The organism is Pseudomonas sp. 31-12, assembly GCF_003151075.1.
Lineage (GTDB): Bacteria > Pseudomonadota > Gammaproteobacteria > Pseudomonadales > Pseudomonadaceae > Aquipseudomonas.
On sequence record NZ_CP029482.1, the window covers coordinates 4174297 to 4231029 of the forward strand.

Here is a 56733-nt window from a genome sequence, read left to right on the forward strand (position 1 = left end):
CACCACTTGTTCGCGGCGGACTTGCATGGGCGGCAAGGCATAGATAGCACCTACCAGTTCACGTAGAACCATTGGTAGCCTCCAGCTTGCTTTCAAGCGAACGGCAAAAGGCGCTGCAAAATCACGAACAGCGTGCGCGAGCGTTTCTTCGGCCACGCTGTTGCCCCGGTTCTCCCATTTCTGAGTTTGGTACAGCACACAGAGTTCGCCCATGCGGTGCAGAAGGGCGGCACTTTGCAGCGGAGCGGGATCCAGACCACATTGTTGAGCCAGAAGAACAGCCCTTTCAGCTAAACGCTCGGCATCATCCAGATGAGCCTGGATGAAAGTCTTCAGCATGCCGTCAGGTTGAGTATTGGTCTGTCGCAGGGCCTGGCTAATCGCCAGATTCACGCTGGTAAGTCCTCCCAGCCGCGCCAGGGCACCGTTCAAATTCGTGCATGGCTGCCCGAGCCCGAGATATGCGGCACCGTTGGAGGCGGCGATCAAGTGGGCACATAGCGCCGGGTCATACTGCCAATCATTGGCGAGTTCTCTTAAATCCATTGGCGCCCCGCCATAGCCGAGCCGAAGTTTGTCTTTGACCGAGGCCAGTAAAGGTAAGTCCAACTCACCCGCAGACAAACCACTCAGATAGCTGATCAGGTCTTCAGTGTTGATAGTGGTGGCTCGTGGGGGCTCATCAAGCGGAAGGAGCGTATCCAGGCATTGTACGACGCGCGAAACCTGAAATGGCTTGGTGAAAAAAGCGCTGATTCTCAGCGATTTTACCGCCAGCACACTGTCTCGATCAGCGCGGCCGGTGATCATGATCAGCGGCGTGTCTTGATCTTTTTCGCGAATTTTCTGCAACAGGTTGACGCCGGGGGCATCCGGTAGATTCCAGTCGGCCATCACCAACTGATAGGTGCCTGGCTGCCAAGCGTCTAAAGCACTAGCGACATCGATAAAGCAATCGACCTGAGCAACCGGACGGATGCTCAACACGAGCTGTTTTAAAAGATCGGATATCCAGGGGTCATCATCCAGAATCATCACTCGCATTCGATAATCCTCACTGGATTGACACGTAACTTAGCAACGCCTTGGTGACTGACTGTCAGCCAACAGCAAACATAGACGTCGTTGAGATCAAGGGGTGAGGTTGTAACCGAGCGATTTTGGGTAAATCACGGCAATTTCCCTTTGGCGGATGGTTAGATGGCATCCTTGAACGGTTGAATCTATTCCTGACCCGCGAACTATACAAGCAAGCAAACAGCTCTCAGGTAGTCAGGATAGCGGGGGTTAGTGCATGAAACGCCGCCATAGCGGAATTGCTTGAGTGATTCCGTCCTGCTGCTCGCTGCCCTAGGCACCCAAAAATGCGCTAACCCCTCTGACTCACGGATCCAAGCAGTCTTGGCTAACGGCTCGAGCGTTTCGGCTGGTTTTACGCCAACATTTATGGACTGTCCTGGCATCTTCCAAGGGAAACACGTCCCGAATGGCTGCAACGGGTCGATATAGGCCCACCACCGACATAACCACTGAACCCGGCGTAGCGAAGGCATTGCACCTTCGCCACGCCGGCGCTGAACGCTGCGATGTCAGCTCATCCAGTTCCCACCGTCGACATTGTAGGTCTGAGCCACCACATATTCGCTCTCGGGCGATGCGAGGAAAATCGCCATGCCCGTCAGGTCGTCAGCGGTGCCCATCCGCCCAAAGGGCACTTCCTGACCCACGAGTTTTTTCTTCTCACCCAATGGCCGATTTTCATAGCGGGCGAACATTGCATCGACACCGTCCCAATGTTCGCCATCGACGACGCCGGGCGCAATGGCGTTTACGTTGATCCCATGCTTGATAAGGTCCAGGCCTGCGGATTGGGTAAGGCTGATCACGGCCGCTTTGGTCGCGCAATACACACCCACGAGGGCCTCCCCTCTTCGTCCCGCCTGGCTGGCCATGTTGATGATCTTGCCGCCGTGGCCCTGACCGATCATCTGACGCGCCGCTGCCTGCAGGGTAAAAAGCGTTCCTGCGACATTGATCGAGAACAGACGCTCGAAGCTGTCGCGGGTGATCTCGACGATGGGCGCAAGGTCGAACAGTGCGGCGTTGTTGATCAAAATATCGAGTTTGCCTGTCTGCGCGATGACAGCGGCAATGGCCGCATCGATGGACGTCTGGCGGGTAACGTCCATCTCGACAGCGTATGCGTTAGGCCCCAGCTCGGTGGCCGTGGCGTGGGCGCGTTCCAGGTTGATGTCCGCGATAGCGACCGTCGCCCCCTCACGAATGTAAGCCTGAGCAAAAGACCGCCCGATGCCTCGGGCCGATCCGGTGATGAGCGCGCTTTTACCTTCTAGTCGTTTCATTGAGGGTTCATCCGTTTTCTGAAATTCGGTTCGCCCAATCATGGGCATGGTTGGCGTAGCGGTCAGGCAGCGCGACGTATCAGGGGAGCCAATGCTTTGCCGTGCTCGTCGAACAAGTGGCAATGCAGCACGTCCAGCGCCACCCGGCGCGACTCGCCATAAGCGACCTCGCAGTCGCCATTCACCCGGACTGTGAGCGCTTCACCAGACGTCGCGACGACGTGGCAGAACGTGTCGCTGCCCAGGCGTTCGGTGACGTCGGTGGTGATCGGCAATTGCCCTTGTTCATCCAGACGCAGGTGTTCGGGACGGATACCGACGGTGACTGCGCTGCCCACCATCAAGGTGCTTGCGTCACGGGGGATGAGCAGACGTCGACCGGAGGCCAGCTCGACCTCGACACCCTGATGACTACTGGAAGTCACGGTGGCATTGAGAAAACCCATTTTCGGCGTGCCCAAAAATCCTGCGACGAACAGGTTGGCCGGTTGGTGATACAGGTCCAGTGGCGAGCCGATCTGCTCGATCCGGCCACCGTTCAGCACCACCACTTTGGTGGCGAGTGTCATGGCTTCAACCTGATCGTGAGTCACGTAGATCATCGTCGCTTGCAGCTCTTTGTGCAGGCGCGACAGCTCCAGGCGCATCTGCACCCGCAGGGCGGCGTCGAGGTTGGACAGCGGTTCGTCGAACAGGAAGATTTTCGGGTTGCGCACGATGGCGCGTCCGATGGCTACGCGCTGACGCTGGCCGCCGGACAACTGTTTCGGTTTACGTTCGAGCATCGGTCCCAGCTCAAGGATGCGTGCCGCTTCGCCGACTTTTTTCTCGACTTCGGCTTTCGGCACACCGGCCAGGTCGAGGGCGAACGACATGTTTTTGCGCACGCTCATGTGCGGGTACAAGGCGTAAGTCTGGAACACCATCGCCAGGTCACGCTTGGCCGGGCTGACTTCGGTGATGTCGCGGCCATCGAGTTCGATGGTGCCGCCGCTGACTTCTTCCAGCCCGGCGATCAGGCGCAGCAAGGTGGATTTGCCGCAGCCCGACGGGCCGACGAAGACCACGAATTCCTTGTCGTTCACTTCCAGGTCGATGCCCTTGATGATGGAAAAGCCTTCGAAGCCTTTTTGCAGATTCTTGATTTTCAGGTTGGCCATGGTGGCGCTCCTTTGTGCTTATTCTTTGAGGGCTATTTCACGGCGCCAAACGACAGGCCGCGGACCAGTTGTTTCTGGCTGATCCAGCCGAAGATCAGGATCGGTGCGCAGGCCAGCGTCGAGACCGCCGACAACTTGGCCCAGAACAACCCTTCGGGGCTGGAATACGAGGCGATCAGCGCGGTCAGCGGCGCGGCTTTCGACGAGGTCAGGTTCAGCGACCAGAACGCCTCGTTCCAGCACAGGATCAGTGACAGCAGCACCGTGGACGCCAGTCCGCCCTTGGCGATCGGCAGCAGCACCCGGACCATTTCCTGCCACAGGGTCGCGCCGTCCAGGCGTGCGGCTTCGAGGATGTCTTTGGGGATGTCCTTGAAGTAGGTGTAAATCATCCAGACCACGATCGGCAGGTTGATCAGCGTGTAGATCACGATCAGCGCAATCCGTGTGTCCAACAGACCGAAACTCTTGGCCAGCAGGTAGATCGGCATCAATACGCCCACCGGCGGCAGCATCTTGGTCGAGAGCATCCACAGCAGCGTGCCTTTGGTGCGCTGGGTTTCGTAGAAAGCCATCGAGTACGCCGCCGGCACCGCGATCAGCAGGCTCAGGGCCGTGGCGTTGAAGGAAATCACCACCGAGTTCCAGGCGAAGCTGAAGTAATCGCTGCGCTCGTTGATGTGCAGGTAGTTCTCCAAAGTCGGCGTGAAGATGAACTGCGGCGGCGTGGCGAAGGCGTCGATTTCGGTCTTGAAACTGGTCAGCACCATCCAGAAGATCGGGAAGAAGATCAGGATCGCGATGGCCCAGGCCAGGGTGCCGAGCAGCAGGCTTTGCAGGCGGCGGGATTGTTGAAGGGTCATGGCGCAGGCCTCAGGTCTTGTCGGTCAGGTTTTTGCCGATCATGCGCACCAGCACGATGGCCGCGATGTTGGCGATCACCACCGCGATCAAGCCGCCGGCGGACGCCATGCCGACGTCGAACTGCACCAGCGCCTGGTTGTAGATCAGGTACGCGAGGTTGGTCGAGGCATAGCCGGGGCCGCCGTTGGTGGTGGTGAAGATTTCGGCGAACACCGAGAGCAGGAAGATGGTTTCGATCATCACCACCACCGCAATCGGCCGGGCCAGGTGCGGCAGGGTCAGGTGCCAGAAAATCGCGATCGGCCCGGCGCCGTCGAGGCGTGCGGCTTCCTTCTGTTCCTGGTCGAGAGACTGCATGGCGGTCATCAGGATCAGGATCGCGAACGGCAGCCATTGCCAGGACACGATGATGATGATCGACAGCAGCGGGTAATGCGCCAGCCAGTCCACCGGCTGCGCGCCGAACAGTTTCCAGACGTAGGCCAGAATCCCCGACACCGGGTGGAAAATCAGGTTCTTCCAGATCAGCGCCCCGACCGTGGGCATGATGAAAAACGGCGAGATCAGCATCACCCGCACGATACCGCGGCCGAGGAATTCACTGGCTTCCAGCAGTGCACTGATCAGCACACCCAGGACCACGCTGATCAGCAACACGCTGCCGACCAGCAACAGGGTGTTGGTGGCGCCCGGCATGAACCCCGAGTCGGTCAGGAAATAGGTGAAGTTCTCCAGCCCGACGAACTCGTTTTCACCGGGGTAGAGCAGGTTGTAGCGGATCATCGAAAAGTAAACGGTCATGCCCAGCGGCACGATCATCCACAGCAGCAACAACGCCACCGAGGGGCTGACCAGAAACCAGCCGGGATTGGCCAACCGGCTTTTACGCACCGGTTGGGGGATGTCCATGTGAGCTTTGGCAGTTGAAATATTCATGGCATTTAACCGATTAGGACAGACAGACGAAGATCAAAATGTGGGAGCGGGCTTTTGTGGCGAGGGGTTATTTGGGATAGCCGGCGCGCTTCATCTCGCGTTCGGTGGAGGTCTGTGCGGCAGCGAGTGCTTGATCGACCGACATCTGCCCGGTCAGCGCAGCGGAAAACAGTTTGCCCACGGAAGTGCCTATCGCCTGGAACTCGGGAATGGTGACGTACTGGATGCCGACGTATGGAACCGGCTTGATCGAGGGGTGTGCAGGGTCGGCGTGCTGCATCATCTGCAAGGTCACCTGCGCAAAAGGCGCCGCTTGTAGATAAGCCTCGTTGTACGTGGATTGACGCGTGCCTGGCGGAACATTGGCAATGCCGTCTTTTTCAGCGACCAGTTGAATGTATTCTTTCGACGTGGCCCACGTGATGAACGCCTTGGCAGTCTCTTTATGCTTGGAGGTGGCCGGTATCGCCAACGACCACGCGTACAGCCACGACGAACCCTTGTCGGTCACCTCCGTCGGTGCCGGGGCAAAGCCCACGCTGTCGACGACTTTGCTCTGCTCCTTGTCCGTCGTGAAAGATCCCGCGACGCTGGCATCCACCCAGATCGCGCACTTGCCGCTGTTGAACAATGCGAGGGTCTCGTTGAAGCCATTGCTCGACACACCGGGCGGCCCATACTTTTTCAGGGTATCGACGTAAAAGTGCGCCGCTGCCGTCCACTCCGGGCTGGCAAGTTCAGGCTGCCACTTTTCATCGAACCAGCGAGCACCGAAGGCATTAGCCATGGTGCTCAACAACGCGATGTTCTCGCCCCACCCTGCTTTCCCCCGCAGGCACATGCCGTACTGACCTTTATCAGGTTCGTGCAGCCTGGAGGCAAACTCGCCGAGCTGCGTCCAGGTCGGATGCTCCGGCATGGTCAACCCGGCACCCTTGAACAGGTCGGTGCGGTAATAAGTGATCGTGCTTTCACCGTAGAAAGGCAAGGCGTAGAGCGTGTTGTCGACCGACAAGCCCTGGCGTACCGAGGGAAAGATGTCTTCCAGGTCGTACGCCGGCGGCAGTGCCGTGATCGGCTCAAGCCAATGCTTGGCGCCCCACAGCGGCGTTTCATAGGTACCAATCGTCAGCACGTCGAATTGCCCACCCTGAGTCGCAATATCGGTGGTCAGGCGCTGACGCAGGACATTTTCTTCCAGCACCACCCAATTGAGTTTCACATCAGGGTGCTGCTGTTCAAAAATCTTGGAGAGCCGCTGCATCCGGATCATGTCGCCATTGTTCACAGTGGCGATGGTGACCGTTTCGGCAGCATGACTGACAAGGGCAAAGGACAGGCCGGCGGAAAGGAAAAGCGCTTTCGGGATGTTCATCGTAGTGCTCTCCGCTCCGCGCCTTGGACGACGGGAGCTATTATTTTTGTTGTTAACCATCGCTGGGCAAATACAACTGCGCAGCCAGGGTGGACGGCTTGATTACAACAGCTTGGAAAACCCCGGACAAACGCACAGAGGACGGCAAACCGATACTTTTTTAACCCCGCTTGAAAAACAGCCCAACGATCAAAAAAGTATCAGTGCCAGGCAATCCCTGAGCTAGCAAGCGCCGGGCATGAAGGCGTATGTTGCTCGCATACGAACAACAAATAACAAAGAAAGAGACCTGCCATGCCTGATAGCCGAGCAGCGCTGTTTGAACAGCGACCCGCCGAACTGGAGGTCATCCTTCCCGAGCCCGATCATTGTTTTCGCTGGTATGAACACGACTACCCCTACTCCCTGGCTCGCTGGAACCACCACCCGGAATTCGAGATCCACCTGATCCGCCAAGGCAGCGGCAAGCTGGTGGCGGGCGATTACATCGGCGCATTCGGCGCCGGTCATGTGGCGCTGATCGGCCCTGACCTGCCCCATGACTGGATAGGCGACCTGGCGCCCGGTGAGTTCCTGGCGGGACGCGATGTCGTGCTGCAATTCGACGGCGCGGCGATACTGGCCTTGCGTGGGACGATGCCCGAACTCGGCGAGCTTCAACACCTGTTTGAACGAGCACGCCGTGGCTTGGAGTTCACCGGCGCAACAGCTATGCAGGCGGCGCAGCTGCTGGAAGACATTGGCCCTGCTCAAGGGCTCGAACGCCTGATTCTGTTTCTTCAATTGATCAATGCACTGATGAAAGCGCCCACACAGGACGTCCATTTGCTCGCCAGCGCCTGCTACGCGCCAACCCTGGACGCCCGCGCCTCCGAGCGCATCCACAAGGCCTTTGACTACCTGTTGACTGAGCTCACAGGCGACATTCGCCTTTCGGTGATTGCCCAGCGCCTGGCCATGAGCGAGCCCGGTTTTTCGCGCTTCTTCAAGCGAGTCACCGGCCACGGTTTCATCGACCTGATGCGCAAGCTCAGGGTTCAACGTGCCTGCCGGCTGCTGTTGCAAACCGAGATGTCAGTGGCGGACATCTGTTTTGAAGTGGGCTATGAAAACCTGTCCAACTTCAACCGGCACTTCCGTATCGAAATGGACCAGACCCCGAGTGAATACCGTCGGGGTACGGCGATGACCCTGTTCAATCGCAACGGTCCCCACCCTTCCCTGCCGTTCACCAACGCTCATTGAGTCAGCAATAACAAATAAGAGGAAATGACGATGGTATTGCCTCGCGCAGTCGTATTTGGCGAAGCCCTGACCGACCTTGTCCAGGGCCTTCCCGGGCAGTGGACAGGTTATCCGGGCGGTGCGCCGTGGAACGTCGCCCGAGCGCTGAGTCGCCTGGGCATCAGCACCGCGTTCGCAGGCTCGGTGAGCACGGATTCACTGGGCGATGAAATCGTCCGGCAATCGGCTGCGGCAGGTCTGGATATGCGGTTCCTGCAACGGGCAGACCGCGATCCGCTGGTGGCCATCGTCCCGTCGAGCCGCCCACCACGGTACTTTTTTGCCGGCGACGCCGATCTGTTCTTCGATGCACAGCAGTTGCCGGACAGCTGGATGGTCCACGCTGAAATCTGCCATTTCAGCTGCATCAGCCTGGCCCGCCAACCGCTGGCAGACCAGTTAGTCAACTTGGCCACGCGAGCGAAAGAGGCAGGAAAACGGATCAGCTTCGATCCGAACTGGCGCAACTTGATGGACAGCCACTACCGCGCGCAGACCTTCCCGACGATGACCGCCCTCGCCGACCTGATCAAGCTGTCGGACGAAGACCTTCGGCACCTCTATCCAGGGCTCACCGAAAGCCAGGCCATGGATGAGCTGCGCGCGCTTAACCCGCACGCGCAAATCCTGTTCACCCGCGGTGAACACGGCATGGTGTTGCACACCCCGGACACTGTTTACGAGCAACCCGCGATTGCGGTGGACGTCGCGGATACGGTGGGGGCAGGCGACGCTTGCATGGCCGGTTGGCTGGCAGCGGACTTGCTGGGCATGGCCGATCCGAGGGAGCGCCTGCAGTTTTCAGCCGCCTGCGCGTCGATATCCTGCCGCCATGCCGGTGCCTATGCGCCTGCGCTGGACGAGGTGAAGCGTTTACTCAACACCTCAGTTTGACGCTCTGACAGAGTTGGCGGAGGCATTGCGCTTTCGCTTCCACCCCGATCAAGTCGCCGGTTGATGACTGGTCCCCGACGCGTCGGCATGTGTGGATCCCTGTCTATAAAACTCATTTTGCAGTGGCCGTCTTGAACTTGGTCCAGGTGCGCATCCGCGCGCGCATGTCGGATTGGGGAATGTCCTTGCCTGGAATCAACCGCGCATAAGTCGCTTCATCGAGGTAGATGTCCGGGTTGTTGCGCATCGTCGCATCGACGTCCTGGCGAGCGATATTCTTCGGCCAACGCCAAATGCTTATGGCTTTGTTCGATGCAGAAATACGGCGTGGCAAACAGCTCCTGCAACAGGATGACCTGGGCGCCTTTTGCCGCCGCCTCACGGACCAACTGCTCGGCCTGATCGAGGTTCTTCGGCAAGTCCCAGGTGCACGGCATCTGGGTGGTGGCAATCGTCAGTAAAGTCATGGCATCACCCCTGCACTGGCCAGGCGGGCTGCTGCTGGGTGATGCAATGCACCCCGCCGCCGCCATTGGCCAGGTGGTTGATCCGCACCAGCACTACCTCGCGTCCCGGGAACGCTTGAGCCAATACTTCAGCCGCCGCGTTGTCGGCGTCGATTCCATAGGCCGGCATGATGATTGCGCCGTTAGCGATGTAGAAATTGGTGTAGGAAGCGCAGAACACTTCGGCCTCGGTGTCCACCGCATCAGTGGCTTCATAGAGCTCGATCAGCTCGAACTTGCGACCTTGGGCATCGGTGGCCAGTTCCAGCGCGCGGCGGTTCTCGCGGGCCACTTCGGCATACACCGAGTGCTTGTCGTGGGTGGCATCCACCAGCAACACGCCGGGGCGTGCAAATGCGCAGACGCCATCGACATGGCCATCCGTCATGTCGCCGGTCACGTAATCCGGATCGCCCGGCAGCCAGATGGTTTTCTTCACGCCCAGCAGACGCGTGAAGATCTCCTCCATTTCGGCCTTGTTCATCCCCGGATTGCGGTTGGGATTGAGCAACACCGACTCGGTGGTGATCAGCGTGCCCTCGCCGTCCACATGAATCGCGCCGCCTTCGTTGCTCAGGGGTGTGCCAAAGCACGGCAAGCCAAGGTGATTGAGTGCGCGGCGTGCCAGGCCTTCATCCAGATCGTGGGCCGACTTGCCGCCCCACGCGTTGAAGCGCCAGCTCACCCCGGCCAGGCCTTGTTGCGGGTGGCAGACGAAGCTTGGGCCGGAGTCACGGCACCAACTGTCGTTCACCGCCAATTCGATCAGCTCGATGTTGGGTCCGCACAGCGCTTGGGCGCTCGCCACGGCCGACGGATCGACCACCATGGTCACCGGTTCGAAACGGGCGATGGCGTTGGCCACCCCGGCAAAATCCTTCTGCACTTGCGCCAGGGTAACGCGCCAACCCGACTCCCAGAGTGCCTGGTTGTGCGGCCAGACCATCCAGGTCGCGGCGTGTTTCACCCATTCTGCCGGCATCCACCAGCCACTGTTTTGAAGTTCGTTCTGCTGCATGACAAGCACCCTTGAGTTAAGTCATTGTGTTCAATGAAAACTGCCTTCGCGGTCTTGGCATGCATGCTACGGCCGTAAAACAAGGCCAACAAACGATGGATTTTGTAGAAAAGTGATTAGAGGAACTTATCAATATGCTCAAGCACTGGCCCCCGCTCAGCACCCTTCGCGGCTTTGAAGCCGCTGCCCGCCTCGGCAGTTTTCACAAGGCTGCCGACGAGTTGCACCTGACCCAATCGGCGATCAGCCAGCAGATCCGCACGCTTGAGGCGTACCTTGAGCAGCCGTTGTTTTTTCGCAGCGGACGCAGTGTCAGCCTGACCGATGCCGGTCACGATTTGCTCAGCACCACCCAGGCGTTATTGCAGCAACTGGCGGTCGGCATTCGTCGCCTCGGGCAATATCAGAAACCCAATCAACTGGTGCTCAACACCACGCCGACGTTCGCTCGTCATTGGTTGTTGCCACGCCTGGGGGATTTTCGCCGGCAGCATCCGGAGGTCGATCTGTGGATTTTCAGCACCGATGAAGTCCCGGATATGACCACCCAGACCATCGACCTCGCGGTGCGCGACGACATCAGCTCCCAGGCCGAGTGCAGCTTCAAGGTGCTGCACGCCGACCGCCTCTACCCGGCTTGTCACCCGAACCTGTTGGCGGTGCCTGTCGAGCAGCGCACCACCCTTCACGGCGAGCGGGAAATGGACTGGAGTCACTGGGCCGTGGAGGCTGGCATTGATGTCGGACAGAAAGATCAGGGGCTGAATTTCTCCGACCCCGGCCTGCTGCTGGACGCGGCGTGCGCGGGGCTTGGTATTGCGCTGGTCAGCCAACTATTGAGTCGGCCAGCGCGCGATAGCGGACTGTTGCAACCGTTGGTGGAAGACACCATTCGCGGTCCGAACTGGGCCCTGCTGACTCACCGTGACAGCGAGAACAATCCGTTGGCACGAAGTTTCGTCGAATGGCTGCTGAGTAACCTGGAGGCAGCGAACCAGACGGCGTCCGCACTTGCGACATAAATGGGTGCGCGTCAGTTAGCCAGCCATAAACGTTGGCGAAGTTCCCATTTCACAACAGAACACTCTGCCCACTACTCTTGCGCGACAGCACTTTTACAAGAAACTTTATTAGTTCAAAAAGAATATCCAGTGTATCGTGACATTATTCAGGCGCCATATAAGTGACTGACACCTCAGAAAACAACACTGCGAATATGGTCAATCGCGACTGCTATAACCATACAATAATTCACACGCACCGACGAACGGCGACAAAATAACAAAACACCTACAAATCAACGACTTAAAATGCGAACAACAACAAAAAACAAAACTTCTCAAAAAACACAAAACCAAAAAAAGACAGACCATCATTACAAAAGTTTCAAACTTATTGATTAAATAAAAAACCTCATATAACTCTTTAAAACATTCCCCTTCGATGCTAATAATCCGCCGCTTCCGGGTTTACAGGCGATACAACCTCTCACATGAAGTGATCATCAGCGCCCACGCTGATCTCCCGGTATTAATCAAAATTCAGATAACACCGCTTGCTCAAGTCTCCATAAAACTTGGGCCTGCATTGTGCTGCGCACTCAAACTGCGCAAGGAAGGCAATCATCGCTCGCCATCATTCAAGGATTAAAATCCTTTCGATCTTCGGTACCCGTCCGGAAGCCATCAAGATGGCGCCGTTAGTCAAAGCCCTCGCTGCGGAACCCGGCATTCATTCGCAGATATGTATCACCGGCCAACATCAAAGCATGTTGAAACAGGTGCTCGATCTGTTCGACCTCAAGGCCGATTACACCCTCGATGTCATGACGCCACAGCAAACGCTCAACTCGTTGACGGCGGCGCTTTACGGGGCGATCGATCCGGTGCTGGAAATGGCCTGCCCGGACCGGGTGCTGGTGCACGGCGACACCACCTCGGCCATGGTCGCCGCGATGGCGGCGTTCCATCGACGCATTCCGGTCGGCCATGTGGAAGCCGGGCTGCGAACCGGTGATATCTACAGCCCGTGGCCGGAAGAAATGAACCGTCGCTGCATCGACCTGGGGGCGGACATGCTGTTTGCGCCGACCCACGAATCGCGCCAGAACCTGCTCGACGAACGCCTGCAGGGTCGCACCTTCGTCACCGGCAACACGGTGATCGATGCGTTGCAGATGACCGCACGGCGCATTGAGCAGGACGCCGACCTGCGTGCCAGCCTGGACCGGCAGTTCTCGTTCCTGCAGGCCGGCCGCAAGGTCCTGCTGGTCACCGGACACCGTCGGGAAAATTTCGGCGAAGGCTTCCTCGATATCTGCAAGGCCCTGAGCCATCTGGCCCGGCGCACGGACATCCAGATCGTTTATCCGGTGCACTTGAACCCGAATGTCATGGGCCCGGTCACCGAGCATCTGGGCGACCTGCCCAACGTGCACCTGATCCAGCCGCTGGACTACCTGGCCTTCGTGCGCCTGATGCAACGAGCCCATGTGATCCTCACCGATTCCGGTGGCGTGCAGGAAGAAGCGCCGTCCCTGGGCAAACCGGTGCTGGTCATGCGTGACGTGACCGAACGCCCTGAAGCTGTCGCGGCGGGCACCGTGCGTCTGGTCGGCACCTCGCCGGACTCGATCATCGCCGGCGTCAACGCGCTGTTCGATGACGACCTGCTGTGGCGTCGTTGCTCCCAGGCGGCCAACCCTTACGGCGACGGCAAGGCCAGTGCGCGCATCGTCGATGCCCTGATGGGCCGCCCGGTGGACGATTTCATCGTGGCCAGCCAGTCCTTGCCCAAGTTCCTGCACTACCCGTCAACACAGTCTGTGCCCGAGAAGCATTACCCGGCTTTCACCTCTCGATAAACCAAACCGCTCCTCCCCTTATCAGCTCGAGATCTACCTGAATGAAGTCTTCCGTTGCCATCCATACGGGTGCACTCAGCACCCTTGCCTGTGGTGTGAGCCTGCTCGCGCTCATGCCGACCTTTGCCTTGGCCGCGGGCAGTCCGCTCACCCAGGCGATCAACCGGCTCAACGCCGACACCCGACAAGAGCGTGAGGTGCGCTTGAGCGATCTGGGGATCGACGCACCGATCATCCTCGGCTCCACCGATGCCCGCCGCGAACTGTATCTGCCGGTGCCGGCAGGTGTTCCGCTGACGGATGCGACGTTGAATTTCGACGCCAGCTACCTCAATGGCGAAGGTGGCCGCAATACGCTGCTGCTGTCGCTGGACGGTTATCCGGTGCGCGCCGAAGGCCTCAGCGAACCTCAGGGTGACGCCAGCGCCACGCTGGGCGTGGACAAAAAAGCACGGGACAGCGGCTCGGTGCGCCTGGGCATTGCCTGGTCGTCGATCGTGTCCCGTGTGCTGTGCGAAGACGAACGCGCCATCGGCAACGTCTTGCGCATCGAACCGGACACCCGCCTGACTTACAGCTACGACGCCAGCCAGTTGCGCGACGTCGGCGCAGCGTGGACGGCCTTGCCTGGCAAGCCGGGGATCATGGTCGCGCCCGGCACCTTATCCGCTGAAAGCTACGATTCGGCATGGCGTCTGGGCGTGGCACTGGAGCGGATTGGCAAGCGCAGTCAAATCCTGCCCTTCCCTGCCGTACAAGACAGCGTCGACCTTAGCGGTCTACGCATTCCGGCCGAACTGCAAGGTATTCCAGCGTTCGCCAGCCTCAACGGCAAGGGTTCGCACACGTTGGCGAACCCGGCGGAGATTGGCGCATTGCTGGTATTGGGCCAGACGCCGAACGTCCAGGCGGATCTGGCGGTCAACGACCCGCAACTGCTCCAAGCGGTCAATGAATCCCTCGACGCGCTGCAGAGCCAGATCCAGGGCCTCGATGCCACGGCGGCCAACGCGTTCACGCAATGGCGTAAGACGCATATCAACGCAGGCCTTGCCGCCGAGGGCTCTGACAATGTGCGCCTGGCCCTGGTGGGCACGCGTCCGGTCCTGATGATCGCGCCGCCGGCCACCGGCAAGGCGCTGGCCTTGTTCAGTACCGCCTGGAACAAACTGGCGCGCAGTCGCCAATTGACCATCAGCGAAGCACAGCTGCCCTTGAGCACCGACGGCCGTGTCGCCCTGTCGCGCCTGGGCGGCAATTCCGGCGTTATCGACGTGCTGGCCAAGTCTGACTGGAGCACGTCATTCCCTCTGGGCAGCGTGGCTTACGACGGGCGCTTGCCGGTGAAGGCTGTGGTCGACGTGTCTGCCGCGCCCGGCGCTTCGGACACCGCGCCGGTGGCCTCGCTGTTTCTCAATGATTACCTGATTGGCGCGCAGCAGCTGGTGGCCAACGGTGAAAAGCAACGCATCGAAGCGCGGATCCCGCGTTACGCCGTGGGCGCGACCAACGTGCTACGCGTGTCGTTCCAGCGTCAGCCAGTGAGTGATCGCTGCCTGGAAACGCCACAAGCCTTCCCGGTGTCGGTGCTGCCGACCAGCCACATCGTGCTGGAAAAAACCGCCTTGGGTAATGACTTCTCCGGCATGGCCGCGCGCTTTGCCGAGGACACGCAAATCCTGGTGCCGCGGGCCTACCTCGAGCATCCAGCGAGCAGCTTGCCGCAGGTGATTTCGGTCGCCGACGCCGCCGGTGTCTCGCCGCTGCGGGCGCAATTAAGGGTCGTCACTGACCCGAACGCCTCGGTCACGCAGGACAAGGCCTTCCTCGCCTTCGAGCTGCCGATCAAGGACAGCAAGGAGTCGGTACAGGTCGATGAGCAGGGACGCCTGCGTATCAATCACAAGGATCAGGTGTTGCTTGACGTGCATCCCCTCAACCACCTGGCCTCGCTGCAAGTGGTGGATGCCGGCGGTCAGCACGGCATGGTCTATCGCGCGCTGGGCACCGACACACCACGCTTCGCCAAACAGATTCTGCTGACCCGCGGTGATGTGGCGATCCTGGGCGACAACGGCGCACTGACCACCTTCGACACTCAAGATCCAAGCGGCAGCCAATTGATCGACAACGAAGAACCCAAAGGCCTCGACGCCTGGCGGACACCGTCGCTGTTGTGGCTGATTCCGGGTGGCATCCTGTTGGTTCTCATCCTGTTGCTGGCTGGCCGCAACGCCCGTCGCAATCGCCAGTAACGGAACCCTTCGATGACGTCGCTTTATTGGCCCTATTGGCTGGCCCACTACTACAGCTTCCTGGAGTTCTCGACCATCGCGGTCGCGGTGCTGATCCTGATCTCCAGCCTGGACGATCTGTTCATTGACCTGTGGTACTGGTCTCGCCGCCTGTTTCGCAAGTTCACCGCGGACCGAAAATACCGGCCGCTGACCGCCGAGCAGTTAATGGCCCGGGATGAACAGCCGCTGGCAATCATGGTCCCGGCCTGGCTGGAATATGACGTCATCGCGCCGATGATCGAAAACATGGTGTCGACCCTCGATTACCAAAACTATGTGGTTTTCGTCGGCACCTACATCAACGACCAGCGCACCATCGATGAAGTCGAACGCATGCGGCGGCGCTACAAGCAGTTGCACCGCGTGGAAGTCCCGCATGCCGGGCCGACCTGCAAGGCCGACTGTCTGAACTGGGTGATCCAGGCGATTTTCCTGCACGAGAAAACCCACGGCATGACCTTCGCCGGGGTGGTGCTGCACGACAGTGAAGACGTGCTGCACCCGATGGAATTGCGTCTGTTCAACTACTTGCTGCCGCGCAAGGACATGATCCAGTTGCCCGTGGTGTCGCTGGAACGCAACTGGTACGAATGGGTGGCCGGCACCTACATGGACGAGTTCGCCGAATGGCACGGCAAGGACCTGGTGGTGCGTGAAAGCATGACCGACACGGTGCCGTCTGCCGGCGTTGGCACCTGTTTTTCACACCGCGCGTTGCGTGTGCTGGCCGGGGAAACCCAGAACCAGCCGTTCAACACCGACAGCCTCACCGAGGACTACGACGTTGGCGCACGCCTGGCCAAGGTCGGCATGAACGCGATCTTCGTGCGCTTCCCGGTGCAGTTTCGCGTGCTGCGCAAATCCTGGTTTCGCAAGCCTTACGAATCGACGCTGAAGATGCCCTTGTGCGTGCGCGAGTTCTTTCCCGACACCTTCCGCACCGCGTTCCGCCAGAAAGCCCGCTGGACACTGGGCATCGGCCTGCAAGGCTGGGAGCAAATGGGCTGGAACGGTTCGCTGGCCAACCGGTATCTGCTGTTTCGTGACCGCAAAGGCGTGGTGACGGCGTTCGTCAGCATCATCGCCTACGTGATTCTGGTACAGCTGCTGGGCCTGATCATCCTGCGCCAGAGCGGCCTGTGGGACGTGAGTTTCCCCACGCCATTCGAAACCAACGGTTTCATCAAATACTTGCTGCTGGCCAACGGTGTCGCGCTGGCCTGGCGCATCGCCCACCGCTGCTATTTCACCACCGTGCTGTACGGTTGGCAGCACGGTTTGCTGTCGATCCCGCGCATGGTCGTGGGCAACTTCGTCAACTTCATGGCTGCGTCACGGGCCTGGCGGATGTTCCTGGTCGGCAAGGTCATGAACCGCAAACTGGTGTGGGACAAGACCATGCACGACTTCCCCTCCACCGACCTGGTCGCTGCCGCACCGCGCAAGCTGGGCAGCGTGTTGCTGTCCTGGCAGGCGATCAACGAAACCGACCTGCAAAACGCCCTCGCCGAACAGAAAACCCGTCACATGCCATTGGGGCGGATCTTGCTCAGCAATGGCTGGCTGGACGACGAGACGCTGGCCGAAGCCATCGCTTTCCAGAATGACCTGCCGCGGGTGTTCGATGTGGCCCATAAGGCGCAGACGTCGACTCTTACCCTGGACGATGAATTCGCCCTGCGCTGGCGTGTGGTGCCGGTAGGTTTGAATGCCGACGGCCGAGCACAACTGGCCGTGGCCAGTCCGTTGCCGGCCGAAGGTCTGCAACAAGTCAGTGAGGTGCTGGGCAGCGAGCCGGTGCAACTGATCGCCCGTGAAAGCGAAATTGTCGCGCAGTTGCGCCTGATGAACGTGCGCGAAGGCCAATCCGTACCGGATGCCCGCGCGCCACTGCTGGGTGATCTGTTGATCGAAATGGGCCTGCTGGATCGCGACGTGTTCAACCGCACCATGCTGCAGTACCGCCCGCAGCGTCACGGACGCATCGGCGACTATCTGGTCGACAGCGGCGTGCTGCCCCGCGCCACCATCGAAAAGGCCGTGGCACGTCAGCACAGCCACTACCCTGCGGAGCTACCGGCATGAATCGCCCCTTGCTGACCCTCATGGCTACGGGGCTGAGCCTGATACCTGCGCTGGTTCATGCCCAAACGCTGCCATTGCCGTTGACCGGCCCGGCCTATGTCACCGCCAACGAGGCCTACAGCGCCTACGAGCGCAAAGACTACGACCTGGCCATCGCCAAGGCCCGCGAAGCGTTGCGTCAGCGCGCCGACATCACCCGTTTGAACACGCTGATCGTGCTGGCGCAACGGGACAAGGATCTGCGTGATCATCCCAAACGCTACTCACCGTCACGTCAGGCGCCGGGTTTCGGCGCCGCGGCCCAGGCCTTCAAAGCCTATGATCGCGATGATTTCGGCGCTGCGGCACAGGCGTCGCGCAAAGCCATCGCTCAAGCACCCAAGCGCATGGATTATCGACTGCTGCTGATCGAGTCGTTGCAGCGTCAACAACATCTTCAAGAAGCGGATCAGGCCACCACTCAGGCACTGGCCGTGTTCCCGGACGACGATACGTTGCTGATGCGCCGCGAAGCGATTCGCCGACAATTGGCGGCGCCGCTGGCCGTCCAAGGTTATCGCGCCCTGGAGCAAGGCCAAGTGCCGTTGGCCGTGGATCAGGCCCGGAAAGCCGTCGCCTGGGCACCGGAAATCGGCGCCAATCAGCAACTGCTGATCAGCGCCCTGCTCGCGGCCAAGGATTACCGAGGGGCCGAGCTGGCCGCCTCCGGCGCACTGGCTCAGGACGATGGCGAAATCGCACCGTGGATTCTGCGCAGCTACGCCCTTGATCGTCAGGGCAAAACAGCGGCGGCCCAGGCTGACCTGAACCAGGCTCTGGCTATCGAGGGTCTGCTGGAAACGGAAACCCGTGACATTCGTTTCTTCGCCGCCGACGCCGCGCTGGCCCATGGCGAGCCTCAGCGGGCGCTCGATCAGTTGCAACCGTTGGCCGACGACGAAGGCGGCGAAGTGGCCCTTCGACGCACGGCCGCCAGAATGGCGCTGCGACAGAAGAACAACGGCTTGAACGCTGTTGCCCAGTTCCCGGCCCCGGCCTTGAACTGTCAGGAAACGGCATTTGGCCTGGTCTGCGATATCTGGCCGGGCAACCAGCGCGACGGCGGAACCGACAAGGCCGGCCAGGCCTACGCCGCACTCGCCAGCAAGGACCCCGCCTCAGCCGTCGTCCTGGCGAATGAAGCCATTGCCCGTGCGCCGCAGAATCCGGCGTATCGGCGGTTGCTCGTCAGCGCCCTGAGTGACCAGAAACGAGTGCTCGAAGCCATTGCGGCAGCCAGTGAGGGCCTCAAGTTCACAGGCGATGACGCGCGGCTGCTGGCCCAACGCGGTCGTCTGCGCCAGCAATCGGGTGACGACGCCGGGGCTCGCGAGGACTTTACCCAGGCCTTGGCGCTGGGCAGCCTGCCTGCTTATGAAGAAGCCAGTTTGTACAGCGCCATCGGCCAGCGTCGAACTGCACGCGAACGGCTGCAACAAGCGCGGGACACGGGCGAACTGGAATCGATGAGCGACCTGCAAATCGCTTACTTGTCGGTCCAGGCTGGCGACGATGACGGCGCCAACGTGTCGTTCCGCAAGGCCGACGCCGACACCCGACTCACGCCGACCGCCACTCAGGATGCGGCCTACAACGCGATGCGGGTCAGCGAGGACGAGCAAGCCGTCAGCTACTTCAAGCGCGTCATCGACGCCAATAATGCCGGTGAACTGGACCTGTCCCCGCAGCAGCTGTTCGACACCCGTCGCGCCGTGGCCGATGTCTCGCGCACCTGGGGTTTGACCAACACCACCAGTTATCGCGGCAACAGCACCAGCAGCGGCCTGAGCTCAGCGCCGAGCGGCGGCAATAGCAGCAATGACAGCCTGCAAAACAGCACCGAACTGTCCTGGCGTCCGTTGGGTTATCGCAACGCACGGTTTGTCGAACTCTACGGACGCGTCACCGACACGCTGTGGAGCAAGAACAGTGATTCGGACACCGGTTTCGATGCACTGCAAGGTGCCGTGGGTGTACGGGTCAAACCCTTTACGTCGCTGAACGTGATGGCCGCCGTCGAGCGCACATTCCCCTTGGGATCGTCGGACGTCGACGGTGACTGGCTGCTGCGTCTGGGCTATGGCGCAAGCGTCGGGACCGATCTGCGGGTCGATGCCTCCAGCTGGTGGACTTCGCAGTTGTTCGCTGAAGCCGGACATTACGTCAACGATTCGCGTGACTATTTCAACAGCGAATGGCAGGTCGGCCGCAGCTATGCCATCGGTGGCGCAGGCTCGCGCTGGGTGACGTTCCCCCATGTGGTGGCCGCGTTCGATTACGACTCGAAGATGAACAGCGGCACCGACGCCGACGGCAAGTCGGACTCATCGTCCGGCAAAGCCGGCGGCATCGGTGTCGGCAACAACGTGCGCTACTGGTTCCGCGAAGACGCGTACAACGCGCCCCGCTCCTATGTCGACTTCTCCCTGCAGTACCGCGTCAAGGTGCTGGGCGATGATCGCGCTCAAGGTGTCTTCGGTCGCCTGACTTATTCCTATTGAGGACTTGCATGAACATTCGATTCTGTTTGTGGTTGGGACTTGGCCTGATCCCGATGGGGGCAAACGCCGCCCCTGAAATTGCCCAGTTGTACGCGCCAAAACTGCCCGAGGGTTCCGCGTGGGTTCGGGTGGTCAATCCCTCCGACACCGCCATGCAGGTCCAGGTGGGCCAGGGCGCGAGTTTCGCCCTTTCGACCCAGTCGACGGTCGCCAGTCCTTTTCAGGTCGTGGACTCGCGACAGCCGCTGCAAGTGACCGTCAACGGTCGCGAAATAAAAGGCCTGAGCGCACCGAAAAGTGCGTGGGTCACGCTTATTCTCGACAGTGACCCGGCACAGGCACCTCGCCTGGTCATCGACCCACCGCTGCGCGGCAAAGACCTGCGCGCCGAACTCAACCTGTACAACCTGGCCAACGGTTGCGAAAAGGCCGGGGTGAAACTGGCCAACCATGCCCCTGTGTTCAATCAGGTGCCGTTCAACGGCCAGGCCCAGCGCACGATCAACCCGGTGCAAGCGACACTGGTTGCCAGTTGCGAGCAGAACAGCAGCCTGCCGTTCAAGCTGGCGCCCTTCAAGGCCGGCGATCGTTACAGCCTGTTCCTGGTCGGCTCCCGGCAGGCTCCACGCCTGATCGGCCTTGTCGACCAGACCGCGCCATGACCTTTCAATTGAAATCTCGCTTGCCGGTTCCCGCCATTATTGCCAGTTTGTTATTGAGCCTGTCGGGCTCCGGTGTTGAAGCGGCCTCGGCGGTCATTACCGGGGAAGGTGGCTGGCTGTTCCCGGCCTGGGAAAGCCTGAACAAGGTCGACAACCCCGGCACGGCCCGCAACATTGCGCTGGTGAAACAACTCCAGCAGAACCTTGCCCGGGAACACATCAGTCTGGTCGTATTGGTGGTGCCGATGAAAGCGCCGTTTTATGCCGCGCGTCTGCCCGCCAATCAGCCCTTGAGCCCGACCGTGATGCAGCGCTACGAGCACTTGCAGAGCGACCTGAGCCAGGCAGGCCTGACCACGCTGAACATCAAGCCTGTCCTGCAACGCACCGAACACGGCAAACAGACCGCGTTTTACCGCGCCGACTACCACTGGACAGCCTGGAGTGCGGAAAACACCGCTGACGCCACGGCGCAACTGATTACCGAGCGTTACCGCCTGCAAGGCGAACCCGGCGGTGGCGCTGCGCTGGGCGAGTGGTTTGACCGTCGCGCGTTCGGTGATCTGGCGAGCAATTTCCTGCCGGCGATCAAGCGCAAATCGATTGGTCGCGACATTTACACCGTTCGCCATCAGGCCCAGAACGACTTGCTGATCGATGACGCACCGGCACCGGTCCAGGTGATCGGCAACAGCTTCGTCCAGCCTTACCTGGGCTTTACGCAAAAGCTTTCCAATGCCCTGGACCGTCCCGTCGCGCTGACCTGGAACCCTGGCGATGTCGGCCCATGGGCTACGCTGCTGCAATACCTGGAGTCTGCGGATTTCGCCCAACACAAACCGCAAGTGATCGTCTGGCAATTCAACGAGGGCCAATTCCACCTCGGCCCCGATGCCGCAGCTAACTGGAACGCCAAAGGCGTCACCTCGCTGAGCCAATGGCATCAGCGCATCAATAAGGCTCTTCCGTGAACATTCTTGGTTACACCGCCAGTCGCGCGACCGTTGCGGGTCTGTTGTTTGCCGCCATTCTCGGCACCGGGACTGGCGTGCTCTACGTGACGGACAAAAAGGCCCAGACTCCAGGAATCGTCGGCATCGTCTGGCAGCCGGACAACAAGACCGTCGGCATCAACGGCCATTGGGAAAAACTGGGGGCCCGTGAGCTGCTGGTGCAGTGGACCGTCGTCGACGATCAGGCATTCGTTGCCGGGACCGGCCTGCCCAGCGTACCGGTTCTGCCCGATTGGGCACGCATTGCCAAGGCCCCTTGGGCGCAAGACGTCATCCTCGGACTGGCCGGCTATTTCAGCGAAAACCGCTCACGGGACAACATCGAGCAACTGGCGGCAGTCTCGGAACGCATCGCCAAATTGCCGACGCCCTTGCACGTCACCGGCTGGTATTTCCCCGCCGAAGTCGACCCCAGCTGGACCCGCGCCAAAGAGCTGCCCGCCCTGCTGGCCAAGTTACCGCGACCGTTGTGGATCAGCGTGTATGACGGCGCCAACATCGGCCCTGTCGCCACGGCCGAATGGCTCAAGCAGTGGCTGCCGAATGACATTGGCGTGTTCTTCCAGGACGGCGTCGGTGTCTACGCCCGCACCGCGCCGGTCGCCAGGACCTACGCCGACGCCTTGCGCCAGCGTCTGGGCAAAGACCGGGTGCGCATCATCGTCGAAGCCTTCCGGCCCAACTTCGGTGGTGGATTCCGCTCCGCCACCGCCGCCGAGCTCAAGCCGCAATTGGCGGCCTATGACGGTTATCCGCTGTACCTGTTCGACGGACCGCACTACGTGACGCCTGAACTGGTGGAGCAACTGGCGCGATAACGTCAGGCCGGGTTAACCCCTGACAGCCGCTTCAATCGCCGCGACGTCGATTTTCCCCATCTGCATCATGGCGTTGAACGCGCGCTTGGCCGCCGCTGGATCAGGATGGTTGATGGCATCCGTCAGGACACGAGGCGTGATCTGCCACGACAATCCCCATTTGTCCTGGCACCAGCCACAGACGTTTTCCTGGCCGCCGTTTCCGACAATCGCGTTCCACAAGCGGTCCGTTTCGGCCTGGTCATCGGTCGCCACCTGGAACGAGAACGCCTCGTTATGCTTGACCCCCGAGCCTCCGTTCAAGCCGAGACAAGGAATGCCCATCACCGTGAACTCGACCGTCAACACATCGCCCTGCTTGCCCGCCGGATAGTCGTCAGGCGCGCGAAGAATGGTGTCCACCGCGCTGTCGGGAAACGTCTTGGCGTAGAACGTCGCGGCCTCCAGCGCAGCGCCGTCGTACCAGAGACAAATCGTGTTTTTGCTGACCATTCTGGTTCTCCAGTATTGGGGAGTGAATGATCATTCTAGCGGGCTGATGACTGGAAGCCCGGCTCGGCGCAAACCGCTGACGTGGCGCGAAGTGCAGGTAGCCCCAGAAGCACGACCACCACCATGAAGATCCCCGCGACAATGGCGACACCGAAACCTGCCCGCGCGCCGTAGACATCGATGATAAGACCCGCGGCCACGCCACCGAGCGCTACGCCGATGCTGATGCCCGTCGACATCCACGTCAGACCTTCGGTGATCCGGGACGGTGGAACAATGATCGTACCGAGGTTCATGACCACGACCATCGTTGGCGCAAATGACATGCCGGCCACAAATAGCATCCCCGAGAGGATGTAGACGTTCGGTGAGAAAATCGGCAGTACGCCGGTGACGGCCGTGACCAGTACTCCAACGAAGAACTGTTTTTCAACCGGCAAGGAAAACCTTAACGCGCCGAACGTCAGGCCAGCTATCAGGGAGCCGAGCGCATAGGCGGCCAGAATGAAGCTGGCAGACGCTGGCCAGTCTTGCGCGTTGGCGAAGGCAACCACCGCCACATCGATTGATCCACCAATCGCACCCATCGCCAGCAGCGCCAGGACAATCGTGCGAAGGCCGGGGATCAGCAAAGCCGAGCCTGCGTTCTCCTTGCGGCCCACGACCACCTTCGGTTCTGTCTGCCGTTGCAGCAGAAAAGCTGTCACACCGATGACCAGCAGCAAGACGGCAACCAGCGGCCCGGCTTCGGCGAAGAAACGGGTGCTCAAACCAATGGCCAGGGGTGGGCCGATAATAAAGGCCATCTCAGTGATAACCGTGTCCAGGGAAAAGGCCGTGTGCAATTGCGGCTTGCCACGGAACAGTTGTGACCAGCGCGCTCTTATCATGGCGGGCATACTTGGCATCGTGCCCGCCAGTGCAGCAAGGATAAAAAGCAGGACAGGCGGAGCCTTCATATACACCGCAAGTATCAGCGCCAACAACATGCCAACACTGAAAGCAGTCATAAGCGGCAGAACCCGACTTTGACCTCGCCGATCAACGAGTTTCGATACTTGCGGGCCGAACAGCGCATTCGCTAATGTAAAAGTGCCCGCGACTGAACCGGCCAGCCAATAAAGACCCGTCTGCTGCACCAACATGATAATGATGCCGATACCGATCATTGCCTGGGGCAAACGGGCAATGGAGCTCGCGACCACCAACCCCATTACGCCGGGGATTGCGAGCAGTTCGCGGTAGTGATTTGCCATGATGACTCCGTTTTATTATTCAACGTTTATACGTATCCCGCTGCGCGCGATGCAAACCCTGAGAGCAGGTTATAGAAAACTGAACGTGCACTTCACCAAGCAGGCAAGCGGCCAGTTACATAACTTTCAACAGAACCCACACGCATGTAGTTGAGCGACGAAGGCAACGTTATTGCGAAATCACGCGAGTGATGCCGCTCGCACAGATGCCGAATAAAACAACGAATTGAAGATAGAGAAATAACTTTTTCCTGCATCCTTGCCTCCCAGAAGTGATCAACATCACTTCCATTGATTGATTGCCCCTACATCATGTAAGTGCAAACCCATGAACAACTATAAAATCAAACAATAACTGGGGTTTATATTCAGAAAGAACATTCAAGCTACAGCTCTGAAAATCATCGAAACCAAGGGTCTACTCCTGACACATCGAAGTCAACATCGCTTCACCGCGGTACTCAATGAAAGCCCGACCCATCCCGCCGGGCTTTTCATGCGCAAAAATAAATCAGTCCCCGATCAAGGACCGACTGACTTTGTAAACAAGACTCGGCGCCTGCCCCGGTACGTCATCCAGCACGTCGACACGTTGCATGCCGATCTTTTCCAGCACGCCTATCGAGGCGGTGTGGGCAGGCCTGACCAGCGCAAAAACCTCCGGCACCTTCAGCTCATCGAATCCATATTCAAGCGCCGCCCTGCTCAATTCGGTCGCATAGCCTTGCCCCCACGCAGTCACGGCCAATCGATAACCGAGGTTCAGCAGCTCGACTTCACCAAATTTGCGCAGACCCATCCCGCCGAAACCGATAACGCAATCCGGGGAAGCACGGGTGGTAATGGTCCACAGCCCGTAACCGTGTAGGGTCCAGTGGCGAATCCAGTCTTCCAGCAGCGTTTCAGCCTGGTCAATCACAGTCAAAGGCCCGGCCGGGTTGTACTGGTTCGTGGCAGGGTCGCCGTAGATAGCAAACAGGCTGGCCAGGTCTTCGGATCGAGGCGGCCTTAACAGCAATCGCGAGGTGGTTCGTTGCATCGATATTTTTATCCTTGGCGAACGTCGGGACGTCCTACTGCGGCTGAAAGGTCTGAAGATACGCCAACAGGTTTTCGATCTTTTCCGGATCGCTGAGCCCCCAGAAAATCATGCGGGTGCCGGGCACCACTTCCTTTGGATTTTCAAGGTACGCGGTCAGGGTTTCGCGGGTCCAGACGATGCCGGCCGATTTCATGGCGTCGGAATATTGATAATCTGTGCTGCTGCCAGACGGGCGTCCAAAAATGCCATTGAGTTGCGGCCCGAACGAACCACGCGCCGACTCCCCGACCTGATGGCAGCCGCCGCATATTCGCTTGAACAGTGTCGCCCCCGCCTCAGCATCGCCGGCTGCCCGGGCTTGCGCACCGGACAACCCCGCAGTGAGAGCCAGGGCCAGGGTGAGGGCTGCGGCGTTCTTCATGTCCTGCTCCAAATCATCTGTGACCAACCGCTCGGGCATCAGCTCGCACCCGGCTGAAACGTCTTCCTGCAAGCCGGTGGAATATCGAACCGCTACCCGCTGACAGCGGCAAGCGCAGACTCTATCCTGTGCAACCCCGCGATTCCACCGGAGTACCCTGTGCCCCCCCTGACCAACCGCGAGGTTTACCAGCAATTGCGCGACGCCGCGCTGGAAGTTCGGCGTCTGATACTCCTTGCCGAACAGCCTGAGTCCGGCCAGGTGCACGTCGATATCGAAGGCTGGCGCCTGAGCCTCGGTGTCGACGGCAATCGCCTGTTGCATTGCCAACGTTGCCAAAGCCCGGACGGCCGCGAAGGTGAACTCGGCCACTGGCAACGTTACGGCACCGACCCTGTCAGTTTGCTCAGCACTTGGGAACTGGCGCAGATCGAACGCTTGCTGTGCCTTCGGCACCAGCCTTAAAGATCAACAATCACCGTACCGGCAATGCTCTCGGCAAATTCGACACCGAACAGACGACCCGGCGTTTCGAAGCCGGAACGCCGCTCCCCGGCCAACACGCGTCGCGCGGCTTCCACGGCGGCCAACGGTGTGTAGGAGTAGCCGTTTAGGGTCTCGATCCTCGACCGCGCCACCTGCCCATCGGCCCCTGTCACCTCCGCAACCGCACGCGCCCGGTGAGACAAGCGCTCTTGCTCGCTGGGGCCATCGGGAAGCTGTGACAAGTCACCCTCGGGGAAAGCTTCTCCGCTGATGTGAACGAACATGGCGATGTTCGCGATGCCCGTCGAGCGCCCACCCGTGACCAGATCACCAAACGACAGCGGCGCACAGAGCACAGGCCCGGCGCCGAAATCGAAGTGACGCGGTTGCGCATCCGGCGCAGGAACGAGTACGCCGTCAACCCGCGCCATCAATCCTGCACCGATGATCTCGCCGACACTGTTGGCCGATCCGCGCGACATGGAGCCTGCAACCTGCAGCGCGATCCGCAGCGACTGCGGATGGTCGACGCGGCGGACAACGTGCATGGCAAGACAGTCCGTGGGGACAACGTCCCAGCCGACGCCGGGCAACAGCATCACGCCGGCTTCCTCACCCAACCGTTCAGCCAGTCGATAAACGTTGATCTCGGCGGTGATGTCGAGATAGTCGACTCCGGCCTCGATACAGGCCCGCATCAAAGGCTCTGCCGTGCGCACAAAAGGGCCGGCGCAGTTCAACAGGACGGTGACGCCGCTCAGTGCTTGCGCCGTTTGAGCGTCTGGCGCGAAGGTGCGATAAGGCACGCTCAGCTGCCGCGCGAGTGCCGCCACCCTTGTCTCGTCGCGACCGGCGATTTCGAAGTCCAGCCCCTCAGCTTTCGCCTGTGCCGCCACCATCCGGCCGGTGTACCCGGTTGCGCCGTAAATCAGCAGCGTGCTCATTGTGGGTGCTGCCAGTTTTTATAGACGAACTCGATGCTGTACCCGTCCGGGTCCAGTACGTTGGCCGCGTAATAGTTCGGGTCGTAATGCAACCGTGCGCCAGGAGCACCGTGATCCGTTGCGCCCGCTTCCATCGCAGCGGCATAGGCTGCATCGACCTCATCCCGGCTGTTCGCAACGAACCCGACATGAGCAGCCCGTCCCTCCACCGCACCTTCACGCAGCCAGAAAAATACGCGGCCCTGTGCGCCGAAACCCTTGAGGTCCGGGTGACCGGGCGGGCCGTCCTTGCCGTCGTAATCCAGCCGGAGAGAGATCCCCAGCGGTGCGAGCGCCGCGGTGTAGAAATTGACGGAGCGCCGGGTGTCGCTCACGGAGATAAAAACATGATCAAGCATGGAATGTGCCTCGCTGATTCAAATGACGTAACCGCCGGAAACTTCAATGGACTGCGCGTTGATCCAGCCACTTTCTTCGGACATCAGCGTGGCGATCACACGACCGACATCGTCCGGTTCACCAATGCGACCGAGCGCCGTCTGCGAGGCCAGCAGCGTCTCGAATTCTTCGCTCAAGCCACCCCCCAGTTCGGTGCGAATGGCACCGGGCGAGACGGCGTTGGCACGGATGCGCCTCTCGCCAAACTCCTTGGCCATGTAACGTGTAAGGATTTCCAGCCCACCCTTGAACGCGGCATAGGGCGCCACGCCCGGGGTGACCACGCGTGTCGTCGCGCTGGTCAGGTTGACGATGCTCGCGCCCTCCTCCATCAGCGGCAACAAGGCCTGGGTCAGGAAAAACGGGCCCTTGAGGTGAACATTCATGAGGTCGTCGAACTGCGTCTCGGTGACCGTCTCAATCGGATTGAACAGACCGTGGCCGGCATTGTTGACCAGACCGCCCAGGGTCGTGGCTTGCCAGTTCGATTGCAGCGCCTGCCGTACCGCAGCGACGAACACGCCGAACGTTCCGGCATCGCTGACATCGAGTTCGAGGGCAACAGCTTTGCCACCCTCGGACTGGATGCGTTGAACAACCGAATCGGCCGCTTTCTGGTTGTTCTTGTAGGTCAGGATGACGCCCATTCCGCGCCGGGCACATTGCATTGCGGTGCTGGCGCCGATGCCTCGGCTGCCGCCGGTGATGACGATGACGCTCATGGCTTGCTCCACTGTTAATCAGGTGAGCCACCACGGTAACCACAGAACAACTGGCGGGCGCAGCCGTTACTACTGCAATCCTGCCTGTTTCTGCTTTTTGCTTGCGTCGTGCGTCCCCCTGCTGTCAGATGTCTCCCCATGGAAAATCAACTGAATGAACTCAGGGCTCTTGCCGCAAGGGCCGAAAACAGGCGTACAGAGACTGGAATTCCGCGCGTGGCCATGGTCCAGGGTGCGATCCCCGAACATCAGCTGGCGGCGGTCTATGAACCGATGATCAACCTGATCCTGCAGGGCAGTAAGTCCATGACCGTCGGCGATCGTACGTTGCGGTATGACCCGGCAACCTATTTCGTGATGTCGATCGAACTGCCGGCGGTCGGCAGTGTGCATCCGGCCACAACCGGCGAACCGTATCTCGCCGTCGCCTTGACGCTGGACCCTGTCGTTCTGGCGACGTTGCTGACGGACCTGCCAAAACCTGCCGCACCGCCTGAACAGGAGGCCGGTTTTTCCGTGGCTGCGGTCACGCCCGTGCTGATGGATGCCTGGGTGCGCATGCTGCGATTGATGGACCGGCCGGCGGACATCGCGGCGCTGAGTCCGGTGTACGAGCGGGAGATTCTCTATCGGGTTTTGCATGGGCCCCACGGCTGGATGCTGCGCGAAATTGCTGCGCCCGATACGGCCATGGCTCGCGTGAGCCTGGCCATCCAGTGGATCCGCCGCGCCTTCGCCGAGCCGCTGCGGGTCGATGAAATGGCCCGGAAAGCGTCGATGAGCGTGTCTGCGTTTCATCGCCATTTCAAAGCCGTCACCACGCTCAGCCCCTTGCAGTATCAAAAACGCGTGAGGCTGCTTCAGGCAAGGACACTGTTGTTGGCGAACGCTAAAAGCGTCACCAGCGCCGCTTTCGACGTCGGCTATGAAAGCGCCACTCAGTTCAGCCGCGACTACGCTCGCGTCTTTGGCTTGCCTCCCGCACGGGATGCCGCGCGGATTCTCGCCGAGATGCGCGGTCGTGCCGACTGAAGTTTTTTCAGTCTCCCGAGGCGGCACTGTGCATCAGATCAAAAACGCGGTTTGACCGCCTTCCAGCCGGGCTTGTAACGCTGCATCTGTTTCACGTCATCGCGCTGGCGAATGCCGCAGGTCAGGTATTGGTCATGCAGCTTGCCGAGCTGATCGTGATCCAGTTCCAGACCCAACCCCGGCGCACGGGTGATTTTCACGCAGCCATCGACAATCGGGATCTTGCCGCCCTTGATCACCTCTTCATCCGGCTCCTGCCACGGGTAATGCGTGTCGCAGGCGTAATCCAGATTCGGCACCGCGGCGGCCACATGCGCCATCGCCATCAGGCTGATGCCCAGGTGCGAGTTGGAATGCATCGACACACCAAGGCCAAAGGTGTCGCACATTTTTGCCAGCGCCTGGGTATCGCGCAGGCCGCCCCAGTAATGGTGGTCGGCGAGGACGATCTGCACGCTGTTCAGCGCCACACTGCGGCGGAACTCATCGAAATCGGTGACCACCATGTTGGTCGCCAGCGGCAGGCCCGTGCGTTTGTGCAGCTCAGACATACCATCGAGGCCCGGCGTCGGGTCTTCGTAATATTGCAGGTCATCTCCGAGCAATTCGGCCATGCGAATCGAGGTTTCCAGCGACCAGTTACCGTTCGGATCGATGCGCAACGGGTAGCCGGGGAAGGCTTTTTTCAGCGCCTTGATACACGACACTTCGTGCTCCGGCGCCAGCGTGCCGGCCTTGAGCTTGATGCTCTTGAAACCGTAGGTCTCGATCATCCGTCGCGCCTGGGCGACGATCTGCTCTTCGTTCAGGGCTTCGCCCCAATTGTCCGGTTTGTAGGGTGAATCGACATGTTGCGCGTACTTGAAAAACAGGTAGGCGCTGAACGGAATCTCGTCGCGGATCGCTCCGCCCAGCAGGTCCACCAACGGCACGTTCAGCGAGTGCGCCTGCAAATCCAGGAACGCCACTTCGAACGCCGAATAGGCGTTGCTGACCGCTTTGCTCGCGTGGGAACCGGGCGCCAGTTCCGCACCGGCAATGCTCGCCGGTTTGTTCGCCGCCACCGTGGCCTGGACGATGCGGCGCAGCTGATTGAGGTTGAACGGGTCGAGACCGATCAGTTGCTGTTGCAGTTGCTGCTGGATCAACAGCGCCGGGGCATCGCCATAGCTTTCACCCAAACCTATATAGCCGTTGTCACTTTCGATCTCGATGATCGAGCGCAGTGCGAAGGGCTCATGAATCCCGCTGGCATTGAGCAGCGGCGGATCACGAAAGGCGATGGGGGTGACGGTGACTCGAGTGATTTTCAAGAAGCTGCTCCCTTTGGATCAGGTTTCAATGCGGGGTGACTTGGAGATTGTTGTGGGGTGGCGGTCAGCACACTGCGTGCATCGCCACGAGGTGCCGTGCGAGCAAAGAAGATCACCACCGCCGCGACCAGTGAAGTGGCCGCCAACCCATAGAGGCCGCCTTCGATGGAGCCGGTTTTTTGCTCCAGGAGACCGAACGCCGTCGGCGCGACAAAACCGCCGAGGTTGCCAATGGAGTTGATCAAGGCGATCACGGCAGCAGCGATGCGCGCATCCAGATAGCCTTGTGGAATCGGCCAGAACAACGCCGAGGCAGCCTTGAAACCAATCGCGGCAAAGCAAATGGCGACGAAGGCGAAGATCGGCCCGCCGGTGGTGGACATGAACATGCCGAACGCGGCGATCACCAGCGTCAGCGCAACCCAGGCCTGCTGGTGTTTCCATTTGCTGGCCATGGCAGCGAAGCCATACATCGCGATGATCGAAATGATCCAGGGAATCGAGTTGAACAGGCCGACCTGGAAGTCGCCGAGATTGCCCATCTTCTTGATCATGCTCGGCAGCCAGAACGTGGCGCCGTAGATGGTCAGGGCGATGGAGAAATAGATGAAGCAGAACAGCGCGATCTGCTTGTCGGCGAGCAATTTGAACATCGACGGCCTGACCGTCTGCGTGGCTTCGCGGGCCTGCTGTTCCAGGGCGATGGCGCCTACCAGAGCATCCTTCTCCTCGGCACTCAACCAGTTCGCCTGACGCGGATGGGACTTCAACCAGAACCAGACAAATCCACAGAGCACGATCGAGGCAAAGCCTTCAATCAGGAACATCCACTGCCAGCCATGCAGGCTGAACCCGCTGACGTTCAGCAGCGCGCCGGACACCGGACCGGAGATCACCGAGGCAATGGCCGAACCGCTGAGAAAGATCGCCATGGCCTTGCCCCGTTCGGTCGACGGCAGCCATTGGGTGAAGTAGTAAATGATGCCGGGAAAGAAACCTGCTTCGGCCGCCCCGAGAATAAAACGCAGCACGTAGAAACTGGTTTCGCCGCGCACGAACGCCATGGCCATCGCCGCCGCGCCCCAGGTGAACATGATCCGCGTCAGCCAGGCACGAGCGCCGTAGCGTTGCAGCAGCAGGTTGGAGGGCACTTCGAAGATGGCGTAACCGATGAAGAACAGCCCGGCGCCCAGGCCGTAGGCGGCTGCGCCGATACCGAGGTCGGTCTCCAAGTGGCTGCGCACGAAGCCGATGTTGACCCGGTCGATGTAGTTGACGATGAACATCACCACGAACAGCGGCAGCACGTGGCGCTTCACCTTGGCCGCAGCGCGGGCGAGCACAGTCGGGTCCGGCGGACTCTGGAGGGTATTCAAGGGGTAACTCCCGATCATTGTTTTTTTAGGGACAGGCCGATCATGGACGCCGGTATTGATCCCGTCTAATCTAACTTTGCATTCGATTGATACCTGGATTAGATCAATGTTCGAACTGACTCAATTGCGCTGCTTCACCACGGTGGCGACCGAACTCAACTTCCGTCGCGCCGCCGAACGGCTGAACATGACCCAGCCCCCCCTCAGTCGGCAGATTCAACTGCTGGAGCATCATCTGGGTGTCGAGCTGTTTACCCGCACCACTCGCAGCGTTGCGCTGACCGCCGCCGGCCGGGCGTTTTTCATCGAGGCGCAGAACCTGCTCGAGCGTGCCCAGCAAGCCGCGGTGACGGCGCGGCGCTTTGCCGAAGGGGACATCGGCTCGGTCAACATCAGTTTCGTTGGCAGCGCGGTGTACGAGTTTCTGCCCAAGGTCATCGCCGAGGCGCGACTCAAACAGCCCCATGTGAAAATCGATCTGTCGGAGATGAACACCTACCAGCAACACGAAGCGTTGCGTGCGCGGCGTATCGACTTGGGCATCGTCCGCGCGCCGCTGCTGGAGCCGGGCTACGCCACCGAGTGCCTGGTGCGTGAACCCTTTGTGCTGGCCGTGCCCAGTCACCATCGGCTCGCCAGCACACAAACCGTGTCGGTCAACGACCTTGATGCGCAACCGTTCCTAATGTACTCCCACGCCGCCTACCCGCCGTTCAACGAACTGCTGACCGGTATGCTCCGTTCTGCCCGCGTGGCGCCGGAATACGTGCAATGGCTCGGCTCGTCGCTGACCATCCTGGCCTTGGTCAACGCCGGCATGGGCCTGGCCCTGGTGCCTCGCTGCGCCACCAGCGTGGTGTTCAAAAACGTGGTGTTTCGCGACATCGATCTGGGCGAAGGGGTGCAGAGCGAGTTGCATTTGATCTGGCGCGAGAACAACGACAACCCGGCGTTTGCGATGTTGCTGGAGGCGATTCGACGGGCTGTGCGGGAAGGATGGGGTGTTTGAAACACTCCGGAAGAAAGGTCGCTCAACACACTTCCCTACCCTCGATCCTCCCGAGCCATGAAAGCGCCGCCACTGGCAGCGACCCCTCCATTGCGCATACCATGCCGCGATTCCAAAAAAAACTTCAGTCAGGCCCCCATGATCAAAGCCAGTCTGCGTAGTCACCTGACACTCTGGTTTGCCGGCTTGTCGCTGCTCACGCTGGTCAGCGTGGGTTTTTATGTCGGCCACATCGCCACCGAGCAGATGAAGCAGGCGAGCGGCAATGCGTTGTTGAGCACGGCAAGGTCTGCGGCCGAGTTGTTGGGCGCGCAACTGCATGAACGTCAGCTCGAAGTGTCTTTGCTCAGTCGAGCCCCGCTGTTCAAAAATGGCGACCTCAACGATCCGGACATCTTGTCGTCGATGGAGCTGCGTTCGCAGTCCCGCGCCGAGTACGCCTGGATGGGCGTGGCAGACGCCGACGGGCGTGTGCGGCAAGCCGTGAATGGCCTTCTGGTGAATCAATCGGTCAAGGAGCGTCCGTGGTTCCAGGCCGGGATGCGCGGTGCTTACACCGGTGATCCGCACGAAGCGGTGTTGCTGGCCAAACTGCTGCCGGGAACTGCCACTGGCGAGCCGTTGCGCTTCATCGATTTCGCCGCACCGATCCGCAATGCCAATGGCCAGGTGATCGGTGTGCTGGGCGCGCATGCCCATTGGAGCTGGGCGACGCGAATTGTCGACTCGGCCGTGCTGCGCAAAGACATGACGCCTGAAGTGGAGGCGCTGATCGTCGACCACGACGGCAAAGTGCTCTATCCGGAAGCGCTCATGGGGCAACACGTGCCGAACATGCCGCAGGCCCGGGAAAACCATTCCGACACCGCTGGCTGGTCAGTAGGCAATGGTTACCTGACCAGCGTTGTCGCGGTGCCGACGCCTTCGAGTACGGACCTTGCCTGGTACATCGCGGTCCGGCAACCGCTGGATATCGCGCTTCAGCCCGCACGCATCCTGTTCTATAAGTTGCTGCTGTTGGGCGTGATTGCCGCGATCGTGTTCGCCTTGGTCGCTTATTACCTGGCGCTGTACCTCAGTCGCCCGATCGAATTGTTGGCCAAATCGGCCAAACGGGTACAGAACCAACAGCCAGGTGCAACGTTCCCCCAAGACCATCCGGTGCGGGAAATTGCCCAGTTGGGTCAATCGCTCCAGGGCATGACGCAGTCCTTGCTCGGCAAGGAACGCGAGTTGCAGGAAGCCAATGCGTCGCTGGAAGCCACCGTCGCGCAACGCACCGCCGCCCTCACCCGGGCCAATGCCGATCTGTTGAAACTGGCCACCCACGATGCGCTGACCGGCGTGTACAACCGGCGGCGATTTGACGAAAAACTGGACGAGTGCAACCTGCTGTTCCAACGCACTGGACGGCCGTTTGCGTTGCTGTTCATCGACGCCGACCACTTCAAGCAAATCAACGACACCCACGGCCATGCGATTGGCGATGAGGTGCTGCACCAGCTCGCCCGGCTGATTCAGGACAACACCCGCGCCACTGATTTCGTGGCCCGTTACGGCGGTGAGGAGTTTGCGGTGCTGTTGCCGGAAATCGAGGAGCCGGAGAGCCCCGAGGTCGTTGCCGAGAAGATCCGCGCCGCGATTGCCGCGGCTAGCTTTGCCACGGTCGGGCACGTCACGGTGAGTATCGGCATCGGGCTGGCCGAGTCATCGGACAGCAATACCACCTCACTGATCAAACGTGCTGATCAGCAGCTCTATCAGGCGAAGTGGTCGGGAAGGAACCGGGTGGCTGCGCAGTCCCGCGTGACGGAACGCCACTGACCAAGCAACTCGCTCACCCTGTGGCGAGGGGGTTTAACCCCCGTTGGGTTGCGAAGCAGCCCCAAGATCTCGGCACTGTCGAAGATGTTGGGAGCGCTTCGCACTCCAACGGGGATAAATCCCCTCGCCACAATTGCGCATCCGCAATCAAGATCGGGTATTGGGCTTACTGAACGTTTTTCAGCTTGACCACATCACCGGAGATTTTGGTGGTGTAACCGGTCAGGACCCAGGCCCAGAACCAGTTTTCCTGCACTTGGGTGTTGATCATTGCGTCGCCGCCCTTGGCTTTGATCGCCGCGTTCTGAGCGCGAACAAAACGGTTGTTCTGCTGGATCGGGATCACGCCGAACAGCAACAGGCCAGTGGCGCTCGCTTCACTGTGACCCAGGACGGTGTATTGGCTGCTTTCATAATGCTGGGTGTTCATCGGTGTGCCGGTGCAACCCGCCAGAACCAGACCGAACAAGGCTACCGCGGCAACTTTACTGAGGTACTTCACTGAAAAACTCCATGAGATGTTGCCCGGGATCCATCTCTCGGGCGGCGCACACTCTAATGGATTAGATGGCCAATTGGTATCAGCTAAAACAGACGATAGCCGCCACATGGGAGACGGCGGCTATCGGTCAGGGAGGATCAAACCGTTTCGGCTCAGCCCTGAGTCACCGCAGCTTGTGGATGCGAAGATGAAACGGGCTCGGGTGCAGGTTCGTCATCCAGCGTGATAAACATCGCCAACACCGGCCCCATCAGCACCACGGCGATGGAAGCACCGAACGCCACCGCCCAGTTGTTCCCCGTGATGTCCAGCAACCAACCGATCACTACCGGCGACACGGCACCGGCCAGGGCCATGCCGGTGAACGTGCACGCGCTGGAAGTTGCGGAATGTTCGTGGGATACCTCGGTGCCGATGACCCAGAGCGGCGAGTCCGCCAATTCCGAGCAAAAGAACGAGAAGCTCAGGCCGCAGGCGCAGATCATCAGGTCGTGGGTGAACAACAGCGGAATCAGGCCAATGATCGAGGCCAGGAAGCCGAAGATGATCAAGTCGCGACGCGAGCGCAGACGGTTGCCGGTGACCTTGAAGCGCCAGTCCGAGAGCATGCCGCCGACTGCGGTGCCGACGGTGCCGCCCAGCAGCACAAAGGTCGAAAACAACGCGGTGTGGGTCAGGTCCATGCCGTAGCGCTGGGTGAAGAACGATGGAATCCAGTTCAGGAAGAACCACAGCACCCAACCGTGACAGAAACAGGTGGCCGCGGCCGGCCACACTTTGCGCAGCATCTGCGGCCAATTCACCGGTTTGGCCGCCACGGGTGGTAGCGGCACGGCGGCGGTTTCGAGCAGTTTCTTCGATTCGCTCAGGCTGAAATACATGACGAACATGTAGATCAGCGTCACCACGCCGAGAATGACGAAGGTCAGTCGCCACGAAAACTGAATGATCATGAACGTCACGATCAAAGGCGCCAGTGCATTGGCCAGGCGTCCGGACGCATGCATCATGCCTTGGGCCGTGCCGCGTTGGGTGATGGGAATGGCGCGGGCGATCATGCGCGCGGCTGTCGGGTAGATCGGCGCTTCGCCGATCCCGACCACGAAGCGTGCAATCACCAGCACCACCAGACCACTGACCAGCCCCGTGGCAATGGTCGCCGCCGACCAGATAATGCCGTACAGCAACATCGCCTTGCGTGAGCCGATACGGTCACTGAACCAGCCGCCGGGAATCATGAAACAGCTGTAAGCGATGGCGAAGGCGGAAAACATCATGCCCAGGTTGGTGTTGCTGAAACCCAGCTCCTTGCTGATCGTCGGGGCGGCGACGGCCAGGTTGGTGCGGTCCACGTACATGATGAAAGCCATGATGCACAGCAACACGAACGTCAGCGTTGCCCTGCGTTTTTGCGCAAGCGTAGTCGGAATCATTTTTCCACCTTTTTTTATAGTTCTAGTGGGCAGGCGGTCATCCCGGACCGCCTGTCATTGCGTTACTTGAAGAAGCCGTGCAACACCTCGTAGGTCTCGTCCGGGCATTCTTCCTGCAGGTAATGGCCCGAGGGCACAGTGGCGGTTTGCACGATATTGGTGGCGTAGCGGCTCCAGATTTCTGCGGCGTTATGGTTGCGGCCAACGCCGCCCTTTTCGCCCCAGAGAATCAGCGCCGGGTTGTCAATCCGGCGGCCCGCCTCGAAGTCGGCGGTGTCCATGTCCAGGTCGATGCCGAAGGTCGCGCGGTAGTCTTCGCACATGGCGTGGGTGGTGGCAGGGTTCTTGATGCAGCGGATGTAGTCGGCCAGCGCTTCGGGCCCGAAGAAACTGGTGCCTTGGTCAGTCTTCGACAGCTTGCGGCGGATGAAGAACTCCGGATCGGCGTCCATCATTCGCTCTGGCGTCGGGGCGTCCTGGGTCATGAAGAACCAGTGCCAGGAAAATTTGCCCCACTGGCGCGTGACGTTGTTCAGCAAATAATGCTGCGGCAGCATGTCGACGAAACCGGCCTTGAGCACCTTGTCACCGTGGTCCAGGCACATGCGATGCAGCACCCGCGCGCCCCGGTCGTGACCGGCGGCATAAAACTGCTCGAAACCCAACGACTGCATCACTTCAACCTGATCCTGGGCCATGGCGCGGAAGGAATAATCCGAGTGATCGCCACCGCCCTGCGGTTTAGAGCTGTCGCCGTAACCGCGTAAGTCGGTGCAGACCACGGTGAAATCCTTGGCCAGGCGCGGAGCAATCTTGTGCCAGGACAGGTGATTGAACGGGTTGCCGTGCATCAACAGCAACGGCGGACCTTCGCCACCGACGACAGTGACAATCTCGGCACCGCTGGTTTTGGTGACGGTCTTGGTGAAATTCTCGAACATGGTGTCAGCCTCGATTCTTTTCTCGATCACTTGGCAGGTGTTTAGCGTTTGGCTTTGCGCGCGGCAGCGTTGTCGGCGGCGACACGGAATGCAGCCGCCATGGCGCCAACGTCAGCGATGCCTTTGCCGACGATGTCGTACGCCACGCCGTGTGCCGGGGTTGCGTAAACGGTCTTCAGGCCACCGGTCAGGGTCACGCCGGATGAGAAGCCCAGCAGCTTGGTCGCGATCTGGCCCTGGTCGTGATACATGATCACCACCGCATCGAAATCGCCGTTGCGCGCCTTGATAAACACCGTGTCCGACGGGAACGGCCCTTCGCAGGCCAGGCCTTTGAGGCGCAGGGCTTCGAGCGTCGGGCGGATGATCGTGATCTCTTCGTCGCCGAACAGACCGTTCTCGCCGCCATGGGGATTGAGTGCCGCGACGCCGATGCGCGGTGCGTTGTTGCCCAGTGCACGCAACGTGTCGTGGGCCAGTTGCAACGCCCCTTCGATGCGGTCCGGTTGCACCATGTCGACAGCTTTGCGCAGCGCCACATGGGAGGTCACGCGAAAGGTCGAGAACTGCGGGATGATGTTCACTTCGCCGAAGTAACCGACATGTTCGGTCCAGGCCGCAAACATCTGGTGTTCGTCGTGGTACTTCCACCCACCGCGATGCAGCCCGGCCTTGTTGAGCGGCGCGAAGCAGATGCCATCGAGCTCTCCGGCCAGGGCCATGTCGGTCATGATCTTCAGGGTTTCGCCGGTCAGACGACCCGACTCCGCGTTGACCAGGCCTCGCTCATACAGCGCAGGATCCACGTTGTGTAAATCGATCAAGGGCACGGCCGCCTGGGAATGGTCGGCCTCGCGCAGGTGCACAATCTTCTGGTAGGGAATGCGCTGACCGGCGTCACGCATGCCGAGCTCGAGCACACGCTCGTCACCAATGATCACCACATCCGCCCGCTCACGTGCCTCAGGCGTCGACAACAGCTTGACGACCAACTCGGGGCCAATGCCGGTGACATCGCCCAGCATAAGTCCAATCAGGGGTTTCATCAGTTTTTCTCCAGTCCAGGCAAGGTGTGTCTTTTATTGTTATGGGCAGCGCCGATGGCGGAACGCAGGCCAACAGTCCGGTGCAACCACTGAGGCCCATCCTAGGCCGACGGGCTGGGGCTTCAAGGTGCGAAACGTGGGGTGGGGGTTCACAGATTGTGGTTTGAGCGGGGGGTGGCCGGAGGTGGCGAAGCAAGATCTTCGGATAGCACCTACGGATGCCGAGGAAGTGTCCCACAAGCGCCTGACACCAAAACGAGAAATATCCTACTTTTGACAGCTTTACAGAGACAAAAAAAAGCCCGTTTCAGCCGAAACTGAAACGGGCTTTTCCCCACATCAACGGCCGTTACTTCAGGTCGTCAAAGTGGTCTCGCAGGAACTCGTAAAAGCGAAACGCTTTAAACAATCTCCATACGAGGCTCAGCGTACGCAGCAATAGCTTCATACGTTTTGGCCTCCAGGTTGGGGGCCAAACCTCCAGCGCACTTACCGGATCACGCGTGCCTTCGGATATACACGCTAATGTTGTCCGTGAGGCGGCCGGTTGAGTTCCCCCCGAACCATCATTCCGGCACGGGTGCAAAACCGTGTCAGAGGGCGTGAAACCGTTATGTAACTGGCCAAACCTCACAGCCGCATTAGCATGTGAGCGCCGGCATATTAACCTAGAATCTTCAGCGCAGCGGCTGGTCTTTGACGTTCCAAGGCAAAGTGATGACGTGTTTTTGTAAAACGTTATTTCTGTCAGGTTATTTCTATCGCTTAGAACACCGAAATTCTCTAGTGATGCCTGCATATGACGTAAATCAATCAATGCAAAATAACGTTGCAAGGATAAGCAAAGCTTAATACCATGCCCCCACGCTAGTGTTGTCCGTGAGATGCACCAAGCCTCAGCCGCAAACTGGGGCTTACAAAAGAACCGCCCCGCAAAGGCGGTTTTTTTTCGCCTGTCGTTTTTGGACCTTGGCCATGCTGGCTGCGATTCGACCCGCCATATCGCGCGCAGTGGGATCACGATGAATAACCCCACCTCCTTTGCTCTCATTTCACCGTTTTGGCACGCTAGGTCGTTCGCGAAGTGTTGAAGGTGACGGCGGCGTTAATCAGCACCTTCAACGCCTCTTCATCAATCTCATCGCCTTCATGCACATCAATCGCACGTCGGGTATTACCTTCAAGACTGGCATTGAACAACCTTGAAGGATCCTCCAGCGAAGCCCCCTTGGCGAAGGTCATCTTCACGGCGTTCTTGTACGTCTCCCCGGTGCAGATGATGCCCGCGTGCGACCACACCGGAACCCGCCACTTCCATTCTTCGACCACGTCAGGGTCGGCCTGCCGGATGAGTGCCCGGACCTTGGCTAGCGTTTCGCCCCGCCAATCGCTCAACTCCTTGATTCTCGCGTCTATCAGCGAAGAGGCCTCTTCAATCTCTCCGTCCTTTGCGCCGATCGCTTCCTTCTTCATCGAGTTGCCGCTCCTTCAGGATGGTTTTCGCCCGCTTCAAGATAGTTGCCGTTTGCCCGCCGTCCAGTGTCGCTGACTGACGGTTTGCGTCCAGGCAATCACCGCCATGCAGAAGAAAAGGGGACGTCTCTATTTTCCGTCCGATCCTGAAGGCGAAGTCCAATTAAACATCGGTGTTTAATCGACATCTCCAGACACTCTCTCAGGCTACACATCCTTGCGCCGTTACCTACGACTGCGCCAGAATCCGCCGGCTTGTGCGCCTTGGACTTGGGACTTATCGTTTCCCCGTCGCTGAAAAACAGCGATGGGGGTTTGGTAGCCCCGGGGTATACGTAAGGTGCTAAGCATCATGATTCGCAGCGTTTGTTCGACTCTGCTTTATGGTGGTCATGCACAGGGCGCTTTCGAGCGCGCCGGTTTCTTACGTCCCGGTCTACCAACCTGAGCATGGCCGCCACCCCTCGTTTGGTAGCGAGAGTGATGGCCTTCATTTAAACGACGTAAGAGGTTTCATCCATGTTCAAACCTACGCCAAATCCACCCGAAACGGACGACGTTTCCCCCTACGAATCCACCGATTCCAAAAAACTCAACGAGGCCGCCGAACGCGCTCTCGACTTTCACTTCCCGTCAAACGCCGACATCAAAGCCACCCCGAGAACGCGCAGCACCCTGTTTTCCGTAGACCCCGAGGCCACGGCCGAAACACTGAGTGTCTACCTGGTCGAGACCCTGGCCTCGGTCGACGTGATGGTGCACCAGTTGGTGGATCACCTGGAGGGCGAGTCGCGCTACGCCCTGCTGGGCATTTCCAACAGCATCATGATGGCGGAGATCACCGCAAACCGGGTGCTGGATAAAATTGATCTACCCAAGTAAGTGCCACTCGCTGTGGTGAATGCGTAACTGACGGTGAGCTGTGCAGCGGTCCCTTTCGGGGTCGCTCACAGCTCCGAGGGATCAACGATGTCGAAACCTTTGCCCCAAGCAGTCAGTGCCTGGCCATCAATCCATGAAGCACCCCGAGCCTCAAACCCGCCTCGGACGGTGTCATCTGGGAGATACCAAAGACCTTGAACGCAGCCAGCATGACCACCAGCCCACCCGGCAAACTGCTCAGGCGATGGGGTTGCAAGCCCGCCAACCCGAGCTGATTGACATGCCCCGCTTCAAGCAGGCGTAACGACAAGCGCAGCAGGCCGCCGTAAGTGATTCCGCCTTGGCCTTCGTCATTCAAGCCGTTGGCCTTGAGGACTTTGGCGAGCATCCGCGCGGTGCCTGAAGAACCGATGGACTGCTGCCAACCCAGCGCCCGGTAACGACGTGCGACTTTTTCAAACTGCACAGTGGCGACACGCTCGGCTTCCAGCAGGGCTTGGGCCGTGATGCACCCTCCCTGAAAGTACCGCGCGCCAAAGGTGCCGCTGCCAATGGCAATGCTTTCGGTCAACAGCGGCTGAGTGCCCTGCCCCAGAATCAACTCGGTGGAGCCACCGCCAATGTCCACGACAAGTCGCATACTCGCGGCACTCGGTATCGTGTGGGCAACCCCGGCGTACACCAGCCGCGCTTCTTCATGCCCGGAGATCACGTCGATCCGGAAACCCAGGTGGCGCTCGGCACTGGTCAAAAACAGTTGGGCATTGTCGGCTTCGCGCACCGCGCTGGTCGCGACGGCTCGCACGCGTCCGGCCTCAAAGCCGCGCAGTTTTTTGCCAAATCGCGCGAGCGCCTGCCATCCCCGATCCAACGCCAGCTCATCCAGCGCGCCGCCCTGGAAGCCTTCTGACAAACGGACGGGCTCGCGCAGGGTTTTGACTTCATGGATCACGATCTGCTGGTTGCGTCTGACCGACTGGCCAATCATCAGGCGAAACGCATTGGAGCCCAGGTCAATGGCCGCAAACAGAGGGGCATCTCCTTTCATGGTGGCGATTCCTGGCAAATTCATCAGCCCTTGGGCGGGGTATTCAAGATGGTTTGTGATGATCCTGCCATGCCTTGGGTGACACGAAGATGACAGCGCGCTTTATTGACCCCGCCCCTTCATCGTCACTTCTTCGTCATATCCCCCGGCCTAGCATGACCACTTCCACCATCGTCCGGAGTCCTCGCCATGCTTTTAACCAATGACACCCTGGTGCAACGCATCCATCGCGAGCTGCTCGATCACAGTGACGAAGAGCTGGAACTGGAATTACTCGAGGACGGGCACGACCTCAATTCGCTGTTCGAAGAACACGTCGGCGACAACAGCGAAAAGGAAGAAAGACGCCGCTACTTCAGTGAACTGTTTCGCCTGCAAGGCGAACTGGTGAAGCTGCAGAGTTGGGTGGTCAAGACCGGGCACAAAGTGGTGATCCTGTTCGAAGGACGCGACGCGGCGGGGAAAGGTGGGGTGATCAAGCGCATCACCCAGCGGCTCAATCCCCGGGTCTGCCGGGTCGCCGCCCTGCCCGCGCCCAATGATCGCGAGCGCACGCAATGGTATTTCCAGCGCTACGTTTCACACCTGCCGGCCGCGGGTGAAATCGTCCTGTTCGACCGCAGCTGGTACAACCGCGCGGGTGTCGAGCAGGTCATGGGGTTTTGCAATGCCGATCAATATGAAGAGTTCTTCCGCACCGTGCCGGAGTTCGAACGGATGCTCGCCCGCTCCGGCATTCAGTTGATCAAATACTGGTTCTCCATCTCCGATCAGGAACAGCACCTGCGCTTTCTCAGCCGTATTCACGACCCGCTCAAACAATGGAAACTCAGCCCCATGGACCTCGAGTCCCGTCGGCGCTGGGAAGCCTACACCAAGGCCAAGGAAATCATGCTCGAACGCACCCACATCGCCGAAGCGCCGTGGTGGGTGGTGCAGGCCGACGACAAGAAAAAGGCCCGGCTCAACTGCATCAATCACCTGCTCAAGCAGATGCCTTATGAAGAGGTGGAACAGGCGGTGATCCAGTTGCCGGAACGCGAACGTCAAGAAGACTATTCGCGCAATCCGACGCCACCGGAAATCATCGTGCCTCAGGTTTATTGAAACCGGTCAGGCTGCACTGCAGACCCATCGTGCAGCGACAGTCTCTATAGAGGCTGCCGCTTGCGTAAAGACTTTCGCCCTGGCACGCGGGTATGATCCGGGATACCTCCCATGGACCTTCTCTATGCCAGCGTCCACCATTCGCCCCTCCCCCGCGCCCTTGCTCCAGCCAGGCGAGACCGTGGTCTTGTTCGACGGCGTGTGCAAGTTGTGCAACGGCTGGGCAAGGTTCCTGATCCGCCACGACCACGACCGACGCGTGCGGCTGGCCGCAGTGCAATCGCCCGAGGGGCAGGCGCTGCTGGCGTGGGCAGGTTTGCCCCTGGATCAATTCGATACCATGGCGGTGATCCGCGACCGGCACTATTGGGTGCGTTCGGATGCCGTCTTCGAAGTCATTGCCCGGTTGCCCCGCGCCTGGCGCCCGTTAGGACTGTTGCGCGCCTGGCGCCCGTTAGGACTGTTGCGCGCCTGCCCACGCAGGCTGCGCGACTGGGCCTACGATCGCATTGCGCTGAATCGATACCGGCTCTTTGGGAAGTACGACACGTGCCTATTGCCCAACCCCGACCATGAACGTCGATTCTTGAAAACGCCCACGTGAGCCCCTTGAAACGCACCCACTGGATCGCCCGGGGAAGCCTGGCGTTCATGTTTGCCTATCACGGTCTGGTGCCCAAGTTGCTGTGGCTGAGCCCCGGCGAGCGGACCATGATTCAAGCCCATGGCATCGATCAGGTGGCGTTATTTGCCTATGCCGCCGGGGTTGCGGAAATTGCCCTGGCCCTATGGTTATTGCTCGCATCACGCATTGCCTGGCCGCTGATCGTTGCCTCGACGGCGTTGGCTGGCTTGCTGCTGGATGTGGCGATTTTCAATCCTTCCCTGCTCAGGGATGCCTTCAATCCCGTCACCCTCAATGTGGCCGGACTGGCGCTGTGTGCGGTGACCTGGAATAGCAGGGGTTGAGCCGTTGTGTGAACCGATCCGCGCGCGGGCCATCTCCCGACCAAAGAATCTTCGGCGCTGAGTGGAAAACTCACCGCTCCCAACGCGAACTCAAGATGACGCTGCAAAGATTCACTCGCTGGAAACCCGGATCCTTGCAGGCAAGGAAATCATCGTTAAAGGTCCCGAACGTGCTGTGGGGCCGATGCTGCAGACCGTGATAAAACGCGTCGATCATCTGATGGGCAAAATCGGTATCACGAGGATAGGCGGCGATCACCGCTTCGCGTTGCGCGTCTGTGAACAGTTCAAAACCACGCCCCGCCACGTCCATCCCCGCGCCAGCCTGAACCAGGGCGATTTCTGAATGCATGTGCTCTGGAATGCCCGGCGTCGTATGGAGCGCGACGGCGTTCCAGACTTTCTCGATGTCCGCTTCGGCGATGTGATGACCGCGCAAAAAGTCGCGCGCGGCATTCGCACTGTCCACCTCGAAGCGAAGCTGGCTCTGGTGATAGATCTCGGTCAGGCCGAGGTCGTGGAACATGGCCGCGACGTAGAGTAACTCCGGATCGAAGGCCAGGCCTTTGCGTTCCCCGAGCAAAGCGCCCCAGAAGTAGACGCGCGTGGAGTGGGAAAACAGCAACTCGCTTTCGGTGTCGCGAATGAGCTGCGTCACCTCGCGGGCCATTTTGCTGTCGGGGACTTTTACGCTGAGAATGTCGTTCGTCGCCACGGTTTAACCTCTGTCAGATCGGCCCGGTGATCTTGAAAAGGGTACGCGCCGCTCGGGTTGCAACCCAGCGCCAATGTCGCGAATTTCCAATGCGCCAATCACAGTTTTTTTGCTGCGCCGCTGTGTATCACAGTGTGTCTGGCTATCCTCTTGATACATCTGTTTTCACCCGGCCCGGGATTCGACACAGGCCAGATACGTCACCGCGTTGAAATGCATTCAAGGTTTCAAGGGGCTCAGCCAGATCCCCTGGCCAACGGGTTGCAACGGAGACATCACCATGAAGATGGCAATGCAAAACAACATCGGCCACACCCGCCGCCGCTTGGTCAGCTCGTCGATCCTGGCGTTCGCCCTGTTCGGCGCGCTCGGCGTGGCCCACGCGCAAACGCCTGCCGCCGCACAGCCGGCTGCAACCAAGGCCGAGGCCACTTATTCAACACCCTCCCCGTTCGGCCCGCTGAAGCACGTCAAGGCCGGCCTGCTGAACGTGGCCTACGCCGAAACCGGTCCGGCCGACGGGCCGGTGGTGATTCTCCTGCACGGCTGGCCGTACGACATTCACAGCTATGACGAAGTCGCGCCGCTGCTGGCGGCAAAGGGTTATCGCGTCTTGATGCCGTATGCCCGCGGTTATGGCGATACACATTTCCTCTCCGATAAAACCCTTCGCAATGGCCAACCGGCTGCGCTGGCCAGTGACGTCATTGATTTCATGGATGCGCTGAAGATCAAGCAAGCGGTGCTCGGTGGTTACGACTGGGGCGCGCGTTCCGCCGGCATCGTTTCGGCGCTGTGGCCAGAACGGGTCAAGGCGTTGGTTTCAGTCAGCGGCTATTTGATCGGCAATCAGGCGGCCGGTAAAAACCCGCTGCCACCCAAGGCTGAATTGCAGTGGTGGTATCAGTTTTACTTCGCCACCGACCGCGGTCGCGCCGGGTACGAGAAAAACACCCACGACTTCGCCAAGCTGATCTGGCAACTGGCCTCACCAAAATGGGCGTTCGACGACGCCACGTTCGACCGCAGCGCCAAGGCGCTGGACAACCCCGATCATGTCGAGATCACCGTGTTCAACTACCGCTGGCGTCTGGGCATGGTCCAGGGCGAACCTCAATACGAGGCACTCGAACAGAAACTGGCCACCGCGCCCTCCATCAGCGTGCCGACCATTACCATGGAAGGCGATGCCAACGGTGCACCGCACCCGGCCCCCGAGGATTACGCCAAACGCTTCACTGGTAAATACGAGTTCCGGCTGATCAGCGGCGGCATCGGTCACAACCTGCCGCAGGAAGATCCGCAGGCGTTCGCCAAGGCGGTGATTGATGCGGATCACCTGTGAGGCCGATCTGAACTAGCACCTTAACAACGACGGCCCGTTTTATTGAACGGGCCGTTTTTTTTGCGCAAGCATTCGCTGGTGGCTCTCTCACTTTTAGATCATTCCAGCAGCGAGATCAGGCGCGGCTCTATGGAGGTTTCGAGCACCTCCAGCAGCGCCAGCGTCACCGGCAACTTGAAGCGCCGTCGCCCCGCGCTGCCCGGATTGAGGTAGAGCTGGTCACCGCGCCACTCTATGTGTGGCTTGTGCGAATGGCCGGTGATCACGAGTTTGATGGCTGAGTCGAGCACGGCGGGGACATCGGCGATGTCATGCACCAGCAGCGCCTCCCATCCGTTGAGATCGAAACGAAGAAGGTCGGGGATATTTTCTGCCCACGGGGCGTCGAGGTCATTGTTTCCGCGAACGACATGCAGCGGGGCGATTGCTTTTAGTTGATCAAGAATGTCGACGTTGCCGATGTCGCCCGCGTGAATAATCCGTTCACAACCCGCCAGGGCAGCAAGGGCTTCAGGGCGGAGCAAGCCATGGGTATCGGAAATCACGCCAACTTTCATGTTCGGCTCCGCAGCAGGATCAGGAATCGGAACAGAGTGTAACCCGGTACGGGCAGGTTTCTCCGCCCCTTACGTGACCCGAGGCACCGGCAACGGCGGCGATCCGCAGACGTTGGCAGAACCACCTAACGCCTGCCCTGCTCACCGCCGCTATCAGCCTGCCCGGCGTGAACGACTACCGAGGGAATGGGCAGGGAAATCCGTATACCCCACCTCAACGCATCGAGTGTAATAACTTGATCGGTCCGCTTCGGCCAACGGCCAGCCGTGCTTGAAACGCTCAACCAGATCCGGGTTTGCGAGATAGGGCCTGCTGATCGCGCCTGGAAACACTGCCCGAACCTTGGCCAGCAGCGCGTGGTCGAGGTGCTGCGATTGGAACTCGGCCACCTCCATGTTCTCCTCAGGCATCAGCTCGTAGACCAGGTGCAGATAGGCGACGCCAAGACGATGCAGCCTCGGGTGAAAGTCTCGACCAAAGCCATCACCTCCTCCGGCCTCATGCGCCGGGGCTTGCCTGCCGGGATATGGGCCAACTTGCCATCCGGGCCGTGGGCAAACACCTGCGAGTCCGCCCTTCCTCGGTCACACCCCATGGCGCCTCGCTGTTCGGCATGAGCGATGGATGGGCCATCCTGCCGACGTGCCACAGTTGCAGAAATATCGTGCCGCCATTGCGGTGGACCTCATCGGTTACCAGACGCCAGCCTTGCTGCTGGGCTGGCGTGTAGATGCCGGGGGTCACGGCGTAGCCGTTGCTGGACGGCGCAATGTCCGTTGCCTCGGCGACGATCAGGCCGGCACTGGCTCGCTGCCCGTAGTAGGCGGCCATCAATTCATTCGGGACGTCACCCTGGCACGGTCGCGCGCGCCATCAGCCTTTAACTGGCCCTCCAAAACCTGCACAATCGCCGGCTTTTTTCGCGACAGGACGTCCTCATGCAACGGATTGTAATTCTGGGCAATGCCGGCAGCGGCAAATCCACCCTCGCCCGCGCCCTCGGCGAACGCATGGGCCTGCCCGTGGTGCATCTCGACACATTGTTCTGGGAACCCGACTGGGTCGAACCCGATGCTGAGCAATTCCGCGCGCGGGTCCGCGAAGCGATCGCACCGGATGCCTGGGTGTGTGAGGGCAACTATGCGCGGCGAACCTTCGACCTTCGCCTGCCCCGTACCGACCTGATCATCTGGCTCGATACATCGCGGCTCACCTGTCTCGCCAGGGTAATCATACGCAGCGTCATGAACCGTCCTCGCGCAGACCTTCCGGCAGGTTGTAGAGAGAAGCTCGATCGGGCGTTTCTGACGTTTCTGAACTTCGTGTGGAATTACGATCGTGGCTACCGCCCAGGTATCGAGGCGGTGCGCCTGGCCATAGGCCCGCAAATTCCTACGGTGCACTTGCGCGGTAACCGGCAGATTGCTGCGTTTCTCGATGACTTGCCCGCAATGTCTGGAACCTCCGTCCAGCCTGAACACCCCGAGCGAACGGGCTGCCTTGATCTGAACGGAGGTCCGGACCAAACAAGCAGTCAGTAATCCCAGAAAGCCGCGACCCAGCGAAAAGCGTTGCCGTCGATGGCCACTCGGCCAACGGAGGGGAATGGCAGGTGCGTGGCAACAAACAGCTCACCGCTGGCCGCTGCTTCTTGCATCAGGCGCACCCGAACGCGGACCGACTCTTCAGGCAGCGTCGACGAGTATGGTCTGGTCGCTGCTGCGCAGCACCAGCACGTTCAGCGGCCAATCGAATGCGTCCGGCCCCAGGTACTGATCCTTGAACCAGGCCGCGCGATCGGCCGGGTCGACATTGGTGGACATCGTCGAGGTCGGCAGAGGCAGCACGCCATCGCTGATCACCAGCACGTCGATCTCGCCGACCCGCAGCGCATAGCGCGAAGAAACCAGCTCCTCGACTCCCGACCCACCCGGGTGTGAGGTGCTGTGCAAGCTTAGGTTTGGCTCCTGCAGGCCGCTGCTTTCCTGATGGGCTCCATCCTTTGGGACGGGGAAGTTCAGATGCGTCGTCATGGTCGTTCTCCGATTGCCTGGCTCAAGAAATCTCGAGCGAAAACCGCTCTCTCGACGTGAGAGGGACGGATCGCCCAGAAACCGAGTCTGCATCGCGACGCACCGCGCCAGCTACCATACCTGGGTATGGTGCGCTTGCACCTTAGCGTGATCGCTTCATGCAAAAGGGTGGAGAAGGCTTCTACGAAGTCACACGTACTAAGCCGCCGTTTCGCCGCCTTGCGGTTTACCCACGCCATACCTCACGCCCGCCCGAAGCGCATGGCGGAGTTTCAGGGCCGGCCGTTCGATGCAGTAGTACGAAACGCAGCTCAACCCGAACGACAGGATCAGAACGGCGGCAACGATAGGCGCGTCGTAGGCAACGGGCCAGAAAGCGCGCAGGACGTACATCACCACAAAGTGATTCAAAAACACGCCATAGCTGATGTCCCCGAGGAACTCGTCAACCCGGTGAAACTTGAGTTTCGTCAGCACGTACACCGCCGGGATGCCTAACGCGATGCCCGCAGTCACTTCCGCGTTAAATGGCCGACGCTCAATCAGCCCCGCTTCGATCGCCGCAAACATCAAGGCTGCCACCACGGCGGTGCCGGCAGCGATCGCCAGACCCTTCGCTCGCGGTTTGTACAGGTAGCTGCCGCACAGGAACATGAACAAGACGCCCGGCAACAGGCGATAGCCGTACACATCGGTGTTGATGAAACCAAGACAGGCCGTCATGAAAACCGCAACAGACAAGGTAAACGCAATGCCCCGCGCCTTGTAGATAATCAAGAAAGGGATCACCAGGTAGAAACACATTTCAAGCCCCAGCGACCAGCCCGGCGGCAAGATCAGCGACCCTGCAACCCCGAACATGTAGAAACCGAGGGGCACCATGGCAAGACTCTGCGCGATGGTCTTGAAGGTCAGCTCGGCGGCTTGGGGCGTGCCGGGCAGCAGGAAATAAATCACGGTGCAGGATGCCAGGAAGTAGAACAGGAACTGCGGGTAAAGCCGCAAGGCCCGGTCCATGTAGAACAGGCCGATTTTCTCCGGCGCCTTGTAATTGCGCTCGATGAGCGAGGTCATTACGAAGCCGCTGATGATCAGAAAGGAAACCACGGCAACCACGCCAGGGTTAAGCCCCGCGAACGTCTTGCCCATATGAGAAACGGCCACCAGAACGGCCAACAACAGACGATATGCTCCCACCCGGTTCTCCAGACATCCTTATATTTATGGCGCGTAAGCTACGATGCTTTCAGTCCTGAGAACAGGCTTTTTTCGTGGCGCCGGAACCTTCCTTCATCTGCGCGAATCGATCCGGCGATCCCTGCCGTGTGGGACTATTCAGATTCCCCCGGGCAAAAAAAGCCCCGCAACCGAAATGCGGTGCGGGGCAAAAAATTGGTTGGTTGCGGCCAACCAAAGGAGCGCTTGAAAAACGTTACGGGCCGGGGTCAGATGCAATCCTGGGCGGCGCGTCCAAAACTCGACGGCAGGAAGTTCGAAGCCAGCAAGTGCCGCTCGTAGATGAACACCTTGCCGCCACTGCCGGCCTTGTAGGCTTCCAGCACGTTGTCTGCGGAGACTTTGCTCGGCACCACAATCCGGTAGCTGCGCTGGGTCTGCGAGACGGTCGGGTTCAACGCACTGCCCTGCAATTTCGGTACGACGCAGTCGGCGTATTGCGCAGGTGTCTTACTGGTCTGCAGGGTCAGCGTCGGGTCATTCGGTGCAGAAGCGCAGCCGGCGAGCAATAAAGAGGCAAACGCCATGGCAGGCACAAATAACGGGCGCATGGATGTCATCCTGAAAATAAAAAGTCCGGTTCATCACGCGTCGGGACAGCATCACCGGCGGTGTTCGATGGGGGGGATTTTCCGGTGATTGCCGACAAAGCAGAAACTGTGTTTCGTGATTGTCACTATTACTTCACGCAATAGTTGCGCGCCGTGCAGACTCGTACACACTCAATCACAACCAAAAATATTGATGAGGCCGCTCCTTGAGAACGTTTGACCTGATCCGCGACGCCGTCCTGCCCGATTTCCGTGACCGGGTGGCCGAGTATCTGATCGAGTACGAAACCGTACTGCTGGGCGAAATCGCGCCCGACCCAGAGCTTGCGCGAGCCACCGCCAATCAGCTGCGCGGTTATTTGCGCGGGTTGAACACCACGCGGGTGTTGGGCATGGCGGAGTGGGAAGAGCTGGATCGGCGGGTGGTGGATACGTGGCTTTTGCCTGACCAATGACAGCTTCGGGGGAGTCGCTTTACTGGCCGGAACGGGTCCTTGATTAGCCCGCCTCAACACGTGCGCGCACGCGGGTTAAACAGTCTCGGCGTCGTGGTTGCGGGCAGGAATGTGCCCCGGTCATTTGAAAGAACAGTGATGAATCGGCATTAATCCGATGCGAAGAGCGCATGGGCACAGAAGTGCCCTTCACAACAGCCGATGCCTTGATACTCTGTGTGCCCCCTGATCATGGATCATCAGCACATGGAAGTAGCAGCCCACTTCATCATTCTTGAAACGGAGCATTGGCTGCTCAATCACCACCTGTCGTCGGCGCTTCCCGGCTATCTGATGCTGGGGGCGAAGACTCACGTCAACTCGCTGGCTGAACTTCCCGACGCTGCGCTGGCTGAGTTGGGCGGACTGATGGCCAACATCCAGAAAACCCTCGAGTTGCAGCTGAAGCCGAAGTGGCTCTACATCAGTCGATTCGGTCACGACCCTCGCTATCCCATCCACTTTCACTTCATTCCGGTGTACGCCTGGGTCGAAGATCTTTTCTGGAAAGATGCCAGGTACCGGCTTTTGCAGACATTCGCCAGCCTCGAAAACGCCCAGTCACTGACGGATGGAGCGGAACTGACACTGTTCATCTGGCGCGAGTTTGGAGAGAGCCTAGAGCCGCCGGAAGCTCAAGGGCCGTCAATCAATCAGCTCATTGATGATTTGCGCCAATCCTTCAATTAGGGGCAGCCCTGTCCGGAAAAAGGCCGGACGCCATCGCATTTGATAAATACTCTCAAATGAGAGTACGACGTATTCCAGAATGTATTGCGTTTGCGTATGATATGAATTCTCAATAACATCAAAATCAAATGTGAGCTCGCATGACCGCCCCCCTCTCTCTGCGTATTCAAAACTCCGTGACGCCGCGCTCGCCTTCGACCCTGCGCCCCCTGGCTCTCGCAGTGCACATGCTGGCAGCCGGTATCGCCATCACTGCGCCCTCCGTGCAAGCGGCGGAACAGACTGAGCAGACAGAGACTGGAAGTGCTGTGACCCTGGCGCCTATCGCGATCACGGAGACGGCCACTCGCGAGCGCAGCGCCGTCACCGAAGATACCCACTCATACACAACTGACGCTGCGCGCACGGCCACGCCGTTGAGCATGTCCCTGCGGGAGACGCCGCAGTCGGTGAGCGTCATCACCCAGCAACGCATACAGGACCAGGATCTGCATACGATCCTCGACGTGGTCAACAATGCCACCGGTGTGTCGGTCAACCGCTACGAGACCAGCCGGGCGCAGTTCAACGCCCGTGGTTTTGAACTCAACTCGCTGATGATCGATGGCGTGCCCACCATTTATGAGCAGCCATGGAGTTCGGGGGAAATTTTCAGCAGCCTGGCCATGTATGACCGCGTTGAAGTCGTACGCGGCGCCAATGGTCTGATGACCGGTGCCGGCGACCCTTCGGCGTCCATCAACATGGTGCGCAAGCGCGCTAACAGCAAAGACCTGAAGGGGTCTGTAGAACTGAGCGCCGGCACGTGGGACACCTATGGCGTCGAGGCCGACGTCTCCACGGCGCTGAACGAGGAAGGCACTGTCCGCGCGCGGCTGGTCGGTGAGACCAACGAAGGCGATACGTGGATCGACATGAACTCGAACAAGCGCCAGACCCTCTACGGCACGATGGATATCGACCTGACGCCCGACACCACGCTCTGGTTCGGCTTGAGCCGGCAAGAAAGCAACGCCGACTCGCCGATGTGGGGAGGCCTGCCCGTCTGGTACGCAGACGGCAGCCGTACCAACTGGAGCCGCTCGAAGTCAACCTCCGCCAAGTGGAGCAAGTGGGACACGACCTACGAGACCTACTTCGTCAATCTTGATCACACCTTTGCCAACGACTGGCAAGTCAACCTCAGCTACAACCGTGGCGAGCGCACCGGCGACTCTTCCCTGCTGTACCTGTCCGGCAATCCAGGCAGGAACGGCAGCGCCGGGATGTCTTCGTTCCCGGCGACCTACAAGACCGAAACCACCCAGGACGACTATGGCATCCGCTTCAACGGCCCGTTCTCATTCCTGGGTCGTGAGCACGAATTGGCCTTCGGTTATGTGGACAGCAAGCAGAAGTTCGACGCCGACTCACTCGACGCGCAAACAGGTTTTGACGGCGTTGCCGATTTCGATGCCTACAACGGCAATTTCGCAGAGCCGGTATGGGGCCCGAGGACCGACTACGGCTACAGCGAGACACGCCAAAAAGGACTGTACGCCGCCACCCGCCTGAACGTGACCGACGATTTGAAAGTGATTCTTGGCGCGCGTGAGAGCTGGTACGAGAAGACCAGTGATGACATCTTCTCGGAAGTCAGCAAGACCGATGTCGATCATGAGCTGACGCCCTATGCCGGTATTGTCTACGACCTCACCGACAACCTCTCGGCGTATGCCAGCTACACGGAAATCTTCCTGCCGCAATCGGTACGCGACCGCAGTGGCCAGGAACTGGAACCGATTGTTGGCGAAAGCACTGAATTGGGCCTCAAGGGTGAATACTTCGGTGGCCGCTTGAACGCCTCTGCTGCGATTTTCCAGATCAAGCAGGACAATCTGGGCCAGAACACCGGCGCGCTGATCGATCCTTCAAACCCGGTCGGCGGCTTCGCCTACGAGGCAAGCGAAGGCGCGACCAGCAAGGGTTTCGAACTGGAAGTTTCCGGCGAACTCGCAACGGACTGGAATGCCTCGGTGGGTTACACCCAGTTCACGGCCGAAGATGCCAAGGGCGACGACGTCAACACGCTGTACCCGACCAAGTTGCTGCGCACCTTTACCACCTACCGTCTGCCAGGTGCTTTCAACAAGCTGACCATTGGCGGCGGGGTTAACTGGCAGGACTCGATCTACACCTACGCCGTCAACCCGGCCGGCAATTCCGAGAAGATCCAGCAGGATGCCTATGCCCTGGTCAACCTGATGGCGCGCTACGAATTCACCGACAACCTCTCGGGCCAGCTGAATGCCAACAACGTCACCGACGAGAAGTATTTCGACATCTTCGATGCCTATGGAGCCCTGACGTACGGCGCACCGCGCAGCATTACCGCTTCGGCGAAGTACCGCTTTTAAGGCAGGCTCTCTGCTACCCGAGGTGTGCACCACGAAGAAAACACAACACCGGCCTTGCGCCGGTGTTTGCTTTTTTGATGACAGGCAACCCTGGATTCAGCCGGCCAGTTACACTGACGCTCATGCCAATGTTCGGACTTAAGGGATAGTCAGCGGCTCGGCGTACTCGGGTTGGCGCAATACCTGAACGTGCGTATCCCTGAAAGGTGGATGAGAGCAGCCCTAAGCCAAAACAGTGGTGCAGTTCGTTCGCTCGTCTTGATCCTCGAGGGGGAAGACAGGCCTGCGTTGCTTATCGCTGCGATCGCAGATCCGTCCCGGCCCGTCTTTGAAGCCGGCGTCCACGGCTTGCGCCCTCAACCTTGGAGCATCGTCGAATCGGCATTTACCCACCAGCTCGAAACACTTTGGGTAACGCTGTCCCCCTCTCGACGCCAGGCTCTCCTCGAACTGATGCCCAAATGGACCCAGGCAGGGTTTCTTCTTTATCAGCTTCACCGCAGCCCTTATGAGCCGTCTTCGCTTGAGCAGATAAGGGAGTGGGTCGACGCCCAGCCCTACTCCATCACCGACCGAGAAACTCCGAAAAGAGAGTGTGACCGGATCATTGAACAACTGAGTGCGCTGGAGACAGATCGGAGATTACCTGCAGGGTCCATTGCCAGGCTGACATGAGGGGGGTCTGATGGGCGCAACTGTGAATGCAGGTATTGCGTCCACCCGGGACCAAGACAATAAGTCCTCGTAAAAATGAGCTCGACGGTCCCGAGCCGTTGCTCACGAGCAGACGTCAGTCATCCACTTGGACCTCCATCTGCGACCGAAAGTTATGGGCCAGAAGCGAACAACGATCGGTACTACGATCAGTCTTCACGCTCGTAACGCTGACTTGCCAACCCAGTACCGCGCAGCTACTGTCAGCCCTATGAATCAACCTCCTATCGCCTTGACCACGACTACCACGACCGCCAAAGGCGGGGCGTGAGAGGTGTCGTGAGCCGATAAGCACGAACTTCAAAGGCCCGCCAGTGATGGACAGGGCCTTTTCTTTTGCCCTTGTGTCGCTGGCTAAAACGCAAGGAAAAGCACTATGTATGCACTGTTAATTCTCGATATGCAGGTTGGATTGTTTCATGGCGCGGATACGCCATGGGCAGGCGAAGCGCTGGTAGACACGTTGAACAATCTATTGAATAAAGCCCGGAGTGCGGGCGCCCCCATTTTTCTCGCCCGCCATATTGGCCCACCTGGTACGCCAATCGAGCCTGGAAGTCCGTTGACGCAGTTGGTGCAGGAGCTGGTGCTGCAGGGCGACGAAGTGATTTTCGAAAAAAGTCGACCCAACGCCTTCACCAAGACAGTTCTTGCCGATCATCTGCGGGCTTGTGGTGCTCAGGGTGTGGTCATTGCCGGAATGAAGACCCAATACTGTGTCGACAGCACCTGCCGCGCCGCACGAGACCATGGTTTCGATGCGGTGCTGATCGCCGATGGTCATACCTGCACGGACACCTTTGCGCTGAAGGCCGAAGAGATTGTCGCTCATCACAATGCGACCCTCGCGGGTCCATTCTGTCGTGTCGTAAACGCTGAGGACTGGTGTTTCTAACCGCCATCGACGGACCGGTCCACGTCAGGGCCGATCCGTCCACGCTGGGTCGTTTTCAGCCCTTTGTGAAAGGCAGAAATCGGCCAATAGCGGACATTGGTGGCCGGCATTTACTGGCCAAAAGCAATCACCCAGTCATTAAGTCAATTTAGACACAATCAGCTTGGTCCGACTATCGGGCAGCAAACCTACAGGTGCCCCCTAGCTTTCACCTAAGCTCTTACCTGATGCGATTACATGGAGAGAATCTACTCGACCTTCCAGAGCGTGGAGAATCCGATGATCAAGCATTTGAGTCCCATTTTTGTACTTGCCGCTACCATCTTTCTCGGTGGTGCGTCCTGTCACGACCAAAAAGAAGAGGATAATTTGCAAAACAAGCAAACGATGGAGGACAGTCCAGCTCGCACGGGAATGGGAATTATACCCCGACAACAAATTCAACCTCGAATGAACAGAATGTAGACCTTTCAGACGCATCACTTGAGCGCTGCGGACGTGTCGTTGGAAGCTCGCCAACGAAATGCCCGAAACTGGTTTTTACAGGGCTAACTAACCCAAAAAGGAACATCCCGTGTTTTCACCCGGACGTGTTCATCGTTCCAACTCCCGGCAACCGGGGAGTACCGGAATACAGCACTGATGGTGTGCGGAGGAATGAGCCGTAAGGTG

At 59.6% G+C, this 56733-nt stretch carries 52 protein-coding genes and 3 pseudogenes (1 of these 55 only partly in view); 25 read left to right on the plus strand and 30 right to left on the minus strand.

Translation table 11 applies throughout. From position 1 onward, the window contains the following. The 6 genes from DJ564_RS19705 to DJ564_RS19730 all read right to left on the minus strand — a co-directional run. Window positions 1–1044, minus strand: partial view of a response regulator gene (locus tag DJ564_RS19705; RefSeq protein WP_109632595.1) — the 5' portion only. It extends 81 nt beyond the left edge of the window; 1044 of the gene's 1125 nt are visible here — the first part of the coding sequence; its start codon is at window positions 1042–1044; its stop codon lies off the left edge, out of view. A gap of 545 nt (window positions 1045–1589) precedes the next feature. Then, window positions 1590–2363, minus strand: coding sequence for an L-iditol 2-dehydrogenase (locus tag DJ564_RS19710; RefSeq protein WP_109632596.1), 774 nt, complete (start codon window positions 2361–2363; stop codon window positions 1590–1592). Between the two features lie 62 nt (window positions 2364–2425). Then, window positions 2426–3523 (minus strand): ABC transporter ATP-binding protein, encoded by a 1098-nt coding sequence (locus DJ564_RS19715; protein ID WP_109632598.1) that lies wholly within the window; start codon window positions 3521–3523, stop codon window positions 2426–2428. Window positions 3524–3555: 32 nt separating this feature from the next. Next, window positions 3556–4386 carry a carbohydrate ABC transporter permease gene (locus DJ564_RS19720; protein ID WP_109631002.1) on the minus strand — a complete coding sequence of 277 codons (831 nt, stop codon included), beginning with the start codon at window positions 4384–4386 and terminating at the stop codon, window positions 3556–3558. Between the two features lie 10 nt (window positions 4387–4396). Next, window positions 4397–5323, minus strand: a complete 927-nt coding sequence (locus tag DJ564_RS19725; RefSeq protein WP_109631004.1) for a carbohydrate ABC transporter permease — start codon at window positions 5321–5323, stop codon at window positions 4397–4399. A 67-nt stretch (window positions 5324–5390) separates the two neighbouring features. Beyond that, window positions 5391–6698 (minus strand): sugar ABC transporter substrate-binding protein, encoded by a 1308-nt coding sequence (locus DJ564_RS19730; RefSeq protein ID WP_109632600.1) that lies wholly within the window; start codon window positions 6696–6698, stop codon window positions 5391–5393. Between the two features lie 294 nt (window positions 6699–6992). On the opposite strand from DJ564_RS19730, the gene DJ564_RS19735 reads away from it, so the two are divergent. Both DJ564_RS19735 and DJ564_RS19740 read left to right on the plus strand, forming a co-directional pair. Further along, window positions 6993–7943 (plus strand): AraC family transcriptional regulator, encoded by a 951-nt coding sequence (locus DJ564_RS19735; protein ID WP_109632602.1) that lies wholly within the window; start codon window positions 6993–6995, stop codon window positions 7941–7943. A gap of 30 nt (window positions 7944–7973) precedes the next feature. Further along, complete coding sequence (locus tag DJ564_RS19740; RefSeq protein WP_109632604.1) at window positions 7974–8876, plus strand: carbohydrate kinase; 903 nt, start codon at window positions 7974–7976, stop codon at window positions 8874–8876. Window positions 8877–8988: 112 nt separating this feature from the next. Here DJ564_RS19740 and DJ564_RS19745 read toward each other — a convergent pair. The 3 genes and pseudogenes from DJ564_RS19745 to DJ564_RS19755 form a co-directional block, all read right to left on the minus strand. Then, a pseudogene (locus DJ564_RS19745) lies at window positions 8989–9147 on the minus strand (ABC transporter substrate-binding protein); the annotation flags it as partial. Next, window positions 9146–9343: pseudogene (locus DJ564_RS19750) on the minus strand (nitrilase-related carbon-nitrogen hydrolase); the annotation flags it as partial. The pseudogenes DJ564_RS19745 and DJ564_RS19750, both read right to left, overlap by 2 nt. A gap of 4 nt (window positions 9344–9347) precedes the next feature. Further along, on the minus strand, window positions 9348–10400 hold the full coding sequence (locus DJ564_RS19755; RefSeq protein ID WP_109632606.1) for an agmatine/peptidylarginine deiminase: 1053 nt from the start codon (window positions 10398–10400) through the stop codon (window positions 9348–9350). 134 nt (window positions 10401–10534) lie between these two features. Between DJ564_RS19755 and DJ564_RS19760 the strand changes: the two genes are divergently transcribed. The 8 genes from DJ564_RS19760 to DJ564_RS19795 all read left to right on the plus strand — a co-directional run bounded on the left by DJ564_RS19760 (window position 10535) and on the right by DJ564_RS19795 (window position 22678). Beyond that, the gene (locus DJ564_RS19760) at window positions 10535–11422 is read left to right on the plus strand and encodes a LysR substrate-binding domain-containing protein (protein WP_109632608.1); all 888 of its coding nucleotides are present in this window, start codon (window positions 10535–10537) and stop codon (window positions 11420–11422) included. Window positions 11423–12024: 602 nt separating this feature from the next. Further along, window positions 12025–13263: a non-hydrolyzing UDP-N-acetylglucosamine 2-epimerase gene (wecB, locus tag DJ564_RS19765; protein WP_109636119.1), complete on the plus strand. Its 1239-nt coding sequence runs from the start codon at window positions 12025–12027 to the stop codon at window positions 13261–13263. A 41-nt stretch (window positions 13264–13304) separates the two neighbouring features. Beyond that, window positions 13305–15518, plus strand: coding sequence for a hypothetical protein (locus tag DJ564_RS19770; protein ID WP_109632610.1), 2214 nt, complete (start codon window positions 13305–13307; stop codon window positions 15516–15518). A gap of 12 nt (window positions 15519–15530) precedes the next feature. Beyond that, entirely contained in the window at window positions 15531–17645 is a 2115-nt protein-coding gene (locus DJ564_RS19775) for a glycosyl transferase family protein (RefSeq protein WP_109632612.1), read from the plus strand. Then, on the plus strand, window positions 17642–20185 hold the full coding sequence (locus DJ564_RS19780) for a bacteriophage N4 adsorption protein A (protein ID WP_109632614.1): 2544 nt from the start codon (window positions 17642–17644) through the stop codon (window positions 20183–20185). Before DJ564_RS19775 ends, DJ564_RS19780 begins: the two co-directional genes overlap by 4 nt. A gap of 8 nt (window positions 20186–20193) precedes the next feature. Continuing rightward, complete coding sequence (locus tag DJ564_RS19785) at window positions 20194–20847, plus strand: alginate O-acetyltransferase AlgF (protein WP_109632615.1); 654 nt, start codon at window positions 20194–20196, stop codon at window positions 20845–20847. Beyond that, the gene (locus DJ564_RS19790; protein WP_109632617.1) at window positions 20844–21818 is read left to right on the plus strand and encodes a twin-arginine translocation pathway signal; all 975 of its coding nucleotides are present in this window, start codon (window positions 20844–20846) and stop codon (window positions 21816–21818) included. The genes DJ564_RS19785 and DJ564_RS19790 overlap by 4 nt, the downstream gene beginning before the upstream one ends. Further along, complete coding sequence (locus DJ564_RS19795; protein ID WP_109632618.1) at window positions 21815–22678, plus strand: hypothetical protein; 864 nt, start codon at window positions 21815–21817, stop codon at window positions 22676–22678. Before DJ564_RS19790 ends, DJ564_RS19795 begins: the two co-directional genes overlap by 4 nt. Before the next feature lie 12 nt (window positions 22679–22690). Here DJ564_RS19795 and DJ564_RS19800 read toward each other — a convergent pair whose 3' ends face one another. From DJ564_RS19800 to DJ564_RS19815, 4 genes are all read right to left on the minus strand, one after another. Next, the gene (locus tag DJ564_RS19800) at window positions 22691–23170 is read right to left on the minus strand and encodes a VOC family protein (protein WP_109632620.1); all 480 of its coding nucleotides are present in this window, start codon (window positions 23168–23170) and stop codon (window positions 22691–22693) included. A gap of 35 nt (window positions 23171–23205) precedes the next feature. Then, entirely contained in the window at window positions 23206–24426 is a 1221-nt protein-coding gene (locus DJ564_RS19805; protein ID WP_109632622.1) for an MFS transporter, read from the minus strand. A gap of 511 nt (window positions 24427–24937) precedes the next feature. Then, on the minus strand, window positions 24938–25465 hold the full coding sequence (locus DJ564_RS19810) for a GNAT family N-acetyltransferase (RefSeq protein WP_109632624.1): 528 nt from the start codon (window positions 25463–25465) through the stop codon (window positions 24938–24940). 34 nt (window positions 25466–25499) lie between these two features. Next, window positions 25500–25889 carry a cytochrome c family protein gene (locus tag DJ564_RS19815; protein WP_109636121.1) on the minus strand — a complete coding sequence of 130 codons (390 nt, stop codon included), beginning with the start codon at window positions 25887–25889 and terminating at the stop codon, window positions 25500–25502. Between the two features lie 159 nt (window positions 25890–26048). On the opposite strand from DJ564_RS19815, the gene DJ564_RS19820 reads away from it, so the two are divergent. Beyond that, the gene (locus tag DJ564_RS19820) at window positions 26049–26354 is read left to right on the plus strand and encodes a hypothetical protein (RefSeq protein ID WP_109632626.1); all 306 of its coding nucleotides are present in this window, start codon (window positions 26049–26051) and stop codon (window positions 26352–26354) included. Here the strand turns inward: DJ564_RS19820 and DJ564_RS19825 are convergent. The 3 genes from DJ564_RS19825 to DJ564_RS19835 are packed head-to-tail and all read right to left on the minus strand — an operon-like array spanning window position 26351 to window position 28479. Then, complete coding sequence (locus tag DJ564_RS19825; RefSeq protein ID WP_109632627.1) at window positions 26351–27319, minus strand: trans-acting enoyl reductase family protein; 969 nt, start codon at window positions 27317–27319, stop codon at window positions 26351–26353. The two genes, DJ564_RS19820 and DJ564_RS19825, sit on opposite strands and share 4 nt — an antisense overlap. Beyond that, a complete protein-coding gene (locus DJ564_RS19830; RefSeq protein WP_109632629.1) occupies window positions 27316–27717 on the minus strand; it encodes a VOC family protein in 402 nt (133 codons plus the stop codon). Before DJ564_RS19830 ends, DJ564_RS19825 begins: the two co-directional genes overlap by 4 nt. Window positions 27718–27735: 18 nt before the next feature. Beyond that, on the minus strand, window positions 27736–28479 hold the full coding sequence (locus DJ564_RS19835; protein ID WP_109632631.1) for an SDR family NAD(P)-dependent oxidoreductase: 744 nt from the start codon (window positions 28477–28479) through the stop codon (window positions 27736–27738). A gap of 138 nt (window positions 28480–28617) precedes the next feature. Here DJ564_RS19835 and DJ564_RS19840 point away from each other — a divergent pair, with 138 nt between their 5' ends. Continuing rightward, on the plus strand, window positions 28618–29511 hold the full coding sequence (locus DJ564_RS19840; protein ID WP_109632632.1) for an AraC family transcriptional regulator: 894 nt from the start codon (window positions 28618–28620) through the stop codon (window positions 29509–29511). Window positions 29512–29549: 38 nt separating this feature from the next. Here the strand turns inward: DJ564_RS19840 and DJ564_RS19845 are convergent, their stop codons facing one another. Together DJ564_RS19845 and DJ564_RS19850 are read right to left on the minus strand one after the other, a co-directional pair. Further along, on the minus strand, window positions 29550–30824 hold the full coding sequence (locus DJ564_RS19845) for a glucarate dehydratase family protein (protein WP_109632634.1): 1275 nt from the start codon (window positions 30822–30824) through the stop codon (window positions 29550–29552). After that, complete coding sequence (locus DJ564_RS19850) at window positions 30821–32200, minus strand: MFS transporter (protein WP_109636122.1); 1380 nt, start codon at window positions 32198–32200, stop codon at window positions 30821–30823. The genes DJ564_RS19845 and DJ564_RS19850 overlap by 4 nt, the downstream gene beginning before the upstream one ends. Window positions 32201–32306: 106 nt before the next feature. Here DJ564_RS19850 and DJ564_RS19855 point away from each other — a divergent pair, with 106 nt between their 5' ends. Beyond that, window positions 32307–33209: a LysR substrate-binding domain-containing protein gene (locus DJ564_RS19855; RefSeq protein WP_109632636.1), complete on the plus strand. Its 903-nt coding sequence runs from the start codon at window positions 32307–32309 to the stop codon at window positions 33207–33209. A 138-nt stretch (window positions 33210–33347) separates the two neighbouring features. Beyond that, entirely contained in the window at window positions 33348–35033 is a 1686-nt protein-coding gene (locus tag DJ564_RS19860; RefSeq protein WP_109636124.1) for a sensor domain-containing diguanylate cyclase, read from the plus strand. A 166-nt stretch (window positions 35034–35199) separates the two neighbouring features. Here DJ564_RS19860 and DJ564_RS19865 read toward each other — a convergent pair whose 3' ends face one another. From DJ564_RS19865 to DJ564_RS19885, 5 genes are all read right to left on the minus strand, one after another. Further along, window positions 35200–35535 carry a hypothetical protein gene (locus DJ564_RS19865; protein ID WP_109632637.1) on the minus strand — a complete coding sequence of 112 codons (336 nt, stop codon included), beginning with the start codon at window positions 35533–35535 and terminating at the stop codon, window positions 35200–35202. Between the two features lie 152 nt (window positions 35536–35687). Continuing rightward, window positions 35688–36968, minus strand: coding sequence for an MFS transporter (locus DJ564_RS19870; protein ID WP_109632639.1), 1281 nt, complete (start codon window positions 36966–36968; stop codon window positions 35688–35690). 62 nt (window positions 36969–37030) lie between these two features. Next, window positions 37031–37909, minus strand: a complete 879-nt coding sequence (locus DJ564_RS19875; protein ID WP_109632641.1) for an alpha/beta fold hydrolase — start codon at window positions 37907–37909, stop codon at window positions 37031–37033. A gap of 41 nt (window positions 37910–37950) precedes the next feature. Beyond that, on the minus strand, window positions 37951–38955 hold the full coding sequence (locus DJ564_RS19880; protein WP_109632643.1) for a PdxA family protein: 1005 nt from the start codon (window positions 38953–38955) through the stop codon (window positions 37951–37953). A 1068-nt stretch (window positions 38956–40023) separates the two neighbouring features. Next, entirely contained in the window at window positions 40024–40428 is a 405-nt protein-coding gene (locus tag DJ564_RS19885) for a DUF1801 domain-containing protein (protein WP_109632644.1), read from the minus strand. Between the two features lie 519 nt (window positions 40429–40947). On the opposite strand from DJ564_RS19885, the gene DJ564_RS19890 reads away from it, so the two are divergent. Beyond that, window positions 40948–41310 (plus strand): DUF6124 family protein, encoded by a 363-nt coding sequence (locus DJ564_RS19890; RefSeq protein ID WP_109632647.1) that lies wholly within the window; start codon window positions 40948–40950, stop codon window positions 41308–41310. 112 nt (window positions 41311–41422) lie between these two features. Here the strand turns inward: DJ564_RS19890 and DJ564_RS19895 are convergent, their stop codons facing one another. Further along, window positions 41423–42358, minus strand: a complete 936-nt coding sequence (locus tag DJ564_RS19895; protein ID WP_109632648.1) for a Ppx/GppA family phosphatase — start codon at window positions 42356–42358, stop codon at window positions 41423–41425. 189 nt (window positions 42359–42547) lie between these two features. On the opposite strand from DJ564_RS19895, the gene ppk2 reads away from it, so the two are divergent. From ppk2 to DJ564_RS19910, 3 genes are all read left to right on the plus strand, one after another. After that, window positions 42548–43465 carry a polyphosphate kinase 2 gene (gene ppk2 / locus DJ564_RS19900; protein WP_109632650.1) on the plus strand — a complete coding sequence of 306 codons (918 nt, stop codon included), beginning with the start codon at window positions 42548–42550 and terminating at the stop codon, window positions 43463–43465. Window positions 43466–43589: 124 nt separating this feature from the next. Continuing rightward, window positions 43590–44069: a thiol-disulfide oxidoreductase DCC family protein gene (locus DJ564_RS19905; RefSeq protein ID WP_109632652.1), complete on the plus strand. Its 480-nt coding sequence runs from the start codon at window positions 43590–43592 to the stop codon at window positions 44067–44069. After that, window positions 44066–44434 carry a DoxX-like family protein gene (locus DJ564_RS19910; protein ID WP_109632654.1) on the plus strand — a complete coding sequence of 123 codons (369 nt, stop codon included), beginning with the start codon at window positions 44066–44068 and terminating at the stop codon, window positions 44432–44434. The genes DJ564_RS19905 and DJ564_RS19910 overlap by 4 nt, the downstream gene beginning before the upstream one ends. Window positions 44435–44504: 70 nt before the next feature. On the opposite strand, the gene DJ564_RS19915 is transcribed toward DJ564_RS19910, so the two are convergent. Beyond that, window positions 44505–45104 (minus strand): HD domain-containing protein, encoded by a 600-nt coding sequence (locus DJ564_RS19915; protein ID WP_109636125.1) that lies wholly within the window; start codon window positions 45102–45104, stop codon window positions 44505–44507. Between the two features lie 325 nt (window positions 45105–45429). Between DJ564_RS19915 and DJ564_RS19920 the strand changes: the two genes are divergently transcribed. After that, window positions 45430–46494, plus strand: a complete 1065-nt coding sequence (locus DJ564_RS19920) for an alpha/beta fold hydrolase (RefSeq protein ID WP_109632655.1) — start codon at window positions 45430–45432, stop codon at window positions 46492–46494. A 98-nt stretch (window positions 46495–46592) separates the two neighbouring features. Here the strand turns inward: DJ564_RS19920 and DJ564_RS19925 are convergent, their stop codons facing one another. After that, a complete protein-coding gene (locus tag DJ564_RS19925; protein WP_109632657.1) occupies window positions 46593–47051 on the minus strand; it encodes a metallophosphoesterase family protein in 459 nt (152 codons plus the stop codon). A gap of 499 nt (window positions 47052–47550) precedes the next feature. Continuing rightward, the gene (locus DJ564_RS32510) at window positions 47551–47883 is read right to left on the minus strand and encodes a hypothetical protein (protein ID WP_371921941.1); all 333 of its coding nucleotides are present in this window, start codon (window positions 47881–47883) and stop codon (window positions 47551–47553) included. Between the two features lie 107 nt (window positions 47884–47990). Here DJ564_RS32510 and DJ564_RS19935 point away from each other — a divergent pair, with 107 nt between their 5' ends. Next, the gene (locus DJ564_RS19935) at window positions 47991–48593 is read left to right on the plus strand and encodes an AAA family ATPase (RefSeq protein WP_256597437.1); all 603 of its coding nucleotides are present in this window, start codon (window positions 47991–47993) and stop codon (window positions 48591–48593) included. Here DJ564_RS19935 and DJ564_RS19940 read toward each other — a convergent pair. The 3 genes and pseudogenes from DJ564_RS19940 to DJ564_RS19950 all read right to left on the minus strand — a co-directional run bounded on the left by DJ564_RS19940 (window position 48587) and on the right by DJ564_RS19950 (window position 50872). Beyond that, window positions 48587–49085, minus strand: a pseudogene (locus tag DJ564_RS19940) (hypothetical protein). The gene DJ564_RS19935 and the pseudogene DJ564_RS19940 sit on opposite strands and share 7 nt — an antisense overlap. A 198-nt stretch (window positions 49086–49283) precedes the next feature. Then, window positions 49284–50282 carry an acyltransferase gene (locus DJ564_RS19945; RefSeq protein ID WP_109632659.1) on the minus strand — a complete coding sequence of 333 codons (999 nt, stop codon included), beginning with the start codon at window positions 50280–50282 and terminating at the stop codon, window positions 49284–49286. A 248-nt stretch (window positions 50283–50530) separates the two neighbouring features. After that, window positions 50531–50872 carry a hypothetical protein gene (locus DJ564_RS19950; protein WP_109632661.1) on the minus strand — a complete coding sequence of 114 codons (342 nt, stop codon included), beginning with the start codon at window positions 50870–50872 and terminating at the stop codon, window positions 50531–50533. 206 nt (window positions 50873–51078) lie between these two features. Here DJ564_RS19950 and DJ564_RS19955 point away from each other — a divergent pair, with 206 nt between their 5' ends. The 5 genes from DJ564_RS19955 (at window position 51079) to DJ564_RS19975 (ending at window position 56061) form a co-directional block, all read left to right on the plus strand. Then, entirely contained in the window at window positions 51079–51327 is a 249-nt protein-coding gene (locus DJ564_RS19955; RefSeq protein ID WP_109632663.1) for a hypothetical protein, read from the plus strand. A 246-nt stretch (window positions 51328–51573) separates the two neighbouring features. Continuing rightward, window positions 51574–52056, plus strand: coding sequence for an HIT family protein (locus tag DJ564_RS19960; RefSeq protein WP_109632665.1), 483 nt, complete (start codon window positions 51574–51576; stop codon window positions 52054–52056). 140 nt (window positions 52057–52196) lie between these two features. Beyond that, the gene (locus DJ564_RS19965; protein WP_109632667.1) at window positions 52197–54452 is read left to right on the plus strand and encodes a TonB-dependent siderophore receptor; all 2256 of its coding nucleotides are present in this window, start codon (window positions 52197–52199) and stop codon (window positions 54450–54452) included. Window positions 54453–54662: 210 nt separating this feature from the next. After that, window positions 54663–55127 (plus strand): hypothetical protein, encoded by a 465-nt coding sequence (locus DJ564_RS19970; protein WP_109632669.1) that lies wholly within the window; start codon window positions 54663–54665, stop codon window positions 55125–55127. 415 nt (window positions 55128–55542) lie between these two features. Beyond that, window positions 55543–56061 carry a cysteine hydrolase family protein gene (locus DJ564_RS19975; protein WP_109632671.1) on the plus strand — a complete coding sequence of 173 codons (519 nt, stop codon included), beginning with the start codon at window positions 55543–55545 and terminating at the stop codon, window positions 56059–56061. The last annotated feature ends 672 nt before the right edge of the window (window positions 56062–56733 follow it).

Bases quoted from the DNA above. Each gene is read 5' to 3' on its own strand.
- DJ564_RS19890 (WP_109632647.1), top strand. From the start codon at position 40,948: ATGTTCAAACCTACGCCAAATCCACCCGAAACGGACGACGTTTCCCCC.
- DJ564_RS19960 (WP_109632665.1), top strand. From the start codon at position 51,574: ATGGAAGTAGCAGCCCACTTCATCATTCTTGAAACGGAGCATTGGCTG.
- DJ564_RS19735 (WP_109632602.1), top strand. From the start codon at position 6,993: ATGCCTGATAGCCGAGCAGCGCTGTTTGAACAGCGACCCGCCGAACTG.
- DJ564_RS19970 (WP_109632669.1), top strand. From the start codon at position 54,663: ATGAGAGCAGCCCTAAGCCAAAACAGTGGTGCAGTTCGTTCGCTCGTC.
- DJ564_RS19815 (WP_109636121.1), bottom strand. From the start codon at position 25,889: ATGAAGAACGCCGCAGCCCTCACCCTGGCCCTGGCTCTCACTGCGGGG.
- DJ564_RS19740 (WP_109632604.1), top strand. From the start codon at position 7,974: ATGGTATTGCCTCGCGCAGTCGTATTTGGCGAAGCCCTGACCGACCTT.
- DJ564_RS19720 (WP_109631002.1), bottom strand. From the start codon at position 4,386: ATGACCCTTCAACAATCCCGCCGCCTGCAAAGCCTGCTGCTCGGCACC.
- DJ564_RS19875 (WP_109632641.1), bottom strand. From the start codon at position 37,909: ATGTTCGAGAATTTCACCAAGACCGTCACCAAAACCAGCGGTGCCGAG.
- DJ564_RS19730 (WP_109632600.1), bottom strand. From the start codon at position 6,698: ATGAACATCCCGAAAGCGCTTTTCCTTTCCGCCGGCCTGTCCTTTGCC.
- DJ564_RS19840 (WP_109632632.1), top strand. From the start codon at position 28,618: ATGGAAAATCAACTGAATGAACTCAGGGCTCTTGCCGCAAGGGCCGAA.
- DJ564_RS19760 (WP_109632608.1), top strand. From the start codon at position 10,535: ATGCTCAAGCACTGGCCCCCGCTCAGCACCCTTCGCGGCTTTGAAGCC.
- DJ564_RS32510 (WP_371921941.1), bottom strand. From the start codon at position 47,883: ATGGCCGCCTACTACGGGCAGCGAGCCAGTGCCGGCCTGATCGTCGCC.
- DJ564_RS19810 (WP_109632624.1), bottom strand. From the start codon at position 25,465: ATGCAACGAACCACCTCGCGATTGCTGTTAAGGCCGCCTCGATCCGAA.
- ppk2 (WP_109632650.1), top strand. From the start codon at position 42,548: ATGCTTTTAACCAATGACACCCTGGTGCAACGCATCCATCGCGAGCTG.
- DJ564_RS19870 (WP_109632639.1), bottom strand. From the start codon at position 36,968: ATGATTCCGACTACGCTTGCGCAAAAACGCAGGGCAACGCTGACGTTC.
- DJ564_RS19790 (WP_109632617.1), top strand. From the start codon at position 20,844: ATGACCTTTCAATTGAAATCTCGCTTGCCGGTTCCCGCCATTATTGCC.
- DJ564_RS19825 (WP_109632627.1), bottom strand. From the start codon at position 27,319: ATGAGCACGCTGCTGATTTACGGCGCAACCGGGTACACCGGCCGGATG.
- DJ564_RS19800 (WP_109632620.1), bottom strand. From the start codon at position 23,170: ATGGTCAGCAAAAACACGATTTGTCTCTGGTACGACGGCGCTGCGCTG.
- DJ564_RS19855 (WP_109632636.1), top strand. From the start codon at position 32,307: ATGTTCGAACTGACTCAATTGCGCTGCTTCACCACGGTGGCGACCGAA.
- DJ564_RS19715 (WP_109632598.1), bottom strand. From the start codon at position 3,523: ATGGCCAACCTGAAAATCAAGAATCTGCAAAAAGGCTTCGAAGGCTTT.
- DJ564_RS19770 (WP_109632610.1), top strand. From the start codon at position 13,305: ATGAAGTCTTCCGTTGCCATCCATACGGGTGCACTCAGCACCCTTGCC.
- DJ564_RS19950 (WP_109632661.1), bottom strand. From the start codon at position 50,872: ATGCGCCCGTTATTTGTGCCTGCCATGGCGTTTGCCTCTTTATTGCTC.
- DJ564_RS19805 (WP_109632622.1), bottom strand. From the start codon at position 24,426: ATGGCAAATCACTACCGCGAACTGCTCGCAATCCCCGGCGTAATGGGG.
- DJ564_RS19905 (WP_109632652.1), top strand. From the start codon at position 43,590: ATGCCAGCGTCCACCATTCGCCCCTCCCCCGCGCCCTTGCTCCAGCCA.
- DJ564_RS19965 (WP_109632667.1), top strand. From the start codon at position 52,197: ATGACCGCCCCCCTCTCTCTGCGTATTCAAAACTCCGTGACGCCGCGC.
- DJ564_RS19925 (WP_109632657.1), bottom strand. From the start codon at position 47,051: ATGAAAGTTGGCGTGATTTCCGATACCCATGGCTTGCTCCGCCCTGAA.
- DJ564_RS19830 (WP_109632629.1), bottom strand. From the start codon at position 27,717: ATGCTTGATCATGTTTTTATCTCCGTGAGCGACACCCGGCGCTCCGTC.
- DJ564_RS19935 (WP_256597437.1), top strand. From the start codon at position 47,991: ATGCAACGGATTGTAATTCTGGGCAATGCCGGCAGCGGCAAATCCACC.
- DJ564_RS19915 (WP_109636125.1), bottom strand. From the start codon at position 45,104: ATGGCCCGCGAGGTGACGCAGCTCATTCGCGACACCGAAAGCGAGTTG.
- DJ564_RS19725 (WP_109631004.1), bottom strand. From the start codon at position 5,323: ATGAATATTTCAACTGCCAAAGCTCACATGGACATCCCCCAACCGGTG.
- DJ564_RS19895 (WP_109632648.1), bottom strand. From the start codon at position 42,358: ATGAAAGGAGATGCCCCTCTGTTTGCGGCCATTGACCTGGGCTCCAAT.
- DJ564_RS19710 (WP_109632596.1), bottom strand. From the start codon at position 2,363: ATGAAACGACTAGAAGGTAAAAGCGCGCTCATCACCGGATCGGCCCGA.
- DJ564_RS19755 (WP_109632606.1), bottom strand. From the start codon at position 10,400: ATGCAGCAGAACGAACTTCAAAACAGTGGCTGGTGGATGCCGGCAGAA.
- DJ564_RS19775 (WP_109632612.1), top strand. From the start codon at position 15,531: ATGACGTCGCTTTATTGGCCCTATTGGCTGGCCCACTACTACAGCTTC.
- DJ564_RS19780 (WP_109632614.1), top strand. From the start codon at position 17,642: ATGAATCGCCCCTTGCTGACCCTCATGGCTACGGGGCTGAGCCTGATA.
- DJ564_RS19785 (WP_109632615.1), top strand. From the start codon at position 20,194: ATGAACATTCGATTCTGTTTGTGGTTGGGACTTGGCCTGATCCCGATG.
- DJ564_RS19885 (WP_109632644.1), bottom strand. From the start codon at position 40,428: ATGAAGAAGGAAGCGATCGGCGCAAAGGACGGAGAGATTGAAGAGGCC.
- DJ564_RS19860 (WP_109636124.1), top strand. From the start codon at position 33,348: ATGATCAAAGCCAGTCTGCGTAGTCACCTGACACTCTGGTTTGCCGGC.
- DJ564_RS19920 (WP_109632655.1), top strand. From the start codon at position 45,430: ATGAAGATGGCAATGCAAAACAACATCGGCCACACCCGCCGCCGCTTG.
- DJ564_RS19835 (WP_109632631.1), bottom strand. From the start codon at position 28,479: ATGAGCGTCATCGTCATCACCGGCGGCAGCCGAGGCATCGGCGCCAGC.
- DJ564_RS19880 (WP_109632643.1), bottom strand. From the start codon at position 38,955: ATGAAACCCCTGATTGGACTTATGCTGGGCGATGTCACCGGCATTGGC.
- DJ564_RS19975 (WP_109632671.1), top strand. From the start codon at position 55,543: ATGTATGCACTGTTAATTCTCGATATGCAGGTTGGATTGTTTCATGGC.